Origin of the sequence: Acidovorax sp. NPDC077693, assembly GCF_044542805.1 — a bacterium.
In the GTDB taxonomy this organism is placed as follows: domain Bacteria; phylum Pseudomonadota; class Gammaproteobacteria; order Burkholderiales; family Burkholderiaceae_C; genus Acidovorax.
In genome coordinates this window covers 1-56,440 of sequence record NZ_JBITVD010000009.1, presented here as the reverse complement: position 1 = coordinate 56,440, position 56,440 = coordinate 1, and the positions used below count along the sequence as shown (strand labels likewise).

Sequence of the window (56,440 nt, the reverse complement as noted above, 5' to 3'; positions counted from 1 at the left end):
CCCTTCGGGCGACGCCCGTGCCCGCTACGAGCAAGAGCGCGAAAAGTGCATGACGAACAACACCCAGGATTCGCTGGCGACCTGCCTGCGTGAAGCCAACAACGCGCTGGACGCATCGCGCAAGGGCCAGCTGAGCAACCCCGGCCCGGCCGCTTCGGAGAACACCACCCAGCGCTGCGAGGCCTTCCAGACGGCAGCCGAGCAGGCCGAGTGCGTGCGCCGCACCCAGTCGTCGTCGGTGAGCGGCTCCGTGTCCGGCGGTGGCGTGCTGCGTGAATCGGTCACCACCACGGTGATCCCGGCCAAGTAAGCGCTCCGGCGCTCCATGAAACCGAATGAAAATGGGCACCACCGCTTGCCCAATCAGCGCCAACAGCTATCAATAAAATAGCAAACGCCCGCCGCAGCGGGCGCGCGCCGGGACCCTCGCACTCGTGGACCTGGCGATGCCAGGCCAACGGGTGTGTCCCCCATGGGCGAAGGCGCTCAGCGCCTCAGGGCTTGGCCAACGCGTCACGCATCGCGTCGATGACACCCTTGTAGTCTGGCTTGCCGAAAATGGCGCTGCCAGCCACGAAGGTATCGGCCCCGGCATCCGCCACGCGGCGGATGTTGTCGGTCTTGATGCCGCCATCCACTTCCAGCCGAATGTCCTTGCCCGTCGCATCGATGCGGCGGCGCACGTCCTCGATCTTGCGCAGGGCCGAGTCGATGAAGCTCTGGCCGCCAAAGCCGGGGTTCACGCTCATGATCAGGATCAGGTCGATGTCGTCGATCACCCAGTCCAGCACGTCCAGTGGCGCCGCGGGGTTGAACACGAGGCCGGCCTTCACGCCTTTGGAGCGGATGGCCTGGATGCTGCGGTGCACATGGCCCGAGGCATCGGGGTGAAAGCTGATGTAGTCGGCACCCGCATCGGCAAACGCGGCGGCCAGCGCGTCCACCGGCTGGATCATCAGGTGCACGTCGATCGGCACGGCCACGCCATCGGCCGTCTTGGAATGGGGCTTCAGGGCCTGGCAGATCATCGGGCCGAAGGTGAGGTTGGGCACGTAATGGTTGTCCATCACGTCGAAATGGATCCAGTCCGCGCCGGCGGCAATGACGTTGCGCACTTCTTCGCCCAGGCGGGCAAAGTCGGCAGAGAGGATCGAGGGGGCGATTTGGAATGTGCGGCTCATGCCCCGATTGTCTCAAAGCGGGCGGCCTGTGGCGATGTGCGGGATGTTTCCGCGGGTTTTAAGGGCCGCCACGGTTACCATTCCGCCATGCCAAAGTACCAGTTTGACGTGACAGTGCTGCCCGAGTACCTGCCCGAGCAGTCCGCGCCGGACACCGGGGTGTTCAGCTTCGCCTACACGATCACGATCACCAATGCCGGCGACACGCCGGCCCAGCTCATTGCACGCCACTGGATCATCAGCGATTCGCGCGGCCACACCGAAGAGGTCAAGGGCCTGGGGGTGGTGGGACACCAGCCGCTGCTCAAGCCGGGCGAATCCTTCCAGTACACCAGCGGATGCCGCCTGCGCACGGCCAGCGGCACCATGCATGGCACCTTCCATTGCGTGGGCGAAGAAGGCGAGCCCTTCGACGCAACCGTCCCGCTGTTCATGCTGGAGGCGCTGGGCCACGGGCCCGCAGGCCAGCCGCTGACCGGTCGGGTGCTGCATTGAGCGCAGCCCCTCGCGCTCCCCACGGTGTGGGGGCTTCGCCCCTGCGCGGAGCATGGCGATGAAGAAACAACCCCATCCCGCCCACGATCTGCCCGGGCTGCTGGCCCGGCTGGACCCGGCCGCCGACCTGGCCCACCGCCACCTGTGGCTCATCCACCTGCTGGACTGGGTGCGCGGCAAGAGCGACTCCATCCCTGCCGCCGTGGGCCGGGTGCAGCTCTTCCTCGATGCTGTCGAAACGCGGCCGGACGTGCAGCTGCGGCTGCGCGCCTGGTGGGCCACGCTGGTGGACCAGGTGGACGTCACCACGCTGCTGGCCGACTTCGGCTTTGCGCCGCGCACCGCGCTGGTCAGCGAGATCTCCGAGCGCCTGCGCACCAAGTTCCTGCCGGGCAGCCCCGAGACCATCGATGCGTCCGAGCTCTTCATGCTGGCGCTGCCCGGGGAGTTCGATGCCCAGTGGCTGCTGGCGCTGGACGAAGCGCAGCTCGCCCGCCTGGTGGCCTTGCTCGCGCCCGCGGACCCCGATGCCCACACCGGGCCCTCGCGCTGGCACAAGGCGCTGCTCGATGCCATCACCTACTGCGCCGGCCAGATCCTGTCGACCGGTTTTGCGCCGGAGCTGCGCCTGCGCATGAGCGAATCCGCGCGCGATGCCCAGCCTTTTCATGCGCTGATCCACGATGTGGAGAGCCTGCGCGTGGAAGTGTTGCTGGCGCTGCGCACGCCCGACCGCCTGAACGACGCCGCCCAGCGCCTGCGCGAGCGGCTCGAAGCGTGCCGCGCGGCGGCCTCCACCGTGTACACGCATTTCGAAGACAACGGCATTTCGGTCGGCCTGGTGTTTCGCCTGCGGCAGCTGCGCGAGCGCATCCTGCGCGTGCGCGAGCTGCTGGACTGCCTGCTCTCGCCCAAGCCCCCGGTCACCGCGGCGCGCCTGCTGGCCCACCTGGTGATGGTGGGGCAGGAGCGGCGCAGCCTGCGCGCGCTGCTGGCCTCCAACTCGTCGCTGCTGGCGGCCAAGGTGGCCGAGCGCAGCGCGGAAACCGGCGAGCACTACATCACCCGCAACGCGGCCGACTACCGGTCCATGGTGGGCAAGGCCGCAGGCGGCGGCGCGCTGATGTCCGTCACCACGCTGGTGAAGTTCGGGCTGCATGCCCTGGCGCTGTCGGCCTTCTGGGGCGGCTTCATCGCGGGGGTGAACTACGCCGTCACCTTCGTGCTGATCCAGCTGCTGCACCTGACGGTGGCCACCAAGCAGCCCGCGATGACCGCACCCGCCATGGCCGCCAAGCTCAAGGAGCTGGACGCCAGCGGTGCCATCGAATCCTTCGTCGACGAGATCACGCACCTGGTGCGCTCCCAGGTGGCCGCCGTGCTGGGCAATGTGCTGGTGGTCTTCCCGGCGGTGCTGCTGCTGGCCACGGCCATCGCGCTGGCCACGGGCGCACCGGCCATCAGCGAGAAGCAGGCCCTGCATGTGTTCGAATCCCTGCACCTGCTCGGGCCGTCGCTGTTCTTCGCGGCCTTCACCGGCGTGCTGCTGTTCGCGTCGAGCATCATCGCCGGCTGGGCCGAGAACTGGTTCGTGCTCAACCGGCTGGACTCCGCGCTGCACTACAACCCGCGCATCACCCGCTGGCTGGGCGCCGAGCGCGCGGCGCGGTGGGCGCGCTTCCTGCGCGAGAACCTGTCGGGCTTCGCGGCCAACATCTCGCTGGGGTTCATGCTCGGTCTCGTCCCTGCCTTCGCAGGGTTTTTCGGGCTGGGCCTGGATGTGCGCCATGTCACACTGTCCACGGGCCAGGTGGCTGCGGCCAGTGCGACGCTGGGGATCGGCGTGTTGCACATGCCGGCCTTCTGGTGGGCGGTGGCATCGCTGCCGCTGCTCGGTGCGCTCAACGTGACGGTGAGTTTCTACCTCGCCTTCAGCCTGGCGCTGCGGGCGCAGAACGTGAGCGGCGTGGACCGCTCGCACATCTACAGAGCGATCCGCGTGCGCCTGCGCACCGCGCCCCTGAGCTTTTTCGTGCCCGCCCGCCGCACAGCCTGACGAGAGACCCGGAAAGACGGGCCCGGCGGCAGCGGCAAGCCCCGCCCCTGTCCTACATGGACGGGATGTTTCGGCCTGTAAATTCAGGCAACGCTGGTGCGTCCCTGATTTTTCAGGGTTTCTGCGCACCCGCTTCTTCACTCCCGGCGGGGCCCGTCCCCGCCTGACGCAGAGGTTCCAGACATGAATGAAATCCTGACCTTCTGGGCGCAGTGGCTGCGCCCCTCGGCCGGGTTGCCGACGGTCCAGTGGTCACTGCTGCTGGCAGTGGCGGCCATGGCAGGCTATCTCACCCAGCGCCACACCGGTCTGCCCAAGGTATTGGGCTACTCGCTCGTCGGCACCGCCGCGGGGCTGGCCGGCTTCAGCGGCGCCGTGTGGCCGCTGCAAGGCATCGGCCTGTTCCTCCTGGAGCTGGGCATTGCCATCGTGCTGTTCGAGTGCGGCGGCCGCATTCCGCTGCGCTGGTTCCGCCACAACCCCATGGTGCTGGTGCAGAGCATCGCCGAATCGGTGTTCACCTACTTCGCCGTGTACTGGGTGCTGGTGTGGCTCAACCTGCCCACGCAGGTGGCCGGACCGCTGGCCCTGGTGGCGCTGGCCGCGTCGCCCGCGGTGCTGACCCGCGTGGTGGCCGACACCCGCGCTGCCGGCCCGGTGACGGAACGCGCCATCGTGCTCACCACCCTGTCCACGCTGTATGCGCTGACGCTGGGCAGCGCCAAGGCCGAGCTCATCAACCGCCAGGGCCTCACCCTGATGGAGACCATGTCGCCCGTCGTGGTGGTGCTGGGCGTCTCCATCGTCGTGGCTGCCGTGCTGGCGCTGGTGCTGCGCATGGCGCTGCGCGTGATGAGCCCAACGAGCGAGAACACCTCCATGCTGTTCCTGGCGCTGGTGGCGGCCGGCACGGCCGTGGCCGCGCACATGGGCGGCTCCGCGCCGCTGGCAGCGCTGCTGGGCGGCATGCTGCTCAAGCAGCTCAACCCCCGGCCCTGGGCCTGGCCGCGCCAGCTGGGCAACGCGTCGTCGCTGCTCACCATGCTGATGTTCGTGCTGGTCTCCACCGTGGCCGCGCAGGCCGACTGGAGCGCCCCCGTGGCCGGCGTGGTGCTGGCGCTGATCGCCGTGCGCCTGGTGGCCAAGGCCACGGGCGTGGCGCTGGGCAACGTGGGCAGTGGCGCCAGCTGGAAGCAGGCGCTGTGGGTGGGCTGCGCGATGACGCCGATGTCCTCCATCGCGCTGCTCATCGCCTCGCAGTTCGTCCTGGCCTCGCCCTCCACCGGCCATGTGATCGCTGGCGTGGCCCTGCCCGCCATCTTGCTGATGGAAGTGATGGGCGCCGTGATCGCCACCGTGGCCATCTACCGCGCAGGCGAAAGCTCCAAACCCTGGGCGGCGCTGACGGCCCGCGGCCAGAACGGAGACACCCAATCATGAGCACCGCGCGCGCCAGCCACCCGCCAGCGCGCACCGCAGTGCACAGCACGGAACGCATCTAATGTCCCTTGAAGCCTTCAACCATTCCGAGCCCCTGACCCTGGGCGTCGAGCTGGAGCTGCAGCTCGTCAACACCAACGACTACGACCTCGCGCCCTATGCCGAGGACATGCTGCGCCTCATGCACAAGACCCCGCTGCCCGGCAGCGTGGTGCCGGAGATGACGAACAGCATGATCGAGATCTCCACCGGCATTTGCCACTCCAGCAGCGAGGTGCTGGGCCAGCTCACGCCCATCCGCGATGCGCTGGTCAAGAGCGCGGACAAGCTCAACATCGCCGTGGTGGGCGGCGGCACGCACCCGTTCCAGCAGTGGCACGAGCGGCGCATCTACGACAAGCCGCGCTTTCGCGAGCTGTCGGAGCTGTACGGCTACCTGTCCAAGCAGTTCACCATCTTCGGCCAGCACGTGCACATCGGCTGCCCCGATGCCAATGCCGCGCTGCTCATGCTGCACCGCATGTCGCGCTACATCCCGCACTTCATCGCGCTGTCGGCATCAAGCCCCTATGTGCAGGGGCAGGACACGGCGTTCGACTCCGCGCGCCTGAACTCGGTGTTCGCGTTCCCGCTCTCGGGCCGTGCGCCACTGGCGCTCACCTGGGAAGACTTCACCGTCTACTTCGACAAGATGACGCGCACCGGCGTGGTCAAGAGCATGAAGGACTTCTACTGGGACATCCGTCCCAAGCCCGAGTTCGGCACCATCGAGATCCGCGTGTTCGACACGCCGCTGACCATCGAGCGCGCCGCGGCGCTCGCGGGCTACGTGCAGTCGCTGGGCGCCTGGTTCCTGGCGGACCAGCCCTTCATGCCCACCGAAGACGACTACCTCGTCTACACCTACAACCGCTTCCAGGCCTGCCGCTTCGGCATGGACGCGGTGTATGTGGACCCGGCCACCGGCGACCACATGCCGCTGCGCGAGCACATCCTCAAGACCATGGACAAGATCGCCGGCCACGCGGCCGTGCAGGGCTCATCGAGCGCCATGCACATGCTGCGCACCGAGGTCGAGGCCGGGCAAAACGATGCGCGCTGGCTGCGCGAGCGCCAGCGTGAAGAACAGTTGCTGGCCGAAGTCAGCCGCCAGGCGGCGCAGCGCTTTCGCGGCGCGCTGGCCTGACGCGCCCCCCTTACGCAGACGGCGTGGCGGGCAGGCGGCGCCTGCCGGTCACACCGCGCGCGCCGTGCGCTACGGCGCAGAGGGCAGCGGCTCCGCCGCCAGGCGAATCTCGACGATCTGGCCGAAGAAGCCGTCGGCGCGCCGCCAGCTCCACGAGCCCGCACCGCCCTCCACTGCATGGTGGCCCCGGCCGTGGCGATGCGATGCCCGACGCGTCCGCGCTGTTGCGAAGCACGGGTACACCCTCCCCATACATCGTCGTCTCGCCCTTCGCGGGGTTGCCGACGACGGCCACGTGGACCCAGCGGTCCACAAGAAGATCGCTCCCGACCAGCTGGCCTGCGGCGCACGGGCGCCGGCAAGCTGCGGGGCTTGTGCACCCCACCCACGGAGAGGACGACAGCACGTCGATGGTGTTGTGGGCCAGGTCGAACCCCTTCAGCCGCATCTGGCCGTTGCCGCCCTGGCAGGCCATTTGGTAGTCCACCGCCATTTCCTAGACCGCATTCCCGAAGTCGTTGGTCTTCGTGAGGCGCGCTGCTCCGTGGTGGTGGCCGCAGAATGGGTGGAACGGCCATTGCGATCTGAAATCATGATCTTTTGCCGGTGTGAGGTGGTGCCAATGCCAAGGACGTGAAGCCAGCGCATGCGTGGCAGAGCGCAGCGCAGCGGAGCGGAGCGCGTGCTGCGGCACCTCAGGAAGCCGGCATGACCCATCCGTGACAATCCTCTGGCCACACGGCCGGCGCCCAAAAAAATCAGGGACTTGTGCTTTTCCATGAATGAATTCGAACTGATTCACCGCTACTTCACCCGCGCTGCCAGGCCCGATGGTGCTGCCGTGCTGGGCGTGGGCGACGACTGCGCGCTGCTGGCACCCGCTCCCGGCATGCAGCTGGCCATCTCCAGCGACATGCTGGTGGAGGGCCGCCACTTCTTCGCCGACGTGGACCCCGAGGCGCTGGGCCACAAGGCGCTGGCGGTGAACCTGTCGGACCTGGCGGCCTGCGGCGCGCGGCCGTTGGCCTTCACGCTGGCGCTGTCGCTGCCGCGCGTGGACGAAAGCTGGCTGGCCGGCTTTGCGCGCGGGATGTGGCAACTGGCCGATGCGCACGGCTGCGAGCTGGTGGGCGGCGACACCACGCAGGGGCCGCTCAACATCTGCATCACCGTGTTCGGCGAGGTCCCTCCGCGCCAGGCCCTGCTGCGCAGCGGCGCACGGCCCGGCGACGACCTCTATGTGAGCGGCACGCTGGGCGATGCACGGCTGGCGCTGGAGGCGCTGTTGGGCCACACCACGCTGCCCGCCGAGGTGCTGGCCCGCGCCCGCCAGCGGCTGGAGCGCCCCACACCACGCGTGGCCCTGGGCCTGCAACTGCGCGGCATTGCCAGCAGCGCCATGGACCTGAGCGACGGGCTCGTGGGCGACGTGTCGCACATCCTCAAGGCCTCCGGCGTGGGCGTGGTGATCGATGTGGACGTCACTACTGATTTGATAGCTGCTGGCGCCCATCCATCCAGCGGTAGCGGCATTTTTGATGCTGAAATCTTGCGCCGCTGCACCTTGTCGGGCGGCGACGACTACGAGCTGGCCTTCACCGCGCCGCCTGCGCAACGCAACGCCGTGGCGGCTGCCGCCGCGGCCAGCGGTACACCCGTGACCCGCATCGGCACCGTGGTGGCCGAGCCGGGCCTGCGCCTGGTGGACGGCCAGGGGCAGCCGGTGGAGAACCGGTACGCCTCGTTCGATCACTTCGGGTAAGGGGCGTGGCAGCTGCAGGCCGGCCAAGAAGGATCAAGAAGGATCAAGAAGGATCAAGAAGGATCAAGAAGGATCAAGGCGGGTCAGGCGGGTCAGGCGGGTCAAGCAACCCAGTACGGACACGAAAAATATTTGCCAGCGCATGAATCCTTGGCCGGATCCGGCGGCTCTTGGTGGGGGAGGCGCGCAGTGAGTGCGCCTCGCTGTCCCTTCTCATCCATCCCACCGATTCCCAGGAGTTTTTCACCATGCTGTACCGCAAGAACATCACCCGCCCCGAAAGCCTGCTGCGCATTGCCGGCGGCATCGCCCTCGTCGCCGTCGGCCTGTGGTGGCAAGGCGCATCGCCCCTGGGCCTGGTGCTGGCCGCATCGGGGGTGGGCAGCGTGCTGAGCGGCGCCTTCGGCTACTGCCCCGCCTGCGCACTGGTGGGCCGCAAGCCGGTGGAGTGAACTGACGCCCCCTGAGTCGCTTCCAACGGAGAATCCCATCCATGCCACGCCCCACCCTCGCCCAACTGCTGCCCGCCGCCCGCGATGGCGACGCGCGGGCCATGGAGCAACTGCTGGCGCTGGCGCGTCCGGACATCCGCCGCTACGCGCTGCGCCACTGCGCCGCCACCACGGCCACCGACGACGTGGTGCAGGAGGCGCTGATCATCGTGTACCGCCGCGTCGGCGCGCTGCGCGAGGTGGCGGCTTTTGGCGGGTGGGTGGTGCGCATCGTGCAGCGGCTGTGCATGCGACCGGTGCTGGGCTGGCTCAAGGGCGAGCCGCTCGCGCAGGTCGAAGACAACCTGGCCTGGTCGCACAGGCCCGACCACGAACTGCGCCACGACCTGGCCCTGGCCATCGACTCGCTGCCGCCCATCTACCGCGATGCGCTGCTGATGCGCGACTTCGAGGAACTGACCATCGAAGAGATGGCGGAGCGCCTGGGCACCACGCGCGAGGCGGCCAAGAGCCGGCTGCACCGCGCAAGGACCCTGGTGCGCGAGTACCTGGTGCCCTCTGGCACCACTGGCAGCGCCGTCACGCCGTGAGGAGCACCGCAGCGGCAGCGATCACGGAATGCCGCGCTACTTCGCAATGATGGTCAGCAGCTCTTCCCGCGTGGTCGGGTCGGCCATGTATTTGTTGTAGAGCGGCGCCATGCGCCGCACGAAGGGCGAGACGTCCTTCACGCGCACGAACTGGGAGCCCTGTTTGGCCGTGGTCTCCAGCGCCTGCGCCACGCGCTTGTTCCACAGCTCGCGCATCAGCAGGGCCGACTGGACACCCGCGTCGGCAAAGGCCTTGCGGTCTTCGGCCGAGAGCTTGGCCCACAGCGCGGCGGACACCACCAGCGCCTCGGGCGAGATCACGTGGTTGGTCACGTAGACGTTCTTGGCCAGCTTGTGGTGCCCCGTGGATTCGTACGAGGGCATGTTGTTCTCGGCGCAGTCGATGCTGCCTTTCTCGAAGCCGCCCAGCACTTCCTTGAAGGGCAGCGCCACGGGCTTGGCGTCCAGCAGCCGGATCATCTCGGTGAAGATCTCCGACTGCTGCACGCGGATGGACGCGCCCGCCAGGTCGCGGATGGTGGCGGGCGAGCGGTTGGCGCAGTAGAACGATCGCCCCCCGCCGTCGTACCAGCCCAGCACCACGAAGCCGGCCGACTGCAGGTTGGCGGCAAAGCGCTGGCCCAGGGCACCATCCAGGTGACGGAACATGTGGGCCGAGTCGGTGAAGAGGAACGGCAGGTTCAGCACCTTGATGCCGGGCACCGCGTCCGACAGCGGGCCCGAGCTGAACTCGGCGATGTCGATCTCGCCGCTCTTGAGCATCTGGACCGCTTTGGGTTGGTCGCCCAGCGTGGCGTTGGAAAACACCTCGATCTGGAAGCGGCCCTGCGTGGCCTTGCCCACCTGCTGCGCGAAGCTTTTCATGGCCTCGGTGACGGGGTAGCCGTCAGGGTGAATGTTCCAAGCGCGCAGCTTCGTCTGCCCCCACGCCGCACCCGCGCACAGCAATGCTGCCGCCACCAGACAACCGGCTTTCCATCTCTTGACCATGCTTGTCCCCCATCCTGTTGTTCTGTGTGCATTGTTAACGTAATCATCTGACGTCATACAAATAATCACAAATTTTTAGTGTTTTGATAGCGCGGCGTCAGCACGTTCTGCGGCGCACTGTGCGTCGCGGAAGCGGACCGTCGAAAATCCCGCGAACCTGAGATTCCATGCGGATTTCAAGGCATACGCGCTCGCACCCACCTCGTTCTCGCGCCCGATTCTGCAGCGACCAGTGCCACAGGCCGATTGGGGTTAACGCCAGTCGCAGCAGGAAATCCCGCGCCCAGAATTCGCGCCAAGCTGTACGACGTCATCTGTCATGGTGCCGTATGGCCTGGGGCCGGGCCACCGGGGCGGCAGCCGGTGCACCCGCTTCGGCCCCTTTCAGACCCACTGCCATCCAACGAGGAGACATTCCATGCTGACCATGAAGCGCAGAGACTTCACCCTGAGTGCCCTGGCCCCCCTGCTGCTGAGCGCCTGCGGCGGCGGCAGCGACGACCCCGCGCCCACCTTTCCGCCCGGCCCCAAGGCCGACGCTGCCGACGCCCTGAAGCGGGCCACGCACTACATGGACGACACCGTGTCCTACCAGGGCGGCTACGTGTGGTCGTACTCGCCGGACCTGAAGCAGACCTTCGGCGAGATGGAGGCCTACCGCACCATGTGCTGGATCCAGCCACCGGGCACGCCGTCGGTGGGCCATGTGTACCTGGACGCCTACCACGCGACCGGCGACGAGCGCCACTGGCGCGCGGCCGAGCGCACCGCCACGGCCATCATGGCCGCGCAGCACAGCTCGGGCGGGTGGAACTACATCCACGACTTCGCGGGCGAGGCGTCGCTGAAAAAGTGGTACGACACCATCGGCAAGAACGGCTGGCGGCTCGAAGAGTTCCAGCACTACTACGGCAACGCCACGTTCGACGATGCGGGCACGGCCGTGGCATCGCAGTTCCTGCTGCGCATGTACCTCGAAAAGCGCGACGCCCGCTACCTGCCCGCCGTGCAAAAGGCGATCGACTTCGTGCTCAACGCGCAGTTCGGCCCCGAGTACGGCGTGGCCAATGGCGGCTGGCCGCAGCGGTTCCCGCACTTCCCCGGGGCGATCAGCAGCATGCCGCTGCCCAACGCGTCGCAGCTGCCCGCCGGTGCCAAGGCCGGCATGGACGACGGCGACTACACACTGCACGTGACCTTCAACGACGACGTGATGGGCGAGAACATCAAGTTCCTCACCCTGTGCGTGATGGCGCTGGGCGAGACGCGCCTGCTGCCCAGCATCACCCGCGCGATGGAATGCATGCGCCTGATGCAGCAGCCCGGCCAGCAGGCGGGCTGGGGGCTGCAGCACCTGTCGCGCGCCAAGGACGGCCGCCCCGCCGGGTCGCCGGCCGGTGCCCGCAGCTACGAGCCCCGGTCGCTGGCCACGCACACCACGCAGACCAACATCCGCCAGATGTTCAACTACTTCCAGCTCACTGGCGACCGCAAGTACCTGGCGCGCCTGCCCGAGGCGATCGCCTGGCTCAAGAGCTGCCCGCTGCCGGCCGACGCCGCCACGGTGAACCCGCTGCTGGGCGGCGGCCGCACGCACCCCACGTTTGTCGAGCTGGGCACCAACGACGGCCTGTACGTGCACCGCTACGGCTCCAACATCCACAACGGCGCCTACTACTACGACAAGAACTACACCAACACCGTGAGCCACTACTCGGCCGGCCGTCCCATCGACATCGCGGGGCTGGAGGCCACGTACGCCAAGCTCAGCGGCATGACGGACGCGGCCGTGGCCGAGATGGCCGCGCGCTCGCCGCTGAAGGTGGCGGGCGGCGGCAAGGCGCTGCCCAAATACTTCTCGATCCGCGAGGTGGACTTTCCGGACCTGTTCACCGGTGCAGTGATGGCCACGCCCGCAGTGCCCGAATCCGAAGTCGCCACGCTGCTGACCGAGCTGGGCACGCGCAACTACTGGACATCGCCCGTGCCCGAAGTGGTGAACCCCTACCAGGGCGACGGCCCCACCGCGCCGTACACCGGCACGGCCCACCGCAGCAAGCACGTGGGCGATGTGTACGACACCTCGCCCTACCCGGCCGACAACCCGCCCGAAGTGCCGCCGTACGTGAAGAAGGACAAGCCCCAGTTCATCGTCACGGCCGAATGGATACGGCGCATGGGGCGGCTGATTGCGTTCGTGGCGCCCGTGGCTTGATTCCGATGGTCTCGATGGGCGGGTAGAACCTCACCCGTTCACGCTGAGCCTGTCGAAGCGCTGCACCAGGCTTCGACAGGCTCAGCCCGAACGGCTCTGTGGCATTGGAGCGCCGATTCTGGTCAACTCCCGGCGCCTGAAACCCGCTCCGCCCCAACCGGCCCGCTTCACGCCTGCACGAACTGACCCAAGGGCCGGCGCGGCGTGGCAGGCACCTCGTCCTGCGGGTAGCCAATGCGGCAGAACATCTGCACGGTGGCATCCTCAGGCGCGCGCGGCGCGGAGCGCCCCAGCACCAACTGGTGCACGCGCTCGTAATGCGGCGCCATCTCGGCAAACTCTTGCAGCGCCTGGCTCATGGGGTGCATGCCCACGCCCAGCGCGGTGGCCTGCAGCTGCAGCCGCACATAGGCCCGGCCCGCATCGACCTGGTCCGCGCGCGTGTTGCCGCCGGTGATCCACACAAAGCCCATCGCCGTGCGGCTGTGGCCCTCGAAGCGGCCCATCGCGCTCTTGTACGCGGCGCTGCCCTCGGCGGGTGGCGCGGACCGGTCGAACATGCCCAGCGCCGACACTGCACGCACGAACGGCGAGTTGAGCGAGATGCCGTCGCGGTGGCGCAGGATCTCGGCCGGTCCGACGCGTGTGAGGTGGATGCTCTCCATCATCGTGCGCGGCGTGAGCAGCTCCACCTGCGCGGACTGCCAGCACAGCGTGCGCAGCGGCTCCAGGCGCGCAGCGTCGACCGTGCCACCCACCTGCAGCCCTGCTGCGGGCCGCTGGCTGGACAGCAGCGCGGCCAGCACGTCGGGCGCCACGGGGCGGGCCATGTCGAAGTCGCTCTTGGGCGTGTGTCGCTGCAGCACCTGGGCAAACAGCGCATCGGGCTGGCCCGCAGGCTTCAAGGTGACACGCGCCACAGGCCGATCATCCCAGTCCGCCAACGCCGCAGGCAGCGGGCCCTGCGGCCACAGCAGCACGTCGCTGCCCACGCCCTGCTGCGCCAGGGCCAGCACCAGCAGCTCCAGAAAGGCGCCGTGGCCGATGAGGATCTGCCGGCCCAGGGGGTCGGTGTGCGGCAGCACGCGTTCGCGGTCGGTGCGCAGGGTGATCACGCCGTCTTCGCGCAGGTCCACCACCCAGGGCTGCAGGTTGTGCGGGTTGGGCGCGGTGATGGCGTAGGCCACGGCGCGGCGGCGCACCTCGGTCTCGCCCACCGGGCCTTGCCACGCCTCCACGGCTTCGGCGGGGTAGTGCGGGCTGGCCACGCCACAGGCGGCCAGGGTGCCGGCCGTGGCGGCGACGACGGTGCCACCGCCTGCCAGGCGGATGAAATTGCGACGGTTCATGGCGGGTCCTTCTGGCACTGTGGGCCGGTGGGTGGGTGTCAAAAAAAAGCGGTGAAGACAAGGTGGTGAGGCCAGGCGCGCGCGCCAGCTCGCCACGACCGCGGGCGGGTTGGGTGTGGCGGTGCAGCGGTGACAGGCCCGTGGGCGCCGCGCCTTCAGGCCAGCGCGGCGCGCGGGGCGGGCGCAGCACCCAGCGCCAGGTCGTTCAGCGCCTGGCGCGCCGCCTGCTCGAACGGCGTGTGGGGCTCCTCGCCGATCAGCGCACGCAGGCGGGAGTTGTCCAGCCGGTGGGGCTGGTGGCGCAGGTAACGCATGGCGGCCAGCGACGCGAGCATGGGCATGAACACACCCGCCACGCGCAGCAGCGTCCAGTTCAGCCGCTTCACGCGCAGCGTGCCGGCATCGGGCAGCCAGCCGCGCTCTGCGGCCAAGGTGGAGAGGCTGTGCAGCCAGGGCTGCGCGCTCACGGTGTGGCCCTGGAAATGCAGGCAGTCGAACGCGGCCAGCCGGTGGCGTTCGTCGGCGACGCGCACCAAGGTGGCCGCCAGGTCGGGCAGGTACGCCCAGGGCGTGGCCACGTTCAGCGGGCCGGGCCAGGTGACGCGGCCCCGGTGCAGGTCCTTGGCGATGGACTGGTCGAGCCAGCCACTGGCGCCGCTGCCGAAGAAGTCGCCCGCGCGCACCACCACCGCCCGCATGCGCCCGCCCAGCGTAGCGGCGGTCAGGCGCTGCTCCATCGCCACGCGCACCAGCCCCTTGCCGCCAGCGGCCGCCTGGGGCGTGTCTTCGCGCAGCACGGCGGGCATGCCCTCGCCGAAGTTGTAGACGTTGCCCGGCAGCATGAGCGTGGCGCCGAGCTGCTGCGTAACGTCGATGGCAGCGTCCAGCAAGCCGAGCGCCTCCAGGCGCCATGCCTTGTCCGTGTACGCAGGGCTGATCGCATGCACCACCACCTGTGCGCCGCGCGCCTGGCGCAACAGCTCCGCCGTGTCATGCACCGCCACCGGCATCCACCACACACCGCCCATGGCGGGCAGCGCGTGGCCGCCCGCAGCGGGCCGCACCTGCGCCAGCACCTGCCAGCCGGCCTGGGCAAAGGCCCGTGCGGCAGCCAGCCCCAGGCGGCCGCGCGCGCCCAGGATCAACACCGTGGGCTGAGCGGCTGGTGCTGCCTGTGGTGCGGCAGGAGCGAAGGGAGTGTTGAGCGGTGCGGTCATCGGAATCTCCACGGCGGGAAAGGAATGGACCGATTGTGAAAACGCACCGACAACCACACAATTGCCTAACCATCCATACCAGCAATTCATTTTTGAATAGCTAAACACCGCCGAACCGGAGCACGCTACCGCCATGAATCAGACCTTCGACTGGAGCCTGGTGCAGTCCTTCCTGGCCGCGCTGGACCAAGGCAGCCTGCTGGGCGCGGCCCGTGTCCTGAACGCCAGCCAGCCCACCATCGGCCGCCACATCGCCGAGCTGGAATCACAGCTGGGCGTGGTGCTGTTCGAGCGCACCGGCCGCGGCCTGCTGCCCACCGCCACGGCGCTGCAGCTGGCCGAATCGGCCCACGCCATGGAGGCAGGCGCCCATCAACTGGCGCGCAGCGTGTCGGGCGCCGAGGCCGGCGTGAGCGGCACCGTGCGCATCACCGCCAGCCAGCCCGTGGCCTGCGTGCTGCTGCCGCCGGTGCTCGCGCGCATGCGGCAGGCGCTGCCTGAGGTGCAGGTGGAACTGGTGTCCAGCAACGAGGTCACCAACCTGCTGCGCCGCGAAGCCGACATCGCCCTGCGCATGGTCCGCCCCGACCAGGCCAGCCTGGTGGCCAAGCGCATCGGCGCCGTAAAGCTGGGCGCATATGCCCACCGCGACTACCTGCGCCGCAAAGGCACACCGCGCCAGCCGTCAGACCTGCTGCAGCACGAGCTGATCGGCAACGACCGCCACGAGGACATCCAGCAAGGTTTTGCCGCCATGGGCTACCCGGTGGACCGCCAGCGCTTTGCCTTCCGCACCGACGACCTGATCGCCTGCTGGGAGGCCGTGCGCGCTGGTTTGGGCGTGGGCTTTGTGGGCGACTACATGGCCCGCACCGACCCCGACGTCGTGCCCGTGCTGCCCATGCTGCCTCTGCCCGAACTGCCCATCTGGCTCACGGTGCACCGCGAGATCCGCACGAGCCGCAGGATTCGCGCGGTGTACGACTTTTTGGCGCGGGAGGTGCCGCAGGCGTTGGGGTGAAGGTGGTGGGGGAGGGCGTTGGGTGTGTAGAAACGGGGGAAACGGTGGAAGGGTAGCTGATGACAGAATACGGCCAAAAGCGGGCACCGAAATAAACATCACGACGACAGCCCCACTAGAAGACTCCAACTCTATGAAACTTCCATCGATTGCTCGTATTGCAATGGCTGACGTCCTGCGTGACGGAGGCTCTTACTTCCTGCTGCTCGAAGGAAAAGGAGGCCAAACCTTCACTCTCAGGTTGCCAGTAAAGCTAAGCGAGTTGGGGGTACGGACCGCATACGGAACTCCCTCGTTTTCCGAGCAGGCTACAGGTAAGTCTGACTCGTTGAATTGGAATGATGCGGCTTATCTGGCTCGAATGCTGGAGGAGATTTGCAGGGGGGAAATCGCCGAAGGAGGCATACGACGCGCCAATGAATGCATTGCACTGCTCGCCGGGGCTGGTTCATTGAGCGCTCTGCCGACAGATGCAGGGCATTAATTTCGCGCCAGCCAAGCGCCCGGTCTGAGCGGCTGCTTTGAGCCCTAAGCAGCCGGTGGACGAAACGACCCCAAAGCTGCCGTTGACTGTTTGCTTGCCCTCCAAACCGCGCTGCCTCACTGTCCGGTGCCTGCCTACTGGCAAGCTATAGTCAGGCGCTGCTATTGCCCAATCTGCAAAGAGTCGTAGGCGCCGCACGAGTCACCGACTCTGTGGTGAAAACGCCTAACCCCGCGTTCGAGTCGACCTCTGCGAAAAGCCGCGCAGGCACCTCAACTCCACGTTATGCCCCATGAACGAGGCCCCCTTGGACATCAAAGCGCTACTCACTTCCGCTGAAGAGGTGTTCCTCGAAGAGACAGGTTGGCTGGACGACTGCTCTCCTGAGGAACTCGAACGGACATACACCGACTTCGCAAGCCGTTTTCGTACATGGCGGGCGAGACTGGCGGAGAGCCTTGGCCCGCCCAGCGTTACCCGTGAGCGTGCGCCCGATCTGGCTGAGGAGCTCTACTTCGAGGCCTTTGAATTGGCGGCTTGGCCAAAGGACCACGGGTACTTGGTCCTCGCCTGCGGCCAGCACGATCGGGAGTCCCCGATTTTCGTCTCATTTGGCTACAGGGAGCCAAATGGTGCATGATTTCACATGGAGTGTCCGCTTTCGTACGCCGCCACAGACCGCTCCTGGCCGATAGCCGTCCGAGTACCAACCGCTCCAACGCCCCAGCTCCTGTCATCTCGAATCTGGCCTATGAAGGTGTGACAGCCTCTAGCTTGCGCCTGCCACATGGCAAGCACCCTACTCCCCCTCCCGCTTCGGATTCCCCCGCACCACGAAGTGCCGCGAGAACCCCACGGGCCGACTCACACCGGTCGGCTCCGACCACAGCGGAACCCGAAAGCCAGACTCCGCCAGCACCTGCACGCTCCAGTCGGTATCGCCAATGAAACGAAACCGCAGCGTGTCAGGCTCGGGCGACGGGAGCAGCGAGAACGAGCCCGTGGAATACATCGCCCCCACCGTTGCAGTGTCGATGCACTGCAGGTCCGCATCGAGCAGGTGGATGTGCAGAAATTCTTCCGCCGGGATGTCGTCGGTCGTCAGCAGCAGCGTAAAACCTTGCCATTGCGCAGCCGTCTCCAGCACCGCGCCGGGCACGTGGCGGCCGGTGGGCTGGCCGTTGCGCAGGATGTGGCAGTGGGCGGGTGCGTCGTCGGGGCGGCCTGCCAGGCGCTCGACCGACAGCTCTTGGAGTGTGAGCAGGTGCATGGGCGCTGCGTCCTTACCAGAAGTAGTCCACGCCGAAGGCCGCCAGCGCGCCGCCGACAAAAGCCCCGACGGTGACGCACACAGGCGCCCCGGGGCCGCAGGCCAGGCCGGCCAGGGCGCCGCCGGCGATGCCGCCGCCAATGCCGGCGCCGGTGACAGCCACTTCGCGGCGGGCGGCGCCGGCCTTGTCTTCGGCCTTGGCGATGGAATACACGGACAGGGCGATCGACAGCACCAGCAGGCCCCGCCCTGCGCGCGAGAGGTTGCGCATGGTGGCGGTCACGCGCGGGTTCGACGTGCCGGCGGATTTGACGATCTCGGCATACACCGCGTTCTGCTGGGTGGTGGAGAGCCGGCCGAAGTCCGCACCGGCGCCGTGCAGTTGCTGCGTCTTGCGCGCGATGAGTTCGTTGAGCGTCTTGCCTTCGCGCTTGAGCCGCTCGGCCATCGCGCGGCCCACCGGGGTGCTGCGGCCGCGAATGACTTCCATGATGGCGTTGCGGGCCTCCTGCGCCTGCTGGGCGGCCTGCGCCCAGGTCATGCGCCCGCTGCTCACCTGCCCGCGCAGTTCGTTGGCCATCGCCTGGATCTGCATCGAATACGCCTGGCGCGCGGTGGCGTCGATGGTCAGGTGCGTGCCGGCGTTGGCGATCTCGAACTCCAGCGCCCGGATCGCGGAGTCAAAGGCGGTCTTGTCGTTGTCCTGCACTCGGTGCTCCTCGTGGTTGGTTGGATGGATGGATGGATGGTTGGATCGTGCGGCGATGGCGGCCAGGCCGAGCCCTGCGCGGCGTGCGCTGGCAGGCGGCAGGCGGCCCCCTGGCGTTTTAAACGGAGCGGGCGAACATGCCCCTAGGGCACTCCCCGAAAATCGTTACAAGAAGTGGCTGCAGCGACGGCGCCAACCCCCTGAATCCACCGCTGCCTGCCGCCCCGGGCCTGCTAGCATCCGGCACCCGATCCACACCCCTTCGAGGAGCCTGCGATGCCCAGCCCCACCGCGTTGCGCCCACGCGCTTTTGTCGTCCACCGCGCGTGGTGGATGGCCTGCATCGTCAGCGGGGTGGGCGCGCTGCCCTTCGTCGCCATGGCGCAGGACGCGCCACGCCCCGCGACCGGCGACACATCACGCATCGCCCGCGTCACCGTGTACCCCGGCAGCGCCACCGTGGAGCGCGTGGCCCGCGTGCCAGCCGGCGCGCGCAGCCTGACCATTGGCTGCCTGCCCGCATCCATCGACGCGCAGAGCCTGCAGATCAGCGCCGACGCCGCCGTGCGCGTGGGCGAGTTCAACGTGCTGACCGAAGACCGCGATGTGGCCGCCGCCTGCGCGAGCCCGCTGGACGGCCGCATCCGCGAGCTGGAGGACCAGATCGCCGGGGTGAGGGCCGAGGCCTCGGCGCTGCAGTTGGTGGACGGCTACCTGCGCGGCGTGGCCGGCGTGGGTGGTGCGGTCACGGGCGACGACGCCACGGCAGCGGCCACCACGGCGACCGCCACCAACACCCGCATCGCCAGCCCCACGCCCGCCCAGATCACGGCCACGGCCGAAGTGCTGCGCAAGTCCGGGCAGGACGCGTTTGCACGCACGCACCAGCTCAAGCGCAAGCAAGAGGCGCTCGAACTCGCCTTGAAGCCCCTGGTGGCCGAGCGCGACCGCGTGGCCAGCCAGCGCGCACGCGTGGTCTCCGTGAGCATCAACCTGGCGGCCGAGCGCGACGCCGAGCTGCGCCTGTCCTACCAGGTGCGCGGCCCGGGCTGGCAGCCCACGTACCGCGCCACGCTGGATGGCGCCAAGTCCACCGTGCTGCTGGAGCGCCAGGCGCTGGTGGCGCAAAACAGCGGCGAGGACTGGACGGGCGTGCAGCTCACGCTGTCCACCGGCCAGCCCGGCCGCGCCACGCAGGGCCGCCTGCCGCGCGCCTGGACGCTGGATGTGGCACCACCGCCGCAGCCCGTGGGTACTGTGGCGCCCGTCATGGCGATGGCTGCGCCCGCGCCACCAGCGGCTCCTGCGCCCCTGGCTCGCGCGCGCATGGCCGAAGACGCCATGCCCAGCTTCGACGTGAGCTCCATCGACAAGGGCTTTGCCACCGAGTTCGCCGTGCCGCAGCGCATCACCGTGCCGTCCAGCGGCCAGCGCGTGACGCTGGCACTGGGCAGCCAGACGGCCCCCGCCACGCTGATCACGCGCACGGCACCCGCGGTGGAAGAAGCCGCCTACCTCGTCGCACAGATGGCGCAGCCTGCGGGCGTGTGGCCGGCGGGCACGGTGGGGCTGTACCGCGACGGCGCCTTCGTAGGCACCGGGCGCATCGACTTCGCGGCGGCCAGCGCGGGCGCGCCTGCGGGCAGCACCAGCCTGTCGTTCGGCCGCGATGAGCTGGTCACCGTGCGCGCCGAGGCGGTGCAGGACCTGACCGGCAGCACGGGCTTTACCGGCTCGCGCACCGAGCGCAAGACGCGCCGCGCCTACAGCGTGGACAACCGCCACAAGACCGCCATCACGCTGCAGGTGCTGCACGCGGCGCCGGTCTCGCGCAACGAGAAGATCGAGGTCGAGTCGCGCTACCAGCCCCAGCCCGCCGACCTGGCGTGGGACCGCACGCCCGGCACCGTGGCCTGGCAGCAGAGCCTGGCGGCAGGCGCCACGGCGCAGTTCAGCGCCGAGCACACTATCCGCTACCCCAAGGACGTCCAGCTCCAGGAACGGCAGTAACGCGGCGGATGCGGCAACCCCGAGGCTGCCGCAGCGTGACCCACCCACCGGGGCGCACCGGCGCCGCTAGGTGACAATCCAAGGGCAGGCACCATGACGGGCCTGCCCTTTCTTTTCTTGCTGCCGACATGCCCTCCGCCCCAGACGCCCTGCGCCCCACCGTGCGCTTTTTGCTTGCCCACCCGGCCCACTTCGTCGCGCTCGGCTTTGGCGCGGGCCTCTCGCGCAAGGCGCCGGGCACCGTGGGCACGCTGTGGGCGTGGCTCGCCTACCTGGTGCTGCAGCAGTGGATGACGCCCTGGCGCATGGGCCTGCTCATCGCCGGGGGCACGCTGGTGGGCTGGTGGGCCTGTACCACCGCCGCGCGCCACCTGCGCGTGGCCGACCCCGGCAGCATCGTGTGGGACGAGATCGTTGCCTTCTGGCTGGTGCTGTGGCTGGCCATGCCCATGGGGTTCTGGGGCCAGCTCACGGCGTTTGCGCTGTTCCGCTTCTTCGACGCGGCCAAGCCCGGGCCCGTGGGCTGGGCCGACGGCCTGTTCAAAGGCTTTGGCTGGCGCGGCGGCTGGGGCATTTTGTTCGACGACTTCGTGGCGGCGTTTTGCACGCTGCTGGTCATTGCGCTGTGGCGCTTCTGGTAGGCCGCTGCGCGGGGCCCGCCGGCCCTGCACCTGTACCGCGCCGCCAGTTTGTGGCAGCCTAGTGGACTTGCCGACAGGCGCTGCGGAGACTCCGATGACCATGACGTCACTATCAAAAAGTGAGCTGATAGCGCTTGACAGTACAGCGCTGGATGCCAATTTGACGCAGATTTCGCTGCGCCTGCTGCAGCACCGCCACATGCTGGCCACGGCCGAGAGCTGCACCGGCGGCATGATCGCCGCGGCCTGCACGGACCTGGCGGGCTCCAGCCAATGGTTCGAGCGCGGCTTCGTCACCTACTCCAACGCCGCCAAGACCGACATGCTGGGCGTGCCCGCCGCGCTCATCGAGCAGCACGGCGCAGTGAGCGAAGCCGTGGCGCGCGCCATGGCCGACGGCGCGCTCACCCACTCGCAGGCCCAGGTCAGCCTGGCGGTCACCGGCGTGGCCGGCCCCACGGGCGGCAGCGACGACAAGCCGGTGGGCACCGTGTGGTTCGCCTGGTGCGTGGGCGGCGAGACGCACAGCGAGATGCAGCACTTTGCAGGCGACCGCGGCACCGTGCGGGCGGCCACGCTGCGCTATGCGCTGCAGCGGCTGCTGGGGTGGTTGCCAGCGTGACCGCGCCAGTGATCACGATGCACTGACCACCTCGGCGCCTGCCAGGCTCGCCGGCCCGCGGTGCAGCCCCGGGGTGCAGCCCGATCAGCGCCTGTGCAACCCCATCAGCCCTTGTCGGCTGCCATGCGGTCGATCAGCACGCCGCTGGCTTCATTCAGCCCCAGCACCTGCACCGTGCAGCCGTGGTGGCGCAGGCGCTCTGCCACCTTGTCGAGCGCGGCCACGGCGGTGATGTCCCAGAAGTGGGCGTGCGTGACGTCGATGACCACCGCGCGGCCCTCGGCGCCCAGCACGTCGAACGCCTCGATGAACGCGTCGGCCGAGGCAAAGAACACCTGGCCCGTCACCCGCCAGGTGCGCACGCCGGTGGCATCGTCGTCGTGCACCTGCACCGCCAGCATGCGCGACACCTTGAACGCAAAGAACACGCCGCTGAGCAGCACGCCCACGGCCACGCCCGCCGCCAGGTTGTGCGTGGCGATGGTGACCACCACCGTGGCCAGCATCACCGCACTGGACAGGCGCGGGTGGCGCACCAGCGCAGTGAGCGACCTCCAGTCGAAGGTGGAGGCCGACACCATCACCATGATGGCCACGAGCGCGATCACCGGCACCCGGGAGACCCAGTCTTTCAGCGCCACCATGAGGATGAGCAGGAACACGCCGGCGAACAACGTGGACAGCCGGCCGCGCCCGCCGTATTTCACGTTGCCCACGGCCTGGCCGATCATTCCGCAGCCCGCGATGCCGCCGAACAGGCTGGCCGCGATGTTGGCCACACCCAGGCCCGCGCACTCGCGGTTCTTGTCGCTCGGGGTGTCGGTCATTTCATCGACCACGGCGGCGGTGAGCACCGATTCGAGCAGGCCCACCATGGCAATCGCCAGGGCCGGCAGCAGGATGATGCGCAGCGTATCGAGCGACAGCGGCACGCCGGGCCAGCCGAACACGGGCAGCGAGTCCGGCAGCTTGCCCAGGTCCGCCACCGTGGGCAGATGCACGCCCAGGCTTTGCGCCAGCAGGGTCAGCGCCACCACGCAGATCAGCGGCGAAGGCACGGCGCTGAGCGCCGGCAGCCGCAGTACGCCGCCCAGCCACGGCAGGCCGTAGATGATAGCCAGCCCCAGTGCCAGCATGGCCCAGGTGGCCACGCCCTGGCCCTGCAGGTGCGGCAGCTGCGCGGCAAAGATCAGCACCGCCAACGCGTTGACGAAGCCGGTGCGCACCGAGCTGGAGACGAACCGCATCAGCACGCCGAGCTTGAGCAGGCCGAACACCAACTGCACCAGCCCCGCCAGCAAGCCCGCCGCCAGCAAATAGCCGAGCCCGTGCGACTGCACCAGCGGCGCCGCCACCAGCGCCACCGAGCCCGCCGCGGCCGACACCATGGCCGGCCGGCCGCCCACGAAGGCGATGACCACACTGATGACGAACGAGGCGAACAGCCCCACCGACGGATCGACGCCCGCCACGAACGAGAACGCGATGACCTCGGGGATGAGCGCAAACGTGGCGACAGCGCCAGCCAGCAGCTCGCGCGGAATGCTGGGCGCCCATTCGGCGCGCAGGCGGGTGAGATAAGCGGGTGTCATACAGCGCAAAACACAGCGCGCCCTGAAGGGGCGCGCGACATGGATTTCAAACAAAAATGGCTGCTACCGCTCTTGTGGCAAGCGGCAGCAGCTATCAAATAAATAGCAACAGGTCTATCCGGCACGACAAGGGTTTGGCAGGGCTGATCACGCTCCGCCAAGCCCCATCACGCGCCATCACGCCCCGTGGCACTTCTTGTACTTCTTGCCGCTGCCGCAAAAGCAGGGGTCGTTGCGGCCGGGCTCGGGGGCCTTGCGCAGGGTCTCGACGCGTGGGCCCATGCTCTTCCAGATCTGGCGCAGGTCGTACACGGCCCAGATGGCTTCGCCGAAGGCCTCCACGCGCGCCTGGCTGGTGCTGGGCGGGCCGTCTTCGCTGTACATGCAGACTTCGGGCTTGCCGGTGTCGTCTTCGGTCAGGGTCACGATGCTGCCGAGCGCATCGTCCAGCCAGCGGGCGGCTTCCTTGTCGCGCGGGGCGGCCCAGTCCTCGGGCCAGTTCTCCACGGCGAACATGAAACCCAGCGCCCAGACCTGGCCGAAGGACGGCACTTCCTGGTCGTCGTCCATCTCGGCGCGCTGCTCGTCGGTCAGGCTGGCGACGGCGCCGCGCATGTCCATGGCTTCGGGCTGGAAGGTGCGCTCGTCGTCCAGAGTCTCGACCTTGGCGTCGAGCTGGGCCTCCACCTCGGTCCAGCGGCGGTTCCACAGCTCCAGAAAACGCGCCTGCTGTGCGGCGTCGGCAAAGGCGGACAGCAGCGGCAGGGGCTCACCGTCTGCAACATCGAGCTCGGCACCGTCGCCCAGCAGCATGGGCAGGTACTCGGCCGGGGCGATGGGGCGGCGGCTGCAGATCACGGCGGTCAGGAAGCCGTCGCAGAACTCCCACTGGGGGATTTCCTCGCCGCGCGAGCGCAGGTCGTCGAGGATGTTGTCGATCTCTTCAAGCTCATCCGGGCCGAGGCCTTCGGGGAAGCCGGCAGGCAGCGCGCCCAGGTCGGCGTCGGTTGTGGCTGGGGTGAAGGGGGTGGCAGGCTGGGTCATGGGGGCTCCGTTCGTCGGTGCGGGTCGGTATTCAGGGGGCAGGGTGCGGTAGGCCAGTGGGCAGCCAAGGCGGCGCCGAAAGCTCCTGGACGCAATTTTTTACTTCTATGATGCGCGTGCGGCAAGCGCGTCGGGCGCTCCAGGGCCGGCGCCCGCAGGCTGGCGGCGCCGTGCGCCACGGTGCAAAAAGGCGGCCAGTGTAGCCCGCTGCCGCTTTCCGCAGAACCAGGACACCCCATGATCCACCAGCTCAACTCCCTGTACCCGGTGCGCTACACCGCGTTTGTGCTCAGCATTTTTGCGCTGCTGCTGTCGCTGTTCGCCTTCGTGGCATTCGGCGTGGCGCTGCCGGTGGTGCTGGTGTGCGCCGCGCTGGTGGCGCTGGGCGTGTACGACCTGCAGCAGACGCGCCATGCCATCTTGCGCAACTACCCGGTCATCGGGCACCTGCGCTTCATGCTGGAGTACATCCGGCCGGAGGTGCGCCAGTATTTCATCGAGAGCGACAGCGAGGCCGCGCCGTTCTCGCGCGCGCAGCGGTCGCTGGTGTACCAACGGGCCAAGGGCGACCCGGACAACCGCCCTTTCGGCACGCACCTGGATGTGGGGGCGCAGGGCTATGAATGGGTGAACCACTCGCTTGTGCCCACCGAGCTTCCGTCGCACGACTTTCGCGTGTGGATCGGCGGCAGCCCGGACAAGCCCTCGCAGTCCGTCTCGCCCTGCACGCAGCCCTACCACGCGAGCATCTTCAACATCTCGGCCATGAGCTTTGGCGCGCTGTCGGCCAACGCCGTCCTGGCGCTGAACCAGGGCGCACGCAAAGGCGGCTTTGCGCACGACACGGGCGAGGGCAGCATCAGCCAGCACCACCGGGTGCATGGCGGCGATTTGATCTGGGAGATCGGCTCGGGCTACTTCGGCTGCCGCAATGGCGACGGTACCTTCAGCGAAGAGCGCTTCACGGCCAATGCCACCGACCCGCAGGTCAAGATGATCGAGCTCAAGCTGAGCCAGGGTGCCAAGCCGGGCCACGGCGGCGTGCTGCCCGGCGCCAAGGTCACGGCCGAGATCGCCGCGGCGCGCGGCGTGATGGTGGGCGAGGCCTGCATCTCGCCGGCCAGCCACAGTGCGTTCAGCAACCCGGTGGAGATGATGCAGTTCATCGCCAGGCTGCGCACGCTGTCGGGCGGCAAGCCCACCGGCTTCAAGTTCTGCCTGGGCCATCCATGGGAGTGGTTCGCCATCGTCAAGGCCATGCTGGTGACCGGCATCACGCCCGACTTCATCGTGGTCGATGGGGCCGAGGGCGGCACGGGCGCGGCGCCGGTGGAGTTCAGCGACCACGTGGGCGCGCCGCTGCAGGAAGGCCTGCTGCTGGTGCACAACACGTTGGTGGGCGTGAACCTGCGCGACCGCGTGCAGATCGGCTGCGCGGGCAAAGTGATCAGCGCCTTCGACATCGCCCGCATGATGGCGCTGGGCGCCGACTGGTGCAACGCGGGGCGCGGCTTCATGATGGCGCTGGGCTGCATCCAGGCGCAGACCTGCCACACCGGCCACTGCCCCACCGGCGTGACCACGCAGGACCCGCTGCGCCAGCAGGCGCTGGTGGTGCCCGACAAGGCCACGCGCGTGGCGCAGTTCCACCACAGCACGCTGCATGCGCTGCAAGAGCTGGTGCAGGCCGCTGGCTTGCGCCACCCCAAGGACATCACCGCGCACCACATCGTGCGGCGCATCAGCGACACCGAGGTGCGCCTGCTGTCCAACCTCATCACGCGCGTGCAGCCCGGCGCGCTGCTCGGCCCGCTGGAGGCGCAGCACAACGTGTTCCGGCTGTACTGGCCGCTGGCCAATGCCCACAGCTTCGCAGCGCGCGAGCCGGAGCTGGAGCCGTCGGTGCCGCACCATGTGGAGGTCGCACAGGCGGCAGTGGCCGTGACGCAGGCGGTGGCCGCCGCCGACGTGGCGGCATGACGGGCGAGCGACTGGCGGGCACGGCTGTGCCCCACCCCACCGACTACAGCGCCTTTCTGCGGCAGCAGTTGGCAGCGCAGCCCCACAACGTGATGGGCCATGTGCTGAGCGGCGAGCAGATCTGGATCAAGCGCGCGGGCGCGCCCCACGGCCAGGGCCGCTACCGCGCCATGGCCCTGCTGGCGGGCCTGCTGCGCCTGCCGGTGCTGCGCCCCGTGCCCAACCCGGGCGGGCCCGCCGCGATTGCGACCGAGGTACGGCGCCTGACCGACCTGGCCGCGCGCGGCATCCGCGTGCCGGCGGTACTGGCCGCGCAGACCGAGGGATTCGCCATGCGCCACCTGGGCCGCGTGGGCGAGGAAACGCATTCGCTGGGCAACGAGATCGACGGCGCGGTGCGCGCAGGCGACGCCACCGCGGTGCTGGCGCTGTGGCAGCAGGGCCTCAACACCCTGGCCCACGTGCACCGCCAGGGCACCTGCCTGAGCCAGGCGTTCGCGCGCAACCTGGTGCGCTGCCCGGACGGCGAGGTGGCCTGCATCGATTTCGAGGACGACCCCGCCGCCGTGCTGCCGCTGGCCGTGTGCCATGCCCGCGACGCGCTGTGCTACGCCCACTCCACGGCGATCTACCTGCCCGCCAGCGGCACCCTGCACGAGGCCCGCGCCCGCTGGGCGGCGTGGGTGGCGCAGGGCACCCCGGATATGCAGGCCGTGCTGGCCACCAGCATCGGCCGCATGCGCTGGATGCGCCACCTGCCCACCAGCCGCCGCCTGGGCCGCGACCTGCAGCGCGTGCGGGCCGCGTACGACCTGCTGGTGCCGTAGGCGGCACGGTGGCAAGGCCCTCCCCTGGGCATGCCGCGGCGATTTGAGGGGAATCGGCGTAAAGCCCCCAACCACGCGGGTTGCGCGGCCATCGGCAGGTCGCGCAACCCGCCGTAATGTCCGGTAGGCATTGGCTGACAGGACCACGGGGGCCCGGGACCTATCGTGCAGGCAGGTGTTTTGCACCACGACCCTCAGCTTCCCTGCCTCATGCCACATCCTGCTTCCGCCGCTGCCCTGCCTGACCCGACCGCCGTCTCTTCAGCCAAGCCCCCGCCTGCCAAGAAAAAGCCCCGCCGCCGTCGTCCGCCCACGCTGTCCTGGTCGGCCTGGAAGCAGTTCATGAGCGTGGCCCGTCCCTACTGGACGGGCGACAAGAAACGCACCGCCTGGGGCTTGCTCGCGCTGCTCATCGGCCTGATGGTGCTGGAGACCCAGTTGGCAGTGATGCTGATCGACAAGAGCGGCGAGCTGACATCGGCCCTGGCCGCCAAGCAGGCCGACCGGTTCTGGGCTGCGGTGCGCGGCAGCCTGCTGGTGCTGGCATTCGCCGTGCCGGTGTACGCGTTCTACTACTTCATGCGCGATGCGTTCTCCAACCACTGGCGCCGCTGGCTCACGCACCGCTTTCTCGACGGTTATCTGGGCGACCGCAAGTACTACGAGATCGGCACCGGCAACGAGATCGACAACCCCGACCAGCGCATCAGCGAAGACATCAACACCTTCACCGGGCGCTCCACGCACTTTCTGCTGATCTTTCTCGGGTCGCTGATGCAACTGGTGGCGTTCAGCGCGGTGCTGTGGTCCATCTCGCACACGCTGGTGGCATTTCTGGCCGCGTATGCGCTGCTGGGCACGTTCGGCGCGCTGTACTTCTTCGGTGCGCCGCTCATCCGGCTCAACTTCTGGCAGATCCGGCGCGAGGCGGACTTCCGCTTCGGCCTCATGCGCCTGCGCGAGAACGCCGAGTCCATCGCGTTCTACCGCGGCGAGCCGCAGGAACGCGCCCAGCTCAACCGCCGGTTCGAAGCGGCGTTCAACAACTTCAGCCGCCTCATCAAGAAGCAGCGCTCGCTCAACCTGTACCAGCGCGCGTTCAGCCAGCTCACGCTGGTGCTGCCGGCCATCATCCTGGCCAACGGCGTGCTGTCGGGTGAGATGGAGGTGGGCCGCGCCATCCAGGCGGCCGGCGCGTTTGCGGCCGTGCTGGCCGCGGTGTCGCTGATCGTGGACAACTTCGAGAGCCTGAGCCGTTTCGTGGCCGGCATCGACCGCCTGCACGTGCTGTCGCAGGTGGCACTGAAAACGCCCGCCGCGCCCACGCCGTGGGCAGAAAAGCCCATTGCGCCCCCCGCCGTGCCGCCCGCCGAAGCGCAGCAGGTGCCCGCGGAAGACGTCACGTCGCAGATCGAGCTGCGCAGCGGCGACGCGCTGTCCATCGAAGGCCTCACGCTGCACACGCCCCAGTTCGGCAGGCTGCTGGTGCAGGACCTGTGCGTGGCGCTGAACCCGGGCGACGCCCTGCTGATCACCGGCCCGAGCGGCTGCGGCAAGAGCTCGCTGCTGCGCGCCGTGGCCGGGCTGTGGCGCTCTGGCAGCGGCACGGTGCAAAGCCCGTCGCTGGACGACATGTTCTTCCTGCCGCAGCGCCCCTACATGCAGCTCGACACGCTGCGCAGCCAGATCATCTACCCCGCGCGCAAGACCGCGCTGAGCGACGCGCAGCTGCTGGAGCTGCTGCAGGCGGTGCACCTCGAATCGCTGGCAGAGCGCGTGGGTGGACTGGACGCCTCGCACGACTGGGAGAAGCTGCTGTCCACCGGCGAGCAGCAGCGCCTGGCGTTTGCCCGCGTGCTGGCCAAGCAGCCGCGCATCGTGATCCTGGACGAGGCCACGAGCGCGCTGGACAGCGCCAACGAAGCGGCGCTGTACGAACGCCTGCGCGAGAGCGGCACCACGCTGGTCAGCATCGCCCACCGGCCTGCGGTGCTCAAGCACCACACCCATGTGCTGGAGCTCAAGGGCGACGGCGCCTGGCAGCTGCACGCGGCCGGCGACTTCCGGTTCGCGGCGTAAGCCAAGGAAGCCGCAGCGCCGCCTTCAGCCTTCAAACGGGTGTGCGTTCCATCATTCCATACCGCTCGGGGAAGCCCTGCCGCCCATGTGGCGGGCCGTCCTGGGCCCGTCCAGGGGCTCGACGGGCACAGTTCTTTGGATTTCTGAAGATTAAGGGAGTATCAGGCGGTAGCCACCTCGGGCTGCGTCAGCACCAGGGCGGTCGCCACATGCGCACCCAGGGTCAGCAGGCGCTTTCGCATGCAGATCACGGCCTTGTCCTTGCTCAGCAGGATGGCGCGGTGCGCGGCGGCCAGGTCGATGAACTTCTGGTCGTCCGTGTCCTTGCACACGTACTGCACGGGCGCGGCGATGTCCACCAGCCGCGCCTGGGCGTCGAAGGCGGCCAGCACCTGCGCGGCATCCACCTGGTAGTAGTCCATGCGCGAGACGATGTGCGGATAGGCCAGCACACGCTCGAGCTCATCGCGCATGACCTGGGTGGCGATCCAGTCCAGGCGCCGCTTTGCCAGCAGCGCCCGCAGCGGCACGGTGGCGGGGTCCGAGAAGATCAGCAGGTCGAGCGCGACGTTGGTGTCCACCACCACGGGGCGTGCGGGCTCTTGCGGCGCTGCCTCGGCGGGCAGGTGCAGCTCAACCCGCATCGCGGGGCCGGGTGTCGGCGGCCTTGGCGGGGCGCTCGCGCACCGCGCCCTTGATCATGTCGAAGCGGAACATGCGGCACTCGATGGGGCCGTTCCACATGGGCACGCGGCGCGACTCCTTCAGACGCATCTTGCCGGGCAGCTTGAGGTCGGGCGTGAGCATCCAGGCCGTCCAGCCGCTGTAGTTCTTCTTCCAGTGCGTGGCCAGCTGGCTGAAGAACTCGCCACCGTCCTCGGTGTGCGCCTCTTCCCGGCCCACGGCCATGCCCTGGGCGCGGTCGGCCGCACGCTCGCCCGCGTTGCGGCCCGCGGCACCGGCGGCGGCAATCCGCTCGCCGTAGGGCGGGTTCAGCAGCATCACGCCCGGCTGTTCGCTGGGCGGCATGCGCTGCAGGGCGTCGCCGCCGCGCAGCTGCACCGCGTCGGCCACCCCGGCGCGCTCGGCGTTGCGCACCGCGAAGTCGACCATCCGGAAGGCGACATCACTGCCAAAAATCGGCACAGCGCTCGCCTGGATTGCGCTTTCAGCTTCTGATTTGATAGCAGACCACACATGTCCCTGGAACGGCAGCAGTTTTTCGAACGCAAAGCGCCGCACCATGCCGGCCGGGATGCGGCAGGCGATCTGCGCGGCCTCGATGGCGATGGTGCCGCTGCCGCAGCAGGGGTCGTACAGCGGCACGGGGTTGTCGCCCAGGGGGTCCCAGCCGCTGGCGGCGATCATGGCGGCGGCCAGCGTCTCCTTGAGCGGGGCATCGCCCTTGTCCTCGCGCCAGCCGCGCTTGAACAGCGGCTCGCCAGAGGTGTCGATGTAGATCGTGGCATCGTCGGTGGTCAGGTGCAGGTGGATGCGCACGTCGGGCCACTGGGTGTTCACATCGGGCCGCACGCCGCTCTTGGCGCGAAAGCGATCGGCCACCGCGTCCTTGACCTTCAGGCCCGCGAAGTTCAGGCTCTGCAGCGGGCTGTGCTGGGCCGTGACCTCGACCTTGAAGGTCTGGCGCGTGGTGAACCAGATCTCCCAGGCGACGTCGCTCGCGGCGGCGTACAGGTCATTCTCGGACCGGTAGGGGCGGTGGGCCAGCTGCACCAGCACGCGCTGCGCCAGCCGGCTGTGCAGGTTCAGCAGCAGCGCCTCGCGCCAGGAGGCGCGCAGCAGCACACCGCCCCGGCCGACCAGCAGATCCTGCCCCGTGAGGCCGGTGATGGCATGCACCTCGTCGGCCAGATAGCCCTCGACGCCCGCGGCGCAAGGAAGAAAGAGTTGGAGTTGGTTCATATCAGCGCAGAGGATAAGCCTTCTGCCCTTAAAGGCGCTATCTGGCGCTCAAAGTAGGTGGGCGGCACTTCCAGCCACCAAAAACACTTCGGCAAGTCACCACATGCTGTGAGATCGCGACTGGCGAGTTCGATAAATGAGCCAAGCCATTGACTTCGATTGTCAGATTCGATTGCACTTCGCGCTCGGTTTCAGCGACCGTAAGTCTCCAGGACGTTGTGTTGTGACATGCAGGCTGTATGTCACCTGAAGGTGGATTTTTGGCGCCTGATGCAGTCCAATCGGGGCAACTCATCTGGTCCCGGTTGCACTCGTGAAAAGAGCTATCAAGTTGTTCATGCGCAGCCTTGGCGGTGCTTCACCGAGCAGATTGGACATTAAAATTCATACAGCTACTGATGAGCGTAATCTGCGCCGACTTAGAAAACCGTAATGCCGCATCCAGAGATGCTTACTCTCATTAGACGCCGCGCCACTTGCAGATTCATCCGTTCACCTGCGCGAACGACGCTTGGGCCGGAATCCAAATTTTGGCCAGCCAAATAATCTTACCTTGCCTATAGTGGGAAAAATACGTTGTTAGACTTGAGCAAACCCGAAGTCACTGACTCCAACACCACAATGGTTCGCGCCTTACTGACGGCAGGGCTGGTGGCAACTGCGCTTATAGCGACGCCTCAACAATCCGTAGGCCCTGACATTTTTAAGAGCGCGACTGGAGCATTAATAATAATATTAGCGTTGGCAATCTGGCTTTGGCCTGGATTGAGCAGGCGCGACATAGTATGGCATCCATTTTTATGCGCACCGATAAGCTTGAGCCTCTACGCTATTCTTTCGACCTTGTGGAGTCCCGCCGGGACGGCACTCGTTGAGGCAGGCAGATGGGCATTAATTACCGCAATTTTGCTATTGGCGCTCAACACAACCCGCCGCAACTACTTCGAAAGTATTGCCCAAGCGATGCACTGGGCATGTGTAGCATTAAGTGTTCTTGCTTTAGCTCAATTCTGGCTTGGCCTCGAATGGTTTCCAGCCAGGGCTGCTCCAGGCTCCACCTTCGGCAATCGCAATTTCTTTGCTGAACTGCTGGCGGCAACTTTTCCTCTATCACTATGGCTGTCATTTCGACGACAGACAATCATATCGAACCTCAGAACAACATTGGGTTTTTCGATAATTATAGTTGCATTAATGAGCACAGGCACCCGTGCGGCACTGATCGCCGCCATCTTTGCCACCATTGCAATGACTGTGCTGCTTGCATATACCAAGCACAAGAGCCTCATGCTCTCCAAGCCGCTTGTTCTTCTCGCCACTATTATATTTATATCGCTAACTGTACTTGGCCTAGGCTCTATCCCGAGCACTAATGACGATATTTTACGCGATGATATAGAAATGAAATCTGGCCGTACCGCCATTGAGCGAACGGCAAAACGACTTGGTAGTCTTGTCCAGGCCGACACCTATGAAGAAGACTCCTCTTTCGGGATTCGCAGGGCCGGATGGTCTGCTGCTTGGCAGATGATTCAAAAGCACCCCATTCAAGGGATTGGCGCTGGGGGATGGAATAACGTTAGTCCACTGTACATGCCTGAGCAGTTGGACACCCAAGCCATATGGATGGCGCACAATGAGCCTTTGCAGCTTGTCGTGGAGTATGGGGTTGTGGGCTGGATGGCTCTGTTGTCGTCGGGTGTGTTATTGACATTTGCATCAGCACGCAACCTATCGCGACTGCGTTCGGAGTCGCGGGTGAAGGCGTTTCAGGCCCTACGACCAATGGTCATAGTTATATCTTTGATAGTGATGGGAGTAACGAGTTTGAGCGGACTGCCACTTCACGCCGCAGCCACTTGTTATTTGCTGGCGATATATTTAGGATTACTGCTTACAAGCTCCTGTAAGACCCGAAAATTTACTCTCCCTCAAATGGGTTCACTAGGCGCGCTGGGGCCCAGACTGGCAGTCTTGTGCCTATTGACCGCAGGCATTGCAATTTCTATTCAGGCCATCCGCTTTGACTACTATGTACGTCAAGGTGTAGGTGCTTTACAAGGCTTGGCGGAATCGCCACAGTTACGTAGCAATCCAAAATTCGCCGAATTACGAGATCATGCGTTTTCAGACATAGACAAAGGTTTAGGCATTTATCCAGAGCACACACTTCTTCTCATGCCAGCCATCGGCTCTATGGTTAAGCTCAATGAGTATGATCAAGCTCTTGTCTATTTGCAAAAGATCCTCGCTCATATCCCACATTTGACAGATGCCCGATGTCAAGAAGTGCAAATGCAGGCCAATTTAAAACGCTTCGATGCGGCTGAGGCAATCCTCAGCCGCATCGAACGCGCGCGTCCTCAAGCGGTGTGCCTACCTATCACCAAGTTCGTTCTTGCTTACAAAAGAGAAGATTTCCTGGAAGCAACCAATCTGGGCAAGGCTCAGATTGAAAAAGTTAAGATCGGCAATCGACCAGACGAAGCCCGCTATTTGGTCGATTACACCTATAGAGCAGCCATTAGAATTTCCGACTGGGATACTGCATTAAAGGCGCTTGCTGTACGGGCAACCTTATGGCCTGAACTGAAAGCAGGCTCTTGGCTTCTTGCCGCACGATTGCAGGCCGGGTTGGCACAGAGCCGTATTTCTCCAGAAGCGATCGACTCGTATAAAAAGGCGCTTTCTGCAAGCACTACATCGGAGCGCCAGCAGATTATTCGCGATCTTCCTCCCACTTATCGGGATGTACTCCAGCCGAACCAAACAAAATAACACCCTCAATTATTAGGAACTTGCTATTTTTGGGTAAAATATTTATAACTGCCGAATGAAGATTACTAGACGGAAATTTCGCAGGTCCTTGGCCGTTGGGCAATGACTCTCCTTGCAGGCAGTAAGCGCATGATGAGGCCCTGCGCATCGGACTGAATGTCTCAAACAACAGAGCTGAAGAGCTTGTCAGCAAACAGGCTCGGCACGCGGGCTCAGCCGGCGAATGCGGTTACCACGACCACCAAGGCGGTCGCTATCGCCGTGAGCCACGACCAGCAATTGACGCCGTCCTAGCCAGTCGTGGCGAGCAAGCCACACGGCGCCTGAGTCTGGCAGCTAGCACCAGGGTGGGCGCAGGATATGCATAGGGGCTATTATGACCGGTTTGACGGCTACAGGGCATGATCGATGACACACATACCCTGTCCGCTTCTCACTGCAAAGCGCGCCCCTTCGCATGGCAAGCCTGCTAATAGGCGAGCGAATCTGCCCAGTCAAGGAAAATTTTCCGCCAAACAAATGCGTGTCAGTCGCCACGGGCAAGGTTGCAGAGCTTCCGCCCGCAACAGGCCCGGTTGTTTTTTCTGGGGCGACGAGCCCTCGCGTATTGCCCAGACAGCGTGCAATAGGTTAACCCTGGTGCAACACACTGCTCCGTAGCAGTTCACGGATCGTAGGCGGCATCGCCGCCGCCTTGCGGTCGCGCTTGCCGATGAAGACGATACCGATCTTGCCGCGGGCCACCTCGCGCCCCGAGGTCTTCTCGGTCATGCGGAACACGAGGTCGAAGCCATAGCGGTTGAAATCCGCCGGCGCCATCTCCACGCACATGGTCTCGCCATGAAAGCCCTCGGACTTGTACTGCGCCACGATGTCGCCCACCACGATGGACAGCCCGCCCACGTCGGCCTCCGGGTAGCCCAGCGACTGGAAGAAACGCACGCGCGCCTCGGACACCAGGCTCAGCAGCTGCGCGTTGTCCAGGTGCCCGCCCTGGTTCACATGGCTGATGTAGATCTGCATCTCGGTGGAAAAACCGAACTGCGCGGGAAGGTCGAAGACGATGCGGGCCATGGCTGGGCGGTGGGGGTGGAGCGGAGTGGAAGCGTGGAACAAGGACAACGGGCGGGCACCCGCGGTGGCGGCGCGCATGCGGTACTGCGCAGGGCCGCTGGGTGCCGGGGATTTTCTGCAGCGACAGGCCCTGCGGCCCACGGCGGGTGGTGCCATGGGGCGGTGCGGCACATCCGGGCAGCTTCTTGCTGACAGCACGCCCGGTGTCTCTTATGCTCGCAGGCATGAGATTTTACCGGAGCCCCTCCCCCGGCCTTTTCCGCCAGGCCGTAGCCGCCACGCTGGCAACGGCCGCGCTGGTGCTGGCACCGATGGCGGGCGCCCAGACGCTCTACAAAACGGTGGGCCCGGACGGCCGGGTCGTCTACAGCGACAAGCCCCCCACGGGCGTGGGTGTGGACAAGGCGATGAAGCTGGACAACCTGCCGGTCAGCGTGGTGCCGGGTGCAGAGCCCCGCGCGGCGGACCGCAGCCCCAAGACCGAGCCCCCCGCCGCAGCACCCCGTGGCGACGTCGTGCTCTACATGGCCACCTGGTGCGGCTACTGCAAGGCCGCCAAGGCGTACCTGGCGCAAAAAGGCATTGCCTACCGCGAGCTGGACGTCGATACGCCGGTGGGCAAGGCGGCCTTTGCACAGATTGGCGGACGGGGTGTGCCGGTATTGCTCACCAACGGCCAGCGGTTGTCAGGCTTCAGCGCACAGTCCTACGACGCCGTTTTCGCGCCCCAGCGCAAGTAGCCTGGCCTCGCACCCCACCGCATAGCAGTTGGCGGGCCGGTGGGTGGGCGGCGATCTTCCGGCGCACGGCCCATCGCAGGTCCTGAAGGCCCTGCAGCGCTGACAGAGCTACAGCGCCTTGCGCAGATTGGCCGGCGCGATCTTGAGCGCTTCGCGGTACTTGGCCACCGTGCGGCGTGCGCACTCGATGCCCTGCTCCTTGAGCATCTCGGCGATCTGGCTGTCCGACAGCGGCTTGGTGGGGCTCTCGGCCGCGACGAACTGCTTGATCAGCGCGCGCACGGCGGTGCTCGACGCATTGCCGCCCGTCTCGGTGCCCAGGCCCGAGCCGAAGAAGTACTTGAGCTCGTAGGTGCCGATGGGCGTGGCCATGTACTTGGCGGTGGTCACGCGGCTGATGGTGGACTCGTGCAGGCCCAGCTCGTCGGCAATGTCGCGCAGCACCAGCGGGCGCATGGCCAGCTCGCCATGCGTGAAGAAGCTCTTTTGCCGCTCCACGATGGCGCGCGAGACGCGCAGGATGGTGTCGAAGCGCTGCTGGATGTTCTTGATGAACCAGCGCGCCTCCTGCAGGCGCTGCTGCATGCCCTGGTGGCCTTCGCCGCCCTTGTGGCCGCGCAGTGCGCCGGCGTAGATGTCGTGCACGCGCAGGCGCGGCATCACGTCGGGGTTGAGCGCGACGATGAAATTGTGCTGCCCGTCGCGCCCGTTGGCGCGGCCCGCTTTGCGCACGATGACGTCGGGCACGATGATGTTGCGCTCCACGTCCACGAACTTGCGGCCCGGGCGCGGCTCCAGCCGGGCGATCAGGGCCATGGCGGCGCGGGTGCGCTCCTCGCCGTCGCCGCACAGCTGCGTCAGGCGGCGGATGTCGCGGCGCGCCAGCATCTCCAGCGGCTGTTGGCACACGCGCAGCGCGGTCTGCACGGTGTCGGGGTCGATCTCGCTGTCTTCGTCCGCGGCCAGGGCCTTGAGCTGCAGGGTCAGGCACTCGCCCAGCCCGCGCGCGCCCACGCCCACGGGCTCCAGGCTTTGCAACAGGCGCTGCGCCACCGTGAAGCGGTGCACCAGCTCTTCGATCTGCTCCAGGTCGTCGGGGCCGGCCAGGCTGATGGCCAGCTCTTCGAGCGGGTCTTCGAGGTAGCCGTCGTCGTTGAGCGACTCGATCAAAAAGCGCAGCGCCGCGCGGTCCACCTCGGACAGGCGCAGCGACAGCGCCTGGCGGTGCAAAAAGGCGGTGAGCGATTCGTGCGTGCGGGCCAGCTCGGTGGCGTCGGCCTCGTCGCCTTCGGCATCGTTGCGGTTGCGGGCGGGCGCATCGCCGCCCCATTCGGTGTCGTTGGGCGCCACCTCGACGGTGCCGTCGCCACTCCAGTCAGGCTCGTCGCTGGCGCTGCTGCCCGGCTCGGAGTCACCCAGCGGGCTGTCGGCCGCGGTGTCGCTCGATGTGCTGGTGGTGCTGGTGCCGGGGGCGTTGGAATACAGCGTGTCGTCCGCGCTGTACTCGTCGGGCTGGGCAGGAACGTCGGCCGCCTCCAGGCCGAACTCTTCGCGCGGAGCTTCTTCGGCGTTGCGCTCGAGAAACGGGTTTTCGTCGAGCATCTGCTCGACCTCCTGACCCAGCTCCAGCGTGGACAACTGCAGCAGCCGGATGGACTGCTGCAGCTGCGGCGTGAGCGCCAGGTGCTGCGAAACGCGCAGTGACAGGCCGGGCTTCATCGGGCAGCCACCTTGCGGCCTGCAGGGCGCGCGGCGCACGCCGCCCCGCGGGGCGGCAAAAAAGAGAGGCGGGGGTCGAACGTACAGTCCATCGGTCTGCTACATGCGGAAGTGTTCGCCCAGGTACACCCGGCGCACTTCGGTGTTGTCGACGATCTCGGAAGGGGTTCCCTGCGCCAGCACCTGGCCGTCGCTGATGATGAACGCGTGGTCGCAGATGCCCAGCGTCTCGCGCACGTTGTGGTCGGTGATGAGCACGCCGATGCCGCGCGCCTTGAGGAAGCCGATGATGCGCTGGATCTCGATCACCGCGATCGGGTCGATGCCGGCGAAGGGCTCATCCAGCAGGATGAAGCGTGGCTGCGTGGCCAGGGCGCGGGCGATCTCCACGCGGCGGCGCTCGCCCCCGGACAGGGCCATGGCGGGCGAGGCCCGCAGGTGGTCCACCCGCAGCTCCTGCAGCAGGGCGGTGAGGCGCTCTTCGATGGCCTCGCGCGGGAGCGGCTGGCCGTTGTCGCCGCGCTGCAGCTCCAGCACGGCGCGCACGTTTTCCTCGACCGACAGCTTGCGGAAGATGGACGCCTCCTGCGGCAGGTACGACAAACCCAGGCGCGACCGGCGGTGGATGGGCATGTGGGCGACCGACTGGCCGTCGATGCGGATGTCGCCCGCATCGCTGCGCACCAGGCCCACGATCATGTAGAACGAGGTGGTCTTGCCCGCTCCGTTGGGGCCGAGCAGCCCGACGACTTCGCCCTTTTGCACGGTGAGCGACACATCCTTGACGACCTTGCGGCTGCCGTACGACTTGGCCAGGTGCTGCACCTCCAGCCGGCTGCCGACCTGTGGGTCTGCAGCAGAGGGTGCGCCGGACGAGACAGGCTGCGCGCTCACTGGGCGCCGCCGCCGAGGGTGTTGCTGGGGCGCAGCGCCGGGGCCGACGACGGCGCGGCAGGTGCTGCGGCGCCCGGTGGCGGGTCCTTGGGCGCCAGCACTGCGCGCACGCGGCTGCCAGGGGCCGGGGTGTCGCCTGCGGTGGTGGTGGACGGCTTGCGCTGGCCGTCCACGGTGAACACGTCGGTCAGGTTGTTGTAGACGATGACGGCGCCGGTGATCTCGTCGCTCAGCACCGCACCGCGGTAGCGGCGCAGCTCGGCTCGGGTGATGAAGCGCACGTTGTCGGCCTTGCCGTCGTACTCGATGACTTCGCTCTCGCCCTCGATGAATTCGTCGGGCGCACCGGGCACGGTGTCGCGCTTTTGGCGAAAGAACGCGCGCTTGCCCGCCTCGGCCGTCACCACCCCGTACTGGTAGCCCTCGGCGTCCTGGCGCACATCCAGCCGCGCACCGCGCAGGATGATGGACCCCTTGGTCATGACCACGCGGCCGGTGAACACGCTGGTTTGCTTGAGCTCATCGTGCCGCAGGGCGTCGGCCTCGATGTTCATGGGTTTGGCGCGGTCAGCCTTTTCAGCATGGGCAACGCCATGAATGCAGGCCAGGGCCGTGAGCAGGAGGGTTGGGAGGATGCTGTGTTTCATAGGGCACGAATCTTGCAGTTCATTGTAGCCACCCCACGGCCTGCGCCATGGAAAAACACCCACACGCTTGCACGCGCGTGGGGTCTCTGGCCCCAAGGAGTCGCTTCCTCGGCGCGGGACGGCAATGAAAAAAGCCCGCATCCGCGGGCTTTTTCGTGGGGCATGCCGGGCCAGGCGGCTCGGGCTTACTTCTGCTTGGTGAGGAACTCCACCACTTGCAGCACGTTCTGCATGTTGCCGGCCATGGTGCCGTCGGTGTAGTACTTGCCGGCCACGCCCATCGAGGGCACGCCTTCGACGCCGTAGGCGTCCTGCAGCTGCGATGCGCGGCGCACCTGGTTCGACACGGTGAAGGAGCTGTAGATTTCCTTGAACTTGGCGGCGTCCACGCCCTGCTGGGTCACCCAGGCCAGGATTTCGTCGTCCTTGGCGAGCTTGGCTTTCTCCACATGGATGGCGCGGAACACCTTGGCGTGCAGGGCTTCGAGCTTGCCCATGCCTTCCAGCGCGTAGAACAGCTTTTGCTGCGGCACGAAGCTGGCGTTGAACGCCACGGGCACGCGGCGGATGGACAAATCCTTGGGCGCGGCCTTGACCCAGGCATCGAGCGTGGGTTCGAACGCGTTGCAGTGGGGGCAGCTGTACCAGAAGAACTCGATCACATCGACCTTGCCGGCGGGCGCGTCGGGCGTCACGGGCTTGTCCAGCCGCTTGTAGTCCTTGCCCTCCTTGAACTGGCGGGCCTGGGCCAGCGCGGGCGTGGCGACGGGCAGCGTCAGGGCGGTGGCGGCGACTGCCGAAGCAGTGGACAAAGAAAACTCACGGCGTTTCATGACAAAGACTCTCCTAGTTCAGATCTGGGGGATGGGAGCCGCGCCCCCGGAAAAAGTTCAGCCCGCGCAGTCCGCAGGCCCGCCGTTCAGCGCTGCACGCGCACCAGGGCCGACTCCACGCCCGTGCCGTCCAGCTTTTCCTTGAGCTGCTCGGCGTCGTCGCGCTTGGCAAACGGACCCACGCGCACCCGGAAGACCGGCCGGCCGTTCTGCTCGCGTTCGCTCACGCGGGCTTCCCAGCCCAGCATGGCCAGCTTGGCGCGCTGGGCGTCCGCGTCGGCCTGGGTGCGGAAGGCACCGGCCTGCACGAAGTAGTCGAACGGGTCCACATTGCCCTTGGCCGCAGCCTTGGCCACGGCCAGGTCGCCCAGCGGGTCGGCGCCGGGCTTGCTCTCGGCCTTGGCGGCCTCGGGCTTGCTGGCGGCCGGCTTGGGTGCGGAGGCCGCAGCCCGCACATCCGGCGCAGGCGCCGCGGCGGCGGGCGCCGACGCGGGGGCAGAAGCCGCGGCCACCGGGGGGCGGGCCGGGTTCTTGCCGTACAGCGGCGAGTTCGGGTCCCAGTTCTTGTTCTTTTGCGACTCGGCCGCGTCCAGGTCGACACCGCGGCCATTGCTCTTGTTCAGGAAGGGTACCGGCACCTTGGTCACGAACACGGCCACCGCCAATGCGGCGCCCAGGCCCACGATGACCCCCACGATGAAGCCGATGATCGTCCCGCCCGTCTGTTGTTTCTTCATAGTGACTGCTTACATTCTGGCTGGAGCCGATACGCCCAGCACGGCCAGGCCATTGTGCAATACCTGTGCGGTGGCCGCGACCAGCGCCAGGCGGGCCTTCTTCACGGCCTCGTCGTCGACCAGGATGCGCTCGGCATCGTAGTAGCTGTGGTAGCTGGCGGCCAGGTCGCGCAGGTAGAAGGTGACGTCGTGCGGCGCCTCGCCGTCGGCGGCGGCCGTGAGCATCTCGGGGTACTTGGCCAGTTGCAGCATCAGCGCCTGGGCCTGCGGGCCCTGCAGCGCCGACAGGTCGACGCCGTGCAGCGACGCCACGTCACCACCGCCGGCCTCTTGCCAGGCCCGCAGCACCGACTGGATGCGCGCGTGGGCGTACTGCACGTAGTACACCGGGTTGTCGTTGTTCTGCGCGACGGCCAGGTCCACGTCGAAGGTGTACTCGGTGTCGGGCTTGCGGCTCAAGAGGAAGAAGCGGACCGCGTCCTTGCTGGTCCACTCGATCAGGTCGCGCAGCGTGACGTAGCTGCCCGCGCGCTTGCTGATCTTGACCTCTTCGCCGCCCTTGACCACGCGCACCATGGTGTGCAGCACGTAGTCGGGGTAGCCCTGCGGAATGCCCACATCGGCCGCCTGCAGGCCGGCGCGCACGCGGGCGATGGTGCCGTGGTGGTCCGTGCCCTGGATGTTGACGACCTTGGTGAAGCCGCGCTCCCACTTGGCGATGTGGTAGGCCACGTCGGGCACGAAGTAGGTGTACGTGCCGTCCTTCTTGCGCATGACCCGGTCCTTGTCATCGCCGTAGTCCGTGCTTTTGAGCCACAGCGCACCGTCCTGCTCGTAGGTCTTGCCGTTGGCGACGAGCTTGTTCACCGTGGCGTCCACGCGGCCGCTGGTGTACAGGCTCGACTCGAGGTAGTACTCGTCGAACTTCAGGTTGAAGGCCTGCAGGTCCTTGTCCTGCTCGTTGCGCAAGTAGGCCACGGCGAACTGGCGGATGGATTCCACATCTTCCACGTCGCCGCTGGCGGTGAACTCGCGGTCGTCGGCCTTGACGGTCTTCCCGGCGAGGAAGTCATTGGCGATCTCCTGGATGTACTCGCCGTTGTAGAACGCCTTGCTGGCCGGGTTCTCCGGGTCGATGGGCCAGCAGTCGTCACCGGGCTTGAAGCCCTTGGCGCGCAACTGGGTGCTGGTGGTCAGCGTGTGGATCTGCACGCCCGCGTCGTTGTAGTAGAACTCGCGGTGCACCTTCCAGCCCTGGGTGCTGAACAGGTTGCAGATCGCGTCGCCCAGGGCCGCCTGGCGGCCGTGGCCCACGTGCAGGGGACCTGTGGGGTTGGCCGAGACGAACTCGACCAGCACGCGCTGGCCGTTGTCCTTTTGGTAGCCAAAGCGCTCGCCAGCGGCCAGCACCTCGCGCACCACTTCCTGCTTGGCGGCGGGCTTCAACCGGATGTTCAGAAAGCCCGGGCCGGCGATCTCGATGGCATCGACCCAGCGGGCGAAGGCCGGCGTGGCCTCCAGCGCCGCCTTGAGCTGCTCGCCCAGCGCGCGCGGGTTGAGCTTGAGCGGCTTGGCCAGCTGCATGGCGGCGGTGCAGGCGAAATCGCCATGCGCGGCCACTTTGGGGGATTCGAAGGCAGCCCGCCCCGCAGAGCCGGGCGACAGTTTTTCCAGCTCGCCGGCCAGGGCCGCGAGCAATTCATTTTTTGCAGTGAGCATCGGCGGATTTTACGGGGCGTCCCATGCCGGCTCGCGGCACCCTGTGGCAACGGGCACCATGTGTGCTTTTTTTGCTTCTCGCCAGAGGGCGTGCGGGACGGAGGAAGTCTGTGCGGGGAGTGATCGTCAAGACGCCGTGGCGCTGGCTTCGGCGGGGCGACCTCATTGTTGCCCGGGCGGCTGGCATACGGCGCCAGACGGCACCAGCCAGCTCCAGCACACGCTGCGCAGCCGTTCACCAAGCGGTCGCGCCGCAAAAACAACCAATGACCCAGGGGCATGGCGCATAAGCTGCCGAAGGGGTCGGTGCCGCACTGTTTCGCGTTGTAGGCCCGCACGTTCTATGGTGCAATTCCGCCGGGACCCACCTACAACGCATTCACTCCAGGAGCTTCCATGAAACAGCTGATTTCCCTGACTGCACTCGGCCTGGCCCTGACCCTGGGCGCCAGCGTCCACGCCGCCGAAGACGCCAAGGCGCCGACCAAGCAGCAATCCAAGATGGCCACCTGCAACGCCGACGAAAAGGCCAAGACGCTCAAGGGCGACGAACGCAAGGCGTTCATGAAGGAATGCCTGTCTGCCAACAAGCAAGAAAAGCAGCAGACCAAGATGAAGACCTGCAACGCCGACGAAAAAGCCAAGACGCTCAAGGGCGACGAACGCAAGGCCTTCATGAGTGAGTGCCTGAAGGGCTGACATGCCCCACCGGCCCGGCGCTGCCGCGCCACCCGCCCACAAAAAAGCCCGCCCGTGACAGCCACCGGCGGGCTTTGTCGTCTGAACGCGAGCGGTCGGGCAACCGCCCCTACCAGCCCCTCGCCCAGAACACCGCAATCACCGCCACCACGGGCAGTCCGTGCGCCTGCATCATCACCAGGCGGCGCACCTTCTTCACTTCCAGCGCATCCGGCAGGGCACCCGTGGCCCGCAGGTTGCGGCGCCAGCGCCGGAACATGATCGACGGCCAGATCGACAGGAGGGCCAGGACCACCACGAGCGTGATCTTGATGTGGAACAGCGGCTGCGACACGTACCAGGACGCGCCTTTGACGCCCCACAGAAGGCGTGCCAGGCCACTGCCGATCATCAGCATGGCGGCCGCGCCGTAGATCGCATCCAGCCGCGCAAGGCGCTCGACGACGGCGGCGTTCATCCATTCGATGCGGCACAAGGCCGCCTGGCTCGACAAAAAGACCACAAAGGTCAGGATGGCCACCAGATGCAGGGCGGCCAGGGTGGCTTCGAGGGTCATGGGGGTTTCCTTGTCATCGCGGCCTCCGTGTGCGGCGCTGTGGGCGCGCTGCTCCACTGGGGAACCGGTTGGCGGCCATTGTGCTTGAGGAAGCTGCCCGTTCACCGCGGGGCACCACCGCCGAAGGCCTTCGACTCCTGCGTCGGCACCCCATGAACACGCGCTGAACCAGCTTTGCGACGCAGTAGCCCCCACGCAAAAAGCGGTGCAGACCCGAAGGCCCGCACCGCTTTTTTGGGGGATTGAATGGCAGTTCGCCGTGCAGATCAGGCGGGCCTCACGGCAGACGACACCACCGGCGCCACTTCTTCCACCAGGGGGAGAGGCTGGGGCTCGCCGTCCAGCGCGGCGTTCAGGCGGTCATAGTCCAGCGCGTTTTCCCAGCGCGAGACCACCACCGTGGCCACGGCATTGCCGATGAAATTGGTCAGCGAGCGGCATTCGCTCATGAAACGGTCCACACCCAGGATCAGCGCCATGCCGGCCACGGGCACTTCGGGCACCACGGCCAGCGTGGCGGCCAGGGTGATGAAGCCGGCGCCCGTGACGCCCGCCGCGCCCTTGGACGACAGCATGGCCACGAGCAGCAGCGCCACCTGGTGGCCCAGCGTGAGGTGGGTGTCGGTGGCCTGCGCGATGAACAGCGCGGCCAGCGTCATGTAGATGTTGGTGCCGTCCAGGTTGAACGAGTAACCGGTGGGCACCACCAGGCCGACGACGGACTTCTTGCAGCCGGCGCGCTCCATCTTTTCCATCAGCGACGGCAGGGCCGACTCGGACGACGACGTGCCCAGCACCAGCAGCAGCTCGGCCTTGAGGTACTTGATCAGCTTGAACACCGAGAAGCCGCAGGCGCGGGCCACGGCGCCCAGGATGACGATCACGAACAATAGCGAGGTGATGTAGAACGTGGCGACCAGCTCGGCCAGGTTGAGCAGCGAGCCCAGGCCGAACTTGCCGATGGTGAAGGCCATGGCCCCGAACGCGCCGATGGGGGCGGCCCGCATGACGATGTTGACCACCTTGAACACGGGCACCGTCAGCGATTCAAGAAACGCCTGCACCGGCTTGCCCGCATTGCCAGACAGCGCCAGCGCCACGCCGAAGAGCACGGCCACCAGCAGCACCTGCAGGATGTTGTCGCCCACGAAGGGGCTCACCAGCGTCTTGGGGATGATGTCCATGGCGAAGCCGGTCAGCGTCATGTCGTGGGACTTGGCCACGTAGGTGCTGACTTCCTTCTGGTCCAGGTCGGCCGGGTTGATGTGCATGCCGGCGCCCGGCTGCATCACGTTGGCCACCACCAGGCCCACCACCAGCGCCAGGGTGGAGAAGGTCAGGAAGTACGCCATGGCCTTGCCGAACACGCGGCCCACTGTGGACAGCTGCGACATGCCGGCGATGCCGGTCACGATGGTCAGAAAGATCACCGGCGCGATGATCATCTTGATCAGTTTGATGAACGCGTCGCCCAGCGGCTTGAGCGCCGCGCCGTAGGCCGGCTCGAAGTGGCCCAGCAGCACGCCCAGGATGATGGCGACCACCACCTGGAAGTACAGTTGCCGGTAGAAAGGCAGCCGCACGGGGTGGGCTGTGGGAGCGGTGATGGCTTGCATGGGGATGTCTCCTGAAATCACGGTGACTGCACCAGCGGGGTGCGTCGAGGGTGCCGTTTGTACCGCTGCCCCTGGATTCAGCCGATAACCTATTGGTATTAGTCGGTCGCACCGCCAGAGGGCGCCCCACGCCCCAACATAGGGAAAACACCTAGTCTCCGGCGGGCTCAGGCACACTCGGTGACCCCACCATCGAAGCCCCGGGCCTTCCTCCCGGCACCCTGTTTTCTGCTCCATGACGACGCCGCGCCTTCGCAAATTCTGGACCCTGCTGATCCTGCTCGCCGGCATGGCGGGCAGCATGTTCGTGGCCGGGCAGTGGGCGTGGCAGCACTCGCTGTACGAGGAGAGCGACAACGTGCAGCGGCAGCTGGCGCTGTACGGCCAGACGCTGGCCCAGCGCATCGACCGCTACCGCACCCTGCCCGAGGTGCTGGCGCTGGACGCGCAGCTGCAGGACGCGCTCACCCGCACCCTGAGCTCGGCCGAGGTGGAGCAGCTCAACCTCAAGCTTGAGCAGGCCAACGGCGCGAGCCAGTCGTCCACGCTCACCCTGATCAACCGCGAAGGCCTGGCCGTGGCGGCCAGCAACTGGCGCACCGCGACCAGCAACGTGGGCGTGGACTACAGCTTCAGGCCGTATGTACAGGAGGCCCTGGCGCGGGGGCGCGGCAGCTTCTACGGCATCGGGGTGACGACGGGCGAGCCCGGCTACTTCCTGTCGCAGGCCATCCGCGACGCGGGGGGCCAGCTGCTGGGGCTGGTGGCGATCAAGATCGCGCTGCAGGAGCTCGAGCGCGAGTGGCTGCAGACGCCGGACATCGTGCTGGCCTCCGACGCGCACGGCGTGGTGTTCCTGGCCAGCCAGGACGCGTGGCGCTACCGCCTGCTCGAACCCCTGGGCGACGAGGAGCGCCGCGAACTCAACGCCACGCGCCAGTACTCGAACCAGCCGCTGCGCCCGCTGGATTACCGCGTGGACGACCACATGGACAACGGGGGCCGCCTGGTGCGCATGCTGTCGTCCGACCTGCCGCCCCTGCCCGGCCGCGTGCTGTGGCAGACCCAGCCGCTGCCCGGCACGCCCTGGCAGCTGCACCTGGTGCACGAGACGCACAGCAGCATCGCCGACAGCCGCTGGGCCGCCGCGGCCGGCGGCGGCGGGTGGCTGGCACTGGCCCTGCTGGTACTGTTCGTGCGCCAGCGTCAGCGCCTGGCCCACCTGCGCCAGCGCAGCCGCCAGGAGCTGGAGACCGTGCTGCAGCAGCATGCCCAGGAGCTGCGCACCGCCCAGGACGGCATCGTGCAGGCGGCGCAAGAGGCCGCGCAGCAGACCGACACGGGACTGTCGCGCAGCCTGGAGCACCTGCCCCAAGGCGTGGTCATCATCGATGCCGACCTGAACCTGGTGGCCTGGAACTCGCGCTACGTGCAGCTGTTTCGCTACCCCGCCGACCTGATGCGCGTGGGTCAGCCCATTGCGGACCTGCTGCGCCACAACGCCCGCCGCGGCCTGCTGGGCCCCGGCCCGGCCGACGAGGCGATCGAGCGGCGCCTGTCGCACCTGCGCAGCGGCCTGCCCCACCTGCACGAGAGCGCCAAGGGCGACGGCACGGTGCTCGAGATCCGCGGCAACCCGCTGCCCGAGGGCGGCTTCGTGACGAGCTACGCCGACATCACCAGCTACAAGAACGCCGCGCGCGAGCTGCGGTCCCTCGCCGATGCGCTGGAGCAGCGCGTAGCCGACCGCACCCGCGACCTGGACGCCGCCCGGCGCGAGGCCGAGCGCGCCAACCGCTATAAAACCCGCTTCGTGGCCGCGGCCGTGCACGACCTGCTGCAGCCGCTGAACGCCGCGCGCATGTTCACCTCGCTGCTGCGCAGCCACCTGCACGACGACGCCGAGCGGCGCACGGTGGACAGCATCGACGGCGCGCTTGCGTCGCAGGACGCGATCTTGAGCAGCCTGCTCGACATCTCGCGCATGGAGTCGGGGCAACTGGACGTGCACATCCACGACGTGGCCCTGGGCCCGCTGCTGCAGGTGCTGGCGCACAACTTCGGCGTGCTGGCCGAAAGCCAGGGCCTGCAGCTCAGCTGCGTGCCCACGCGCGCCGTGGTGCGCACCGATGAAAACCTGCTGCGCCGCATCCTGCAGAACTTCGTCTCCAACGCCATCCGCTACAGCCGGCACGGGCGCATCGTGGTGGGCTGCCGGCGCGTGGGCCACCCCGGCGGAACCCACCTGCGCATCGAGGTGCACGACCAGGGCCCGGGCATCCCCGAGGCGCTGCAGCGCGAGATCTTCGAGGAGTTCCGCCGCCTGGACGAAGGCCGCGCCGACGACCGCGGCGCGGGCCTGGGTCTGGCGATCGTCGAGCGCCTGGGCCGCCTGCTGGGCCACGAGATCGGGTTGCGCTCGCAACTGGGCCGCGGCAGCGTGTTCTGGGTCTGCGTGCCGCTGGGCGACCCCGCCGCCGCCCAGTTGCCCGCCGCCGCACCGGCCACCGTGCAGCAGCAGCCGCAGGAAGACGCCCCGCTGCAAGGCAGCACCGCCTGGGTGATCGAGGACGACGGCCCCACCTGCGCCGCCACGCGCGCCCTGCTGGAGCGCTGGGGCTGCCAGGTGCCCCTGGCCGGCGGCGCCCCCGAAGCCTTGGCGCACGCCGAACGCGGCCAGGCACCGCACCTGGTGCTGCTGGACGTGCACCTGGGCGCCACCCACCATGGCCCCGATGTGTACACAGAGCTGTGCGACCGCTGGGGCCAGGCCCCCGCCGTGATCCTGGTCACCGCCGAGCGCGACGCCACGCTGCGCCGGCAGGCGGCGGAACGGGGATGGGGTTTTCTGGCCAAGCCGGTGCGGGCGCCGGCGCTGCGGGCGTTGGTGAGCCAGACCTTGCTCAGGCTGCGGGAGAAATAGCGGGGTCATGAGGCAGCGGGCTTCGGCGGGCCCGGTCTGCACGGATGCATGGCCCCGGTGCGCATTCACATATTCAGATTTGATAGCTGCCAGCGCTTGCGAGGCAAGCGCCAGAGACCATTCTCCCCCCACGCAGCGCACATCGCGCAATTCGTTTTACCCCGCCCCGCCCTCGTCCGCCTCCAGGCTTTTGACCAGCACCGCCGCCTGCGTGCGGCTGTAGCACGCGAGCTTCTTCAGGATGGCCGTGACGTGCACCTTCACCGTGTTTTCCGCCAGGCCCAGCGCAGCGGCGATCTGCTTGTTGAGCAGCCCGTCCGCCAGGCACAGCAGCACCCGGAACTGCTGGGGTGTGAGCTGCGCCAGCCGTGCGGCCAGCTCGGCGTCGGCCTCCGACCGCTCGGCCGCCATGGGGGGGAACCAGCTGCCGCCGTCGAGCACGGCCTCGATGGCCTCGCCCATGGACTCGGCCGGTGCGGACTTGGGGATGAAGCCCGCCGCGCCGAACTGCTGCGCGCGGCGGATGACGCGCGGGTGGTCGTTGGAGGAGATGATCACCACCGGCAACTCGGGGTACTCGCCGCGCACATGCAGCAGCGACGAGAAGCCGCGGGCGCCGGGCATGCTCAGGTCCAGCAGCACCAGTTCGACCTCGGGATGGTCCTGCAGCGCGGTCCCCAGCGTGGCCGCGCTGGCCGCCTCGAGCGTGCGGAACTGCGGCAGGCGCTCGCGCAGAACGTGCAGCACGGCCGCGCGGAACAGGGGGTGGTCGTCAGCGACCAGGAGGGTGGGGTCGGACATGGAGTGCGCAGTCTGCCACGGGGCGGCCCATCAGTGCCACATGCCGCCCGGAGCGGGCCGACGAACGAGGCGCGCCCAGGCCAGCGCCAACGTGGAGCCGGCTTGGCGCCCGTAGGCACGCCGCTTCGCGTCGGAGGACGGCGTGCAGCGGTTCCGGGGGACTCATGCGCCTTTCCAGAACGCAGGTTGTGCGTACTGGTGTTTCAGGAAGTCGATCCACAGCCGCACGCGCAGCGGCAGGTGCTTGCGCTGGGGGAACACCACGTAGATGCCGTTGGGCGGCGCGGCGAAGTCCTCCAGCACCGCGACCAGGCGGCCCGCGGCGATCTCGGCCTCGACCTCCCAGGTGCTGCGCCAGGCGATGCCCCAGCCGCCCAGGCACCAGTCGTGCAGCACCTGGCCGTCGGAGCAGTCGAGCGGCCCGCCGGGCTTGAGGTGCATGACCTCGGTGCCACCATCGTCACCCAGAGGCACGCGAAACGCCCAGCCGCGCGTCTGCGAGGCGTCGCTCGACAGCGTGAGGCAGTCGTGCTGCACGAGTTCTGCCGGCGCGCGCGGGGTGCCGCGCCGCGCCAGGTATTCCGGCGTGGCCACGCACAGGCGGCGGTTGTCGGCGATGCGCACGCTCACCAGCGACGAGTCGGGCAGGTCGCCCACGCGCACGGCGCAGTCGAAACCCTCGCCGGCCAGGTCCACCACACGGTCGCTGAGGTTCAGCGAGATGGTCACGTCCGGGTGCGCCGAGCGAAACCGCGGCACCAGCGGCGCGACGTGGCGGCGGCCAAAGCCCGCGGGCGCGGTGATGCGCAGGTGGCCCGTGGCCTTGACCCCGCCTTCGGACACGCTGGCCTCGGCATTGGCCACGTCGGACAGCAGGCGCTGGCAGTCTTCCAGAAACGCGCTGCCTTCGTGCGTGAGGCTGATGCGGCGCGTGGTGCGCACCAGGAGCTTGACGCCCAGGTGCTCTTCGAGCGCGTCGAGCCTCCGCCCCATGATGGCGGGCGCCACGCCCTCGGCCTTGGCCGCTGCCGTGAGGCTGCCGCGCGTGGCCACCGAGACAAAGGATTCGAAGGCCTTGAGTTTGTCCATGGGCGGTGATTATGGGGACAACGGGCGCGCGCCCTCCCGGGTGTCGGCAGGAGGATCCGGGCCGGAAATATGACCGAAAGAGGCCCCTGTCGCTTACCTATCCAGCGCTGGCAGCTATTATTTTTATAGTAATTGCGCGCTCTGCACCCGGGTGAACAAGCCCTCCACCTTTGCGTAAAAGTCACTGGTTTCCAGCTTTTCTGCATATTTATGTGGGCAAACATTTGCAATACAGTGTGCCCATGGCCCGCGCTGCGGGCGGCTCCGTTTTTTTTGTTCCTCCCATTTCATCCATCCTTCAAGGCTCTCCCATGACCGACCGCACCACCGTCCACGGCCTGCAAGTGGCCACCTCCCTGTACCGCTTTGTCGACGACAAGGTGCTGCCCGGCACGGGTGTCGATGCCGGCGCGTTCTGGAAGGGTTTTGACGCCATCGTGGCCGACCTGGCCCCGCGCAACATCGCCCTGCTGGCCGAGCGCGACCGCCTGCAGACCGAGCTCGACACCTGGCACAAGGCCAACCCCGGCCCCATCAAGGACATGGTGGCCTACCGCGGCTTCCTGGAAAAGATCGGCTACCTGGTGCCCCAGCCCGCCGACGTCAAGGCCACCACGGCCAATGTGGACGACGAGCTGGCCACCCAGGCCGGCCCGCAACTGGTGGTGCCCATCCTGAACGCCCGCTACGCGCTGAATGCCGCCAACGCCCGCTGGGGCAGCCTTTACGACGCGCTGTACGGCACGGACGCCATCAGTGACGAAGGCGGTGCCGAAAAGGGCAAGGGCTACAACCCAGTGCGCGGCGCCAAGGTGATCGCGTTCGCGCGCCAGGTGCTGGACGACACGGCGCCCCTGGCCAGCGGCTCGCACAAGGATTCGACCGGCTACAAGGTCGAAGGCGGCCAGCTGGTGGTGTCTCTTGCCAACGGCTCCACGACGGGCCTGAAGGACGCATCGCAGTTCAAGGGCTACCAGGGCGATGCCGCCGCGCCCAAGTCGGTGCTGCTGCAGCACAACGGCCTGCACCTCGATATCCAGATCGACCGCGCAACGCCCATCGGCCAGACCGATGCCGCGGGCGTGAGCGACCTGGTGCTGGAAGCGGCCCTGTCCACCATCCTGGACCTGGAAGACTCCGTGGCCGCTGTGGACGCCGAGGACAAGGTGCTGGGCTACAGCAACTGGCTGGGCATCATCCAGGCCACGCTGACCGAGCAGGTCGCCAAGGGCGGCAAGACCATCACGCGCGGACTGAACCCCGACCGCGTCTATACCGGCCCGGCCGGTGGCGAAGTGCGCCTGCATGGCCGCTCGCTCATGTTCCTGCGCAACGTGGGCCACCTGATGACCAACCCGGCCATCCTGTGGACCGACGCGCAGGGCCAGGTGCGCGAGATCCCTGAAGGCATCATGGACGCGGTCGTGACCACTGCCATCGCGCTGCACGACCTGCAAGGGCACGGCAAAGACGGCATCCGCAACTCCCGCAAGGGCAGCGTCTACATCGTCAAGCCCAAGATGCACGGCCCCGCCGAAGTGGGCTTTGCGAGCGACCTGTTCGGCCGCGTGGAGCAACTGCTGGGCCTGCCCGCCAACACCGTGAAGCTGGGCATCATGGACGAGGAGCGCCGCACGTCCGTCAACCTGAAGGCCTGCATCGCCGCCGCGTCGGCCCGCGTGGCCTTCATCAACACCGGCTTCCTGGACCGCACCGGCGACGAGATGCACACCGCCATGCACGCCGGCCCCATGGTGCGCAAGGGCGACATGAAGACCAGCGCCTGGATCCAGTCGTACGAGAAGAACAACGTGCTCGTGGGCCTGTCGTGCGGACTGCGCGGCAAGGCGCAGATCGGCAAGGGCATGTGGGCCATGCCCGACCTGATGGCCGAGATGCTCAAGCAAAAGATCGCCCACCCCAAGGCCGGCGCCAACACCGCCTGGGTGCCCAGCCCGACGGGTGCCACGCTGCACGCGCTGCACTATCACCAGGTCAAGGTGAGCGACATCCAGATCGAGCTGGAAAAGACCGACGCCAACGCCGAGCGCGACAACCTGCTGACCGGCCTGCTGACCGTGCCCGTGGCCGCCGCGCCCAACTGGAGCGATGCCGAGAAGCAGCAGGAGCTGGACAACAACGCCCAGGGCATCCTGGGCTACGTGGTGCGCTGGGTGGACCAGGGCGTGGGCTGCTCCAAGGTGCCCGACATCCACAACGTGGGCCTGATGGAAGACCGCGCCACGCTGCGCATCAGCAGCCAGCACATGGCCAACTGGCTGCTGCACGGCGTGGTGACCGAAGCGCAGGTGCGCGAGACCTTCGAACGCATGGCGGCGGTGGTGGACGGCCAGAATGCGGGCGACGCGCTGTACCAGCCGATGGCCGGCCACTTCGACACCAGCATGGCGTACAAGGCGGCTTGCGACCTGGTCTTCCAGGGCCAGGCGCAGCCCAGCGGCTACACCGAGCCCCTGCTGCACGCCTGGCGCCTGAAGCTCAAGGCCGCGCAGGCCTGATGAGTGGGCAGGCGTGACGGCCTCCCCGAGGCAGCTGCCCCCTCTGCAGGCTGGCTGACCTGGGAAGGCTGTACTGATCTGTGCTGATCCGATGCGTGCAATCGGCTGCTGACACATCGCAGCCCAAATGCTATCAAAAATATAGCTATTAGCGCTTGTCCATCAAGCGGTAGCAGCTATTTTTTCTTATACCCATCGCAGTGCAAGCGCGCACAGGGCACGCGGCGGGGTTGGCAGGCAGCGAGAACGGGTCATGCGCGCCGCCCGCTGCGCCCGCGCCAGACCCGGTCAGCGGGATAACCCGCGGCGGGCACACAGCGGGCACCCGCCGTACACTGGCCCGCGGGCGCCGCCCCACAGGCGGCCCACCTGCGCTGCCATGCCCCACCCCTCGGACCCCGACACCTCCCACTGCCCCTTGTGCGGCCAGCCCAACGGCTGCGCCATCGCGGCGGGGCGCGCGCCCGAGAGTTGCTGGTGCATGGCCCAGACCATCGACCGTGCAGCGTTGGCCCGTGTGCCGGCCGATCAACGCGAGCGGGCCTGCATCTGTCCTGCCTGCGGCGCACCCGCAGCAGCCGATGGCGTGGCAGCGCCGGGTGTACCGCCCAACCCGCCGATATGATTTGGCGCTTGCCGCTGCTCAGCGTTGAACAGCAGTTCTTCTTTTTAATGCCTACAAGGAATCAGATATGCCGACGTACCACGTTGAAATGATGGAAGGCCGCACGGTCGAACAAAAGCGCAAGCTGGTGGAAGAGATCACCCGCGTCTCCGTCGAGGTGCTGGGCGGCTCGCCCGAATCGGTGGACATCCTGATCACCGACATCAAGCGCGAGAACTGGGCCACGGGCGGCAAGCTCTGGTCCGAGCGGACCTGACATGGCGCCATCCGGCTGCGTTGGCAGTTGGGTCGCACCCGTGACGGGACGGGCGGCATCGCCGCACCACCCGGGGCGGGTGCAGCCTGACGGTGCGGTGCCCCGCCAGCGCATCCGCGTGCCCTGGCCGGCCTGCACACTCCGTGGCCCGGGCCGGGCCCGTGGTACCGGTTGCCTTGATGGCCGCCTGCGCGGCACCATAGACGCGGTGACCACATCACCGGCCCGCCCTAGCGTTCACCACGCCGTCCGCCCATCCGCCGTCGCGCCGCCGGCCCCATTGCACCGAACAGCCCATGAACAACTCCCAGACCTCCGGTTCCCTGGCCGTACTGCGTGAACGCTACGGAGAGCGCTACCGCTGGCTGGTGCTGCTGTCCGTCATGGTGGGCACGATGGCATCGATCATGTCGTCCACCATCGTGAACGTGGCCATCCCGGACATGAGCCACTACTTCACGCTGGGCCAGGAGCGGGCGCAGTGGGTGACCTCGGGGTTCATGGTCGCCACCACCGTCTCCATGCTCACCACGCCGTGGCTGCTGTCGCGCTATGGCTACCGTGCCACGTATGTGGGCGCGATGCTGCTGCTGCTGGCCGGCGGCATCGGCGGGGGCCTGGCGCGCGACTTCGGTCTGGTGCTGGTCGCCCGTGTGGCCGAGGGCCTGGCGGCCGGCGTGGTGCAGCCCATACCGGCCGTCATCATCCTGTACGCCTTCAAGCCGCACGAGCAGGGCCGCGCGAGCGGCATCTTCGGCATGGGCGTGGTGCTGGCCCCGGCGATCGGGCCCAGCATCGGCGGGCTGCTGGTGGACTGGTTCGGATGGCGCTCCATCTTCTTCATGGTGGTGCCGCTGTGCCTGGCGTCCATCGCGCTGGCCTACAAATACGTGCCCGTCACCGCACCGGGCGGGGTCGAGGCCAACCGGCAGGGGCAGGCGCTGGACTGGCGCGGCCTGCTGCTCGGCACCGTGGGCACGCTGTGCCTGCTCAACGGGCTGGTGTCGCTGCACGGCGGCTCCGTGGCCGAGGCCGGCGCCCTGCTGCTGGGTGCCGCCGTGTCGGTCGGGCTTTTCATCGCGTGGCAACGCCGGCAGTTGCAGCAGGGTCGAAAGCCGTTGATGGACCTGCGCCTGTTCCAATACCGGCAGTTCGCGATGGGCAGCGTGGTGGCGTTCATCTACGGCACCGCCCTCTTCGGCTCCACCTATCTCCTGCCCGTGTTCATGCAACTTGGCCTGGAGCTGTCGGCATCGCATGTGGGCACGCTGATGCTGCCGGCAGGCTTTGTGCTGGCCGCCACCATTGCCTTCGTGGGCCGCCTGGCTGACCGGCAACCCACCCATCTGCTCGTGAGCATCGGTCTGGCGCTGTTGGCCCTGTCGTTCGGGCTGATGGTGTTCGTGGGCCTGGGGGTGTCACTGTGGATTCTGGTGGCGCTGGCGATTCTGGGGCGTATCGGCCTGGGGTTCATCCTGCCGTCGCTCAACCTGGGCTCGATGCGGCCCCTCGACAAATCGCTGATCTCACAAGGCTCCAGCAGCATCGGCTTTTTGCGCATGCTGGGCGGCGCTGCCGGGGTGAGCCTGTGCGGCATCGTGCTCGAATGGCGGCTCGGCGCGCATGGCGCAGCGCTGGCCGCGGGGGCCAGCAACCCGGCGCGCATCGCGGCATTCGGCGAGACGTTTCTGATGCTGACCTTGCTGTGCGGTCTGGCGCTGGTCGCTGCCTGGCAATTGAAGGAAGCGCCAGCCAAGTCGGACTCCGCAGGGGCTGTTTGAACGGCCACGGCCTGTCGATCGCATCGGGAACACACTGGCGGGTGTGCCACGTGGGAGTAGCAGCCACCCCGGCCCTGCAGCGGGTGTGCGCGGTCTGGACCAGGCGCTGCCCCCTCGCCCACGCATGTTTGAACCCTGATCAGCGGGCAGACGCTCCGGGGCGCACCCTGGAGCGCTATAAATGGGGTGGCTGGCAGGACCGCCACCTCTGCCGCCTGCGTGGCACAGTGCCGGGCCTCCGTAGGCCCGGCCACACTTTCAGGAACATTGCCGAAATGGAAATCAAGTCATGTGCCAATTGCTCGGCATGAACTGCAACGTCCCGACGGACGTGACCTTCAGCTTCACAGGTTTCGCACAGCGCGGCGGCAAGACCGACCACCACAGCGACGGCTGGGGGATCGCGTTCTTCGAGGACAAGGGCCTCAGGCACTTCGTGGACCACCTGCCCGCCGTGGATTCCCCGGTGGCCGAGCTGATCCGGCGCTACCCCATCAAGAGCCGCAACGTCATCGCCCACATCCGCAAGGCCACGCAGGGCGTGGTGAGCCTGCAGAACTGCCACCCCTTCGTGCGCGAACTGTGGGGCCGCTACTGGGTGTTTGCGCACAACGGCGACCTCAAGGATTTTCGGCCCCGGCTGCATTCGCATTTCCGGCCGGTGGGAGACACCGACAGTGAACATGCCTTCTGTTGGATCATGCAGGAGCTCGCCAAGTCGCACGCCAGTGTTCCCACCGTGCGGGAGCTCACCCTGACCCTCAAGGAACTGGCGGCGCGCATCAGCCCGCACGGCACTTTCAACTTTTTGCTCTCCAACGGCCAGGCCCTGTGGAGCCATGCGTCGACCAGCCTTTATTACATCGAGCGCCGGCACCCGTTCGGCGAGGCGCAGCTGAGCGACGAGGACGTGCGGCTGGATTTTTCCCGCGAGACGGACGAGCGGGACGAGGTGGCAGTGATCGTGACGAGCCCGCTGACGACGAACGAAGAATGGACAGCGTTCGGCAAGGGGGAGCTGCTGGTTTTCGAGCAGGGTAGAAGGCTGTCGATCTAGTCTGGGCGAGGCGGTGTATTGCTCAAAAGCCACGGCTTAGGAGGGCAAAGCGGCTTGGTGGCGAAACCGTCTAGCAACTCACCGGACATCGACCGGTTCCAAGCAATCCCATCTTTCGGATCGCGCAAAGCAAAAAACCCCAGTCATGACTGACTGGGGTTTTCTGGGCTGTAAGAGCCTGACGATGACCTACTTTCACACGGGAACCCGCACTATCATCG

At 67.3% G+C, this 56,440-nt stretch carries 48 protein-coding genes (1 of these 48 cut by a window edge); 27 read left to right on the top strand and 21 right to left on the bottom strand.

Going from position 1 to position 56,440, the window contains the following annotated elements; genetic code table 11:
• On the top strand, window positions 1-310 hold the 3' portion of the coding sequence (locus ACIGHN_RS13995) for a hypothetical protein (RefSeq protein WP_396504876.1). 71 nt of this gene lie to the left of the window's left edge; the window shows 310 of its 381 coding nt (coding positions 72-381); its start codon lies beyond the left edge, outside the window; its stop codon occupies window positions 308-310.
• A gap of 184 nt (window positions 311-494) precedes the next feature.
• Here the strand turns inward: ACIGHN_RS13995 and rpe are convergent, their stop codons facing one another.
• Entirely contained in the window at window positions 495-1,181 is a 687-nt protein-coding gene (gene rpe, locus ACIGHN_RS13990; RefSeq protein WP_056420457.1) for a ribulose-phosphate 3-epimerase, read from the bottom strand.
• A gap of 87 nt (window positions 1,182-1,268) precedes the next feature.
• Between rpe and apaG the strand changes: the two genes are divergently transcribed.
• The 7 genes from apaG to ACIGHN_RS13955 all read left to right on the top strand — a co-directional run bounded on the left by apaG (window position 1,269) and on the right by ACIGHN_RS13955 (window position 9,162).
• A complete protein-coding gene (apaG, locus tag ACIGHN_RS13985) occupies window positions 1,269-1,676 on the top strand; it encodes a Co2+/Mg2+ efflux protein ApaG (protein ID WP_056420460.1) in 408 nt (135 codons plus the stop codon).
• Window positions 1,677-1,734: 58 nt separating this feature from the next.
• Window positions 1,735-3,732: a site-specific recombinase gene (locus tag ACIGHN_RS13980; RefSeq protein WP_396504873.1), complete on the top strand. Its 1,998-nt coding sequence runs from the start codon at window positions 1,735-1,737 to the stop codon at window positions 3,730-3,732.
• A gap of 183 nt (window positions 3,733-3,915) precedes the next feature.
• A complete protein-coding gene (locus ACIGHN_RS13975) occupies window positions 3,916-5,172 on the top strand; it encodes a cation:proton antiporter (protein WP_056420467.1) in 1,257 nt (418 codons plus the stop codon).
• A 61-nt stretch (window positions 5,173-5,233) separates the two neighbouring features.
• Window positions 5,234-6,358 (top strand): YbdK family carboxylate-amine ligase, encoded by a 1,125-nt coding sequence (locus ACIGHN_RS13970; protein ID WP_056420470.1) that lies wholly within the window; start codon window positions 5,234-5,236, stop codon window positions 6,356-6,358.
• A gap of 778 nt (window positions 6,359-7,136) precedes the next feature.
• A complete protein-coding gene (gene thiL / locus ACIGHN_RS13965; RefSeq protein WP_396504871.1) occupies window positions 7,137-8,120 on the top strand; it encodes a thiamine-phosphate kinase in 984 nt (327 codons plus the stop codon).
• Between the two features lie 248 nt (window positions 8,121-8,368).
• A complete protein-coding gene (locus ACIGHN_RS13960) occupies window positions 8,369-8,572 on the top strand; it encodes a DUF2892 domain-containing protein (protein WP_396504869.1) in 204 nt (67 codons plus the stop codon).
• Between the two features lie 41 nt (window positions 8,573-8,613).
• Window positions 8,614-9,162: an RNA polymerase sigma factor gene (locus ACIGHN_RS13955; protein ID WP_396504867.1), complete on the top strand. Its 549-nt coding sequence runs from the start codon at window positions 8,614-8,616 to the stop codon at window positions 9,160-9,162.
• Between the two features lie 36 nt (window positions 9,163-9,198).
• On the opposite strand, the gene ACIGHN_RS13950 is transcribed toward ACIGHN_RS13955, so the two are convergent.
• Window positions 9,199-10,173 carry a TRAP transporter substrate-binding protein gene (locus ACIGHN_RS13950; protein ID WP_396504865.1) on the bottom strand — a complete coding sequence of 325 codons (975 nt, stop codon included), beginning with the start codon at window positions 10,171-10,173 and terminating at the stop codon, window positions 9,199-9,201.
• Between the two features lie 418 nt (window positions 10,174-10,591).
• On the opposite strand from ACIGHN_RS13950, the gene ACIGHN_RS13945 reads away from it, so the two are divergent.
• Window positions 10,592-12,388, top strand: a complete 1,797-nt coding sequence (locus ACIGHN_RS13945) for a pectate lyase (protein WP_396504863.1) — start codon at window positions 10,592-10,594, stop codon at window positions 12,386-12,388.
• Between the two features lie 167 nt (window positions 12,389-12,555).
• On the opposite strand, the gene ACIGHN_RS13940 is transcribed toward ACIGHN_RS13945, so the two are convergent.
• A complete protein-coding gene (locus tag ACIGHN_RS13940) occupies window positions 12,556-13,737 on the bottom strand; it encodes an Acg family FMN-binding oxidoreductase (protein ID WP_396504861.1) in 1,182 nt (393 codons plus the stop codon).
• 155 nt (window positions 13,738-13,892) lie between these two features.
• Window positions 13,893-14,954, bottom strand: coding sequence for an NAD-dependent epimerase/dehydratase family protein (locus tag ACIGHN_RS13935; protein ID WP_396504859.1), 1,062 nt, complete (start codon window positions 14,952-14,954; stop codon window positions 13,893-13,895).
• 133 nt (window positions 14,955-15,087) lie between these two features.
• Between ACIGHN_RS13935 and ACIGHN_RS13930 the strand changes: the two genes are divergently transcribed.
• From ACIGHN_RS13930 to ACIGHN_RS13920, 3 genes are all read left to right on the top strand, one after another.
• Window positions 15,088-15,975, top strand: coding sequence for a LysR family transcriptional regulator (locus ACIGHN_RS13930; RefSeq protein ID WP_396504857.1), 888 nt, complete (start codon window positions 15,088-15,090; stop codon window positions 15,973-15,975).
• A gap of 133 nt (window positions 15,976-16,108) precedes the next feature.
• A complete protein-coding gene (locus ACIGHN_RS13925; protein WP_156370847.1) occupies window positions 16,109-16,459 on the top strand; it encodes a hypothetical protein in 351 nt (116 codons plus the stop codon).
• 292 nt (window positions 16,460-16,751) lie between these two features.
• Window positions 16,752-17,099: a hypothetical protein gene (locus ACIGHN_RS13920; protein WP_056172393.1), complete on the top strand. Its 348-nt coding sequence runs from the start codon at window positions 16,752-16,754 to the stop codon at window positions 17,097-17,099.
• A gap of 159 nt (window positions 17,100-17,258) precedes the next feature.
• Here the strand turns inward: ACIGHN_RS13920 and ACIGHN_RS13915 are convergent, their stop codons facing one another.
• Both ACIGHN_RS13915 and ACIGHN_RS13910 read right to left on the bottom strand, forming a co-directional pair.
• A complete protein-coding gene (locus ACIGHN_RS13915; protein ID WP_396504856.1) occupies window positions 17,259-17,729 on the bottom strand; it encodes a hypothetical protein in 471 nt (156 codons plus the stop codon).
• A 13-nt stretch (window positions 17,730-17,742) separates the two neighbouring features.
• Window positions 17,743-18,438 carry a hypothetical protein gene (locus ACIGHN_RS13910; RefSeq protein WP_200912463.1) on the bottom strand — a complete coding sequence of 232 codons (696 nt, stop codon included), beginning with the start codon at window positions 18,436-18,438 and terminating at the stop codon, window positions 17,743-17,745.
• Window positions 18,439-18,816: 378 nt separating this feature from the next.
• On the opposite strand from ACIGHN_RS13910, the gene ACIGHN_RS13905 reads away from it, so the two are divergent.
• The 3 genes from ACIGHN_RS13905 to ACIGHN_RS13895 all read left to right on the top strand — a co-directional run bounded on the left by ACIGHN_RS13905 (window position 18,817) and on the right by ACIGHN_RS13895 (window position 21,711).
• A complete protein-coding gene (locus ACIGHN_RS13905) occupies window positions 18,817-20,448 on the top strand; it encodes a DUF4139 domain-containing protein (RefSeq protein ID WP_396505018.1) in 1,632 nt (543 codons plus the stop codon).
• A 128-nt stretch (window positions 20,449-20,576) separates the two neighbouring features.
• Window positions 20,577-21,089, top strand: a complete 513-nt coding sequence (locus ACIGHN_RS13900) for a phosphatidylglycerophosphatase A (protein ID WP_396504854.1) — start codon at window positions 20,577-20,579, stop codon at window positions 21,087-21,089.
• Between the two features lie 100 nt (window positions 21,090-21,189).
• Window positions 21,190-21,711 carry a CinA family protein gene (locus tag ACIGHN_RS13895; RefSeq protein ID WP_396505017.1) on the top strand — a complete coding sequence of 174 codons (522 nt, stop codon included), beginning with the start codon at window positions 21,190-21,192 and terminating at the stop codon, window positions 21,709-21,711.
• Between the two features lie 104 nt (window positions 21,712-21,815).
• On the opposite strand, the gene ACIGHN_RS13890 is transcribed toward ACIGHN_RS13895, so the two are convergent.
• Both ACIGHN_RS13890 and ACIGHN_RS13885 read right to left on the bottom strand, forming a co-directional pair.
• Window positions 21,816-23,303, bottom strand: a complete 1,488-nt coding sequence (locus ACIGHN_RS13890; protein WP_396504852.1) for a SulP family inorganic anion transporter — start codon at window positions 23,301-23,303, stop codon at window positions 21,816-21,818.
• Window positions 23,304-23,480: 177 nt separating this feature from the next.
• On the bottom strand, window positions 23,481-24,347 hold the full coding sequence (locus ACIGHN_RS13885; protein ID WP_396504851.1) for a UPF0149 family protein: 867 nt from the start codon (window positions 24,345-24,347) through the stop codon (window positions 23,481-23,483).
• Window positions 24,348-24,584: 237 nt separating this feature from the next.
• On the opposite strand from ACIGHN_RS13885, the gene ACIGHN_RS13880 reads away from it, so the two are divergent.
• The 3 genes from ACIGHN_RS13880 (at window position 24,585) to ACIGHN_RS13870 (ending at window position 29,233) form a co-directional block, all read left to right on the top strand.
• On the top strand, window positions 24,585-26,327 hold the full coding sequence (locus ACIGHN_RS13880) for an FMN-binding glutamate synthase family protein (protein ID WP_396504849.1): 1,743 nt from the start codon (window positions 24,585-24,587) through the stop codon (window positions 26,325-26,327).
• The gene (locus ACIGHN_RS13875; RefSeq protein WP_396504848.1) at window positions 26,324-27,154 is read left to right on the top strand and encodes a hypothetical protein; all 831 of its coding nucleotides are present in this window, start codon (window positions 26,324-26,326) and stop codon (window positions 27,152-27,154) included. The genes ACIGHN_RS13880 and ACIGHN_RS13875 overlap by 4 nt, the downstream gene beginning before the upstream one ends.
• Window positions 27,155-27,496: 342 nt before the next feature.
• A complete protein-coding gene (locus ACIGHN_RS13870) occupies window positions 27,497-29,233 on the top strand; it encodes an ABC transporter ATP-binding protein/permease (RefSeq protein WP_396505016.1) in 1,737 nt (578 codons plus the stop codon).
• Between the two features lie 161 nt (window positions 29,234-29,394).
• Here the strand turns inward: ACIGHN_RS13870 and ACIGHN_RS13865 are convergent, their stop codons facing one another.
• The gene (locus ACIGHN_RS13865) at window positions 29,395-29,877 is read right to left on the bottom strand and encodes a putative toxin-antitoxin system toxin component, PIN family (protein WP_056420521.1); all 483 of its coding nucleotides are present in this window, start codon (window positions 29,875-29,877) and stop codon (window positions 29,395-29,397) included.
• Window positions 29,867-31,156: a class I SAM-dependent RNA methyltransferase gene (locus ACIGHN_RS13860; protein WP_396504847.1), complete on the bottom strand. Its 1,290-nt coding sequence runs from the start codon at window positions 31,154-31,156 to the stop codon at window positions 29,867-29,869. Before ACIGHN_RS13860 ends, ACIGHN_RS13865 begins: the two co-directional genes overlap by 11 nt.
• An 816-nt stretch (window positions 31,157-31,972) precedes the next feature.
• Here ACIGHN_RS13860 and ACIGHN_RS13855 point away from each other — a divergent pair.
• Window positions 31,973-33,934 (top strand): O-antigen ligase family protein, encoded by a 1,962-nt coding sequence (locus ACIGHN_RS13855; protein WP_396504846.1) that lies wholly within the window; start codon window positions 31,973-31,975, stop codon window positions 33,932-33,934.
• A gap of 630 nt (window positions 33,935-34,564) precedes the next feature.
• Here ACIGHN_RS13855 and ACIGHN_RS13850 read toward each other — a convergent pair.
• Window positions 34,565-35,008 (bottom strand): acyl-CoA thioesterase, encoded by a 444-nt coding sequence (locus tag ACIGHN_RS13850; RefSeq protein ID WP_396504844.1) that lies wholly within the window; start codon window positions 35,006-35,008, stop codon window positions 34,565-34,567.
• Window positions 35,009-35,232: 224 nt separating this feature from the next.
• Here ACIGHN_RS13850 and ACIGHN_RS13845 point away from each other — a divergent pair, with 224 nt between their 5' ends.
• Window positions 35,233-35,748, top strand: coding sequence for a glutaredoxin domain-containing protein (locus tag ACIGHN_RS13845; protein WP_396504843.1), 516 nt, complete (start codon window positions 35,233-35,235; stop codon window positions 35,746-35,748).
• Between the two features lie 108 nt (window positions 35,749-35,856).
• Here the strand turns inward: ACIGHN_RS13845 and ACIGHN_RS13840 are convergent, their stop codons facing one another.
• From ACIGHN_RS13840 to argS, 6 genes are all read right to left on the bottom strand, one after another.
• The gene (locus ACIGHN_RS13840; protein WP_396504842.1) at window positions 35,857-37,467 is read right to left on the bottom strand and encodes an RNA polymerase factor sigma-54; all 1,611 of its coding nucleotides are present in this window, start codon (window positions 37,465-37,467) and stop codon (window positions 35,857-35,859) included.
• A 99-nt stretch (window positions 37,468-37,566) separates the two neighbouring features.
• Window positions 37,567-38,361, bottom strand: coding sequence for an LPS export ABC transporter ATP-binding protein (gene lptB, locus ACIGHN_RS13835; RefSeq protein ID WP_396504840.1), 795 nt, complete (start codon window positions 38,359-38,361; stop codon window positions 37,567-37,569).
• A complete protein-coding gene (gene lptA, locus ACIGHN_RS13830) occupies window positions 38,358-39,008 on the bottom strand; it encodes a lipopolysaccharide transport periplasmic protein LptA (protein ID WP_396504837.1) in 651 nt (216 codons plus the stop codon). The genes lptB and lptA overlap by 4 nt, the downstream gene beginning before the upstream one ends.
• Window positions 39,009-39,193: 185 nt before the next feature.
• Window positions 39,194-39,841: a thiol:disulfide interchange protein DsbA/DsbL gene (locus tag ACIGHN_RS13825; RefSeq protein WP_056420537.1), complete on the bottom strand. Its 648-nt coding sequence runs from the start codon at window positions 39,839-39,841 to the stop codon at window positions 39,194-39,196.
• Between the two features lie 86 nt (window positions 39,842-39,927).
• The gene (locus ACIGHN_RS13820) at window positions 39,928-40,578 is read right to left on the bottom strand and encodes an SPOR domain-containing protein (RefSeq protein ID WP_056420539.1); all 651 of its coding nucleotides are present in this window, start codon (window positions 40,576-40,578) and stop codon (window positions 39,928-39,930) included.
• Window positions 40,579-40,587: 9 nt separating this feature from the next.
• The gene (argS, locus tag ACIGHN_RS13815; RefSeq protein WP_396504835.1) at window positions 40,588-42,297 is read right to left on the bottom strand and encodes an arginine--tRNA ligase; all 1,710 of its coding nucleotides are present in this window, start codon (window positions 42,295-42,297) and stop codon (window positions 40,588-40,590) included.
• A gap of 396 nt (window positions 42,298-42,693) precedes the next feature.
• Between argS and ACIGHN_RS13810 the strand changes: the two genes are divergently transcribed.
• A complete protein-coding gene (locus tag ACIGHN_RS13810) occupies window positions 42,694-42,996 on the top strand; it encodes a PsiF family protein (RefSeq protein ID WP_396504834.1) in 303 nt (100 codons plus the stop codon).
• 109 nt (window positions 42,997-43,105) lie between these two features.
• On the opposite strand, the gene ACIGHN_RS13805 is transcribed toward ACIGHN_RS13810, so the two are convergent.
• Window positions 43,106-43,552: a DUF2214 family protein gene (locus tag ACIGHN_RS13805; protein WP_056420657.1), complete on the bottom strand. Its 447-nt coding sequence runs from the start codon at window positions 43,550-43,552 to the stop codon at window positions 43,106-43,108.
• A 266-nt stretch (window positions 43,553-43,818) separates the two neighbouring features.
• Window positions 43,819-45,168: a dicarboxylate/amino acid:cation symporter gene (locus tag ACIGHN_RS13800; protein WP_056420548.1), complete on the bottom strand. Its 1,350-nt coding sequence runs from the start codon at window positions 45,166-45,168 to the stop codon at window positions 43,819-43,821.
• A gap of 235 nt (window positions 45,169-45,403) precedes the next feature.
• Here ACIGHN_RS13800 and ACIGHN_RS13795 point away from each other — a divergent pair, with 235 nt between their 5' ends.
• Window positions 45,404-48,091: a PAS-domain containing protein gene (locus tag ACIGHN_RS13795; protein ID WP_396504832.1), complete on the top strand. Its 2,688-nt coding sequence runs from the start codon at window positions 45,404-45,406 to the stop codon at window positions 48,089-48,091.
• Window positions 48,092-48,247: 156 nt separating this feature from the next.
• Here the strand turns inward: ACIGHN_RS13795 and ACIGHN_RS13790 are convergent, their stop codons facing one another.
• Both ACIGHN_RS13790 and ACIGHN_RS13785 read right to left on the bottom strand, forming a co-directional pair.
• A complete protein-coding gene (locus tag ACIGHN_RS13790; protein WP_396504830.1) occupies window positions 48,248-48,892 on the bottom strand; it encodes a LuxR C-terminal-related transcriptional regulator in 645 nt (214 codons plus the stop codon).
• 162 nt (window positions 48,893-49,054) lie between these two features.
• A complete protein-coding gene (locus ACIGHN_RS13785; RefSeq protein ID WP_056172305.1) occupies window positions 49,055-49,981 on the bottom strand; it encodes a LysR family transcriptional regulator in 927 nt (308 codons plus the stop codon).
• Window positions 49,982-50,292: 311 nt separating this feature from the next.
• On the opposite strand from ACIGHN_RS13785, the gene ACIGHN_RS13780 reads away from it, so the two are divergent.
• The 5 genes from ACIGHN_RS13780 (at window position 50,293) to ACIGHN_RS13760 (ending at window position 56,219) form a co-directional block, all read left to right on the top strand.
• Window positions 50,293-52,500 (top strand): malate synthase G, encoded by a 2,208-nt coding sequence (locus tag ACIGHN_RS13780; protein ID WP_396504829.1) that lies wholly within the window; start codon window positions 50,293-50,295, stop codon window positions 52,498-52,500.
• A 379-nt stretch (window positions 52,501-52,879) separates the two neighbouring features.
• Entirely contained in the window at window positions 52,880-53,125 is a 246-nt protein-coding gene (locus tag ACIGHN_RS13775; protein ID WP_396504828.1) for a cysteine-rich CWC family protein, read from the top strand.
• Between the two features lie 67 nt (window positions 53,126-53,192).
• Window positions 53,193-53,381 carry a 4-oxalocrotonate tautomerase gene (locus ACIGHN_RS13770; protein ID WP_007850839.1) on the top strand — a complete coding sequence of 63 codons (189 nt, stop codon included), beginning with the start codon at window positions 53,193-53,195 and terminating at the stop codon, window positions 53,379-53,381.
• A gap of 296 nt (window positions 53,382-53,677) precedes the next feature.
• Window positions 53,678-55,162: an MFS transporter gene (locus ACIGHN_RS13765; RefSeq protein WP_396504827.1), complete on the top strand. Its 1,485-nt coding sequence runs from the start codon at window positions 53,678-53,680 to the stop codon at window positions 55,160-55,162.
• A gap of 289 nt (window positions 55,163-55,451) precedes the next feature.
• Window positions 55,452-56,219, top strand: coding sequence for a class II glutamine amidotransferase (locus ACIGHN_RS13760; protein WP_056420565.1), 768 nt, complete (start codon window positions 55,452-55,454; stop codon window positions 56,217-56,219).
• Window positions 56,220-56,440 lie beyond the last annotated feature (221 nt).

Excerpts from the sequence above, each read along its gene's own strand:
- ACIGHN_RS13845 (WP_396504843.1), top strand. The coding sequence starts at position 35,233 with ATGAGATTTTACCGGAGCCCCTCCCCCGGCCTTTTCCGCCAGGCCGTA.
- lptA (WP_396504837.1), bottom strand. The coding sequence starts at position 39,008 with ATGAAACACAGCATCCTCCCAACCCTCCTGCTCACGGCCCTGGCCTGC.
- rpe (WP_056420457.1), bottom strand. The coding sequence starts at position 1,181 with ATGAGCCGCACATTCCAAATCGCCCCCTCGATCCTCTCTGCCGACTTT.
- ACIGHN_RS13935 (WP_396504859.1), bottom strand. The coding sequence starts at position 14,954 with ATGACCGCACCGCTCAACACTCCCTTCGCTCCTGCCGCACCACAGGCA.
- ACIGHN_RS13795 (WP_396504832.1), top strand. The coding sequence starts at position 45,404 with ATGACGACGCCGCGCCTTCGCAAATTCTGGACCCTGCTGATCCTGCTC.
- ACIGHN_RS13975 (WP_056420467.1), top strand. The coding sequence starts at position 3,916 with ATGAATGAAATCCTGACCTTCTGGGCGCAGTGGCTGCGCCCCTCGGCC.
- ACIGHN_RS13940 (WP_396504861.1), bottom strand. The coding sequence starts at position 13,737 with ATGAACCGTCGCAATTTCATCCGCCTGGCAGGCGGTGGCACCGTCGTC.
- argS (WP_396504835.1), bottom strand. The coding sequence starts at position 42,297 with ATGCTCACTGCAAAAAATGAATTGCTCGCGGCCCTGGCCGGCGAGCTG.
- ACIGHN_RS13810 (WP_396504834.1), top strand. The coding sequence starts at position 42,694 with ATGAAACAGCTGATTTCCCTGACTGCACTCGGCCTGGCCCTGACCCTG.
- ACIGHN_RS13895 (WP_396505017.1), top strand. The coding sequence starts at position 21,190 with ATGACGTCACTATCAAAAAGTGAGCTGATAGCGCTTGACAGTACAGCG.
- ACIGHN_RS13880 (WP_396504849.1), top strand. The coding sequence starts at position 24,585 with ATGATCCACCAGCTCAACTCCCTGTACCCGGTGCGCTACACCGCGTTT.
- ACIGHN_RS13930 (WP_396504857.1), top strand. The coding sequence starts at position 15,088 with ATGAATCAGACCTTCGACTGGAGCCTGGTGCAGTCCTTCCTGGCCGCG.
- ACIGHN_RS13850 (WP_396504844.1), bottom strand. The coding sequence starts at position 35,008 with ATGGCCCGCATCGTCTTCGACCTTCCCGCGCAGTTCGGTTTTTCCACC.
- ACIGHN_RS13840 (WP_396504842.1), bottom strand. The coding sequence starts at position 37,467 with ATGAAGCCCGGCCTGTCACTGCGCGTTTCGCAGCACCTGGCGCTCACG.
- ACIGHN_RS13765 (WP_396504827.1), top strand. The coding sequence starts at position 53,678 with ATGAACAACTCCCAGACCTCCGGTTCCCTGGCCGTACTGCGTGAACGC.
- thiL (WP_396504871.1), top strand. The coding sequence starts at position 7,137 with ATGAATGAATTCGAACTGATTCACCGCTACTTCACCCGCGCTGCCAGG.
- ACIGHN_RS13950 (WP_396504865.1), bottom strand. The coding sequence starts at position 10,173 with ATGGTCAAGAGATGGAAAGCCGGTTGTCTGGTGGCGGCAGCATTGCTG.
- ACIGHN_RS13890 (WP_396504852.1), bottom strand. The coding sequence starts at position 23,303 with ATGACACCCGCTTATCTCACCCGCCTGCGCGCCGAATGGGCGCCCAGC.
- ACIGHN_RS13955 (WP_396504867.1), top strand. The coding sequence starts at position 8,614 with ATGCCACGCCCCACCCTCGCCCAACTGCTGCCCGCCGCCCGCGATGGC.
- ACIGHN_RS13920 (WP_056172393.1), top strand. The coding sequence starts at position 16,752 with ATGAACGAGGCCCCCTTGGACATCAAAGCGCTACTCACTTCCGCTGAA.
- ACIGHN_RS13915 (WP_396504856.1), bottom strand. The coding sequence starts at position 17,729 with ATGCACCTGCTCACACTCCAAGAGCTGTCGGTCGAGCGCCTGGCAGGC.
- ACIGHN_RS13820 (WP_056420539.1), bottom strand. The coding sequence starts at position 40,578 with ATGAAGAAACAACAGACGGGCGGGACGATCATCGGCTTCATCGTGGGG.
- ACIGHN_RS13905 (WP_396505018.1), top strand. The coding sequence starts at position 18,817 with ATGGCGCAGGACGCGCCACGCCCCGCGACCGGCGACACATCACGCATC.
- ACIGHN_RS13780 (WP_396504829.1), top strand. The coding sequence starts at position 50,293 with ATGACCGACCGCACCACCGTCCACGGCCTGCAAGTGGCCACCTCCCTG.
- ACIGHN_RS13885 (WP_396504851.1), bottom strand. The coding sequence starts at position 24,347 with ATGACCCAGCCTGCCACCCCCTTCACCCCAGCCACAACCGACGCCGAC.
- ACIGHN_RS13785 (WP_056172305.1), bottom strand. The coding sequence starts at position 49,981 with ATGGACAAACTCAAGGCCTTCGAATCCTTTGTCTCGGTGGCCACGCGC.
- ACIGHN_RS13760 (WP_056420565.1), top strand. The coding sequence starts at position 55,452 with ATGTGCCAATTGCTCGGCATGAACTGCAACGTCCCGACGGACGTGACC.
- ACIGHN_RS13805 (WP_056420657.1), bottom strand. The coding sequence starts at position 43,552 with ATGACCCTCGAAGCCACCCTGGCCGCCCTGCATCTGGTGGCCATCCTG.
- ACIGHN_RS13865 (WP_056420521.1), bottom strand. The coding sequence starts at position 29,877 with ATGCGGGTTGAGCTGCACCTGCCCGCCGAGGCAGCGCCGCAAGAGCCC.
- apaG (WP_056420460.1), top strand. The coding sequence starts at position 1,269 with ATGCCAAAGTACCAGTTTGACGTGACAGTGCTGCCCGAGTACCTGCCC.
- ACIGHN_RS13900 (WP_396504854.1), top strand. The coding sequence starts at position 20,577 with ATGCCCTCCGCCCCAGACGCCCTGCGCCCCACCGTGCGCTTTTTGCTT.
- ACIGHN_RS13800 (WP_056420548.1), bottom strand. The coding sequence starts at position 45,168 with ATGCAAGCCATCACCGCTCCCACAGCCCACCCCGTGCGGCTGCCTTTC.
- ACIGHN_RS13960 (WP_396504869.1), top strand. The coding sequence starts at position 8,369 with ATGCTGTACCGCAAGAACATCACCCGCCCCGAAAGCCTGCTGCGCATT.
- ACIGHN_RS13970 (WP_056420470.1), top strand. The coding sequence starts at position 5,234 with ATGTCCCTTGAAGCCTTCAACCATTCCGAGCCCCTGACCCTGGGCGTC.
- ACIGHN_RS13925 (WP_156370847.1), top strand. The coding sequence starts at position 16,109 with ATGAAACTTCCATCGATTGCTCGTATTGCAATGGCTGACGTCCTGCGT.
- ACIGHN_RS13825 (WP_056420537.1), bottom strand. The coding sequence starts at position 39,841 with ATGAAACGCCGTGAGTTTTCTTTGTCCACTGCTTCGGCAGTCGCCGCC.
- ACIGHN_RS13875 (WP_396504848.1), top strand. The coding sequence starts at position 26,324 with ATGACGGGCGAGCGACTGGCGGGCACGGCTGTGCCCCACCCCACCGAC.
- ACIGHN_RS13790 (WP_396504830.1), bottom strand. The coding sequence starts at position 48,892 with ATGTCCGACCCCACCCTCCTGGTCGCTGACGACCACCCCCTGTTCCGC.
- ACIGHN_RS13980 (WP_396504873.1), top strand. The coding sequence starts at position 1,735 with ATGAAGAAACAACCCCATCCCGCCCACGATCTGCCCGGGCTGCTGGCC.
- ACIGHN_RS13775 (WP_396504828.1), top strand. The coding sequence starts at position 52,880 with ATGCCCCACCCCTCGGACCCCGACACCTCCCACTGCCCCTTGTGCGGC.
- ACIGHN_RS13870 (WP_396505016.1), top strand. The coding sequence starts at position 27,497 with ATGAGCGTGGCCCGTCCCTACTGGACGGGCGACAAGAAACGCACCGCC.
- ACIGHN_RS13945 (WP_396504863.1), top strand. The coding sequence starts at position 10,592 with ATGCTGACCATGAAGCGCAGAGACTTCACCCTGAGTGCCCTGGCCCCC.
- ACIGHN_RS13860 (WP_396504847.1), bottom strand. The coding sequence starts at position 31,156 with ATGAACCAACTCCAACTCTTTCTTCCTTGCGCCGCGGGCGTCGAGGGC.
- ACIGHN_RS13770 (WP_007850839.1), top strand. The coding sequence starts at position 53,193 with ATGCCGACGTACCACGTTGAAATGATGGAAGGCCGCACGGTCGAACAA.